This is a genomic window from Mucilaginibacter sp. (assembly GCF_025359345.1).
Classification (GTDB): Bacteria; Bacteroidota; Bacteroidia; order Sphingobacteriales; family Sphingobacteriaceae; genus Mucilaginibacter.
On record NZ_JANYGQ010000022.1, the window covers coordinates 230,687 to 288,357 of the forward strand.

General features: G+C 44.2%; 55 protein-coding genes (2 of these 55 running past the window's edge). 29 read left to right on the forward strand and 26 right to left on the reverse strand.

The window, feature by feature from the left end; genetic code table 11:
* Together Q0R52_RS14135 and Q0R52_RS14140 are read right to left on the reverse strand one after the other, a co-directional pair.
* Positions 1–143 carry the beginning of a LytTR family DNA-binding domain-containing protein gene (locus tag Q0R52_RS14135; protein WP_295795355.1) on the reverse strand. It extends 538 nt beyond the left edge of the window, so 143 of the gene's 681 nt are visible here — the first part of the coding sequence; it begins with the start codon at positions 141–143; its stop codon lies off the left edge, out of view.
* Entirely contained in the window at positions 140–1,201 is a 1,062-nt protein-coding gene (locus Q0R52_RS14140; RefSeq protein WP_295795357.1) for a histidine kinase, read from the reverse strand. Before Q0R52_RS14140 ends, Q0R52_RS14135 begins: the two co-directional genes overlap by 4 nt.
* A 175-nt stretch (positions 1,202–1,376) precedes the next feature.
* Between Q0R52_RS14140 and Q0R52_RS14145 the strand changes: the two genes are divergently transcribed.
* Entirely contained in the window at positions 1,377–2,687 is a 1,311-nt protein-coding gene (locus tag Q0R52_RS14145; protein ID WP_295795359.1) for an erythromycin esterase family protein, read from the forward strand.
* 71 nt (positions 2,688–2,758) lie between these two features.
* Here the strand turns inward: Q0R52_RS14145 and Q0R52_RS14150 are convergent, their stop codons facing one another.
* Entirely contained in the window at positions 2,759–3,763 is a 1,005-nt protein-coding gene (locus tag Q0R52_RS14150; RefSeq protein ID WP_295795361.1) for an EamA family transporter, read from the reverse strand.
* Positions 3,760–4,209: a DoxX family protein gene (locus Q0R52_RS14155; protein ID WP_295795364.1), complete on the reverse strand. Its 450-nt coding sequence runs from the start codon at positions 4,207–4,209 to the stop codon at positions 3,760–3,762. Before Q0R52_RS14155 ends, Q0R52_RS14150 begins: the two co-directional genes overlap by 4 nt.
* 82 nt (positions 4,210–4,291) lie before the next feature.
* Here Q0R52_RS14155 and Q0R52_RS14160 point away from each other — a divergent pair, with 82 nt between their 5' ends.
* The 3 genes from Q0R52_RS14160 (at position 4,292) to Q0R52_RS14170 (ending at position 8,497) form a co-directional block, all read left to right on the forward strand.
* Positions 4,292–5,803 carry a PLP-dependent aminotransferase family protein gene (locus tag Q0R52_RS14160; RefSeq protein ID WP_295795366.1) on the forward strand — a complete coding sequence of 504 codons (1,512 nt, stop codon included), beginning with the start codon at positions 4,292–4,294 and terminating at the stop codon, positions 5,801–5,803.
* A gap of 155 nt (positions 5,804–5,958) precedes the next feature.
* Entirely contained in the window at positions 5,959–7,887 is a 1,929-nt protein-coding gene (locus tag Q0R52_RS14165) for a tetratricopeptide repeat protein (protein WP_295795368.1), read from the forward strand.
* 1 nt (position 7,888) lies between these two features.
* Entirely contained in the window at positions 7,889–8,497 is a 609-nt protein-coding gene (locus Q0R52_RS14170; protein ID WP_295795371.1) for a response regulator transcription factor, read from the forward strand.
* 30 nt (positions 8,498–8,527) lie between these two features.
* On the opposite strand, the gene Q0R52_RS14175 is transcribed toward Q0R52_RS14170, so the two are convergent.
* Positions 8,528–8,884 (reverse strand): nuclear transport factor 2 family protein, encoded by a 357-nt coding sequence (locus Q0R52_RS14175; protein ID WP_295795374.1) that lies wholly within the window; start codon positions 8,882–8,884, stop codon positions 8,528–8,530.
* A gap of 149 nt (positions 8,885–9,033) precedes the next feature.
* Here Q0R52_RS14175 and Q0R52_RS14180 point away from each other — a divergent pair, with 149 nt between their 5' ends.
* The 7 genes from Q0R52_RS14180 (at position 9,034) to Q0R52_RS14210 (ending at position 18,611) form a co-directional block, all read left to right on the forward strand.
* Positions 9,034–9,810, forward strand: coding sequence for an alpha/beta hydrolase (locus Q0R52_RS14180; RefSeq protein WP_295795376.1), 777 nt, complete (start codon positions 9,034–9,036; stop codon positions 9,808–9,810).
* Positions 9,810–11,387 carry a UDP-N-acetylmuramoyl-tripeptide--D-alanyl-D-alanine ligase gene (gene murF / locus Q0R52_RS14185; RefSeq protein ID WP_295795377.1) on the forward strand — a complete coding sequence of 526 codons (1,578 nt, stop codon included), beginning with the start codon at positions 9,810–9,812 and terminating at the stop codon, positions 11,385–11,387. The genes Q0R52_RS14180 and murF overlap by 1 nt, the downstream gene beginning before the upstream one ends.
* A 23-nt stretch (positions 11,388–11,410) precedes the next feature.
* Positions 11,411–12,592, forward strand: a complete 1,182-nt coding sequence (locus Q0R52_RS14190; RefSeq protein ID WP_295795379.1) for a D-alanine--D-alanine ligase family protein — start codon at positions 11,411–11,413, stop codon at positions 12,590–12,592.
* Between the two features lie 12 nt (positions 12,593–12,604).
* Positions 12,605–13,432 (forward strand): aminotransferase class IV, encoded by an 828-nt coding sequence (locus Q0R52_RS14195; RefSeq protein ID WP_295795382.1) that lies wholly within the window; start codon positions 12,605–12,607, stop codon positions 13,430–13,432.
* Between the two features lie 269 nt (positions 13,433–13,701).
* Positions 13,702–13,995, forward strand: coding sequence for an antibiotic biosynthesis monooxygenase (locus tag Q0R52_RS14200; protein ID WP_295795384.1), 294 nt, complete (start codon positions 13,702–13,704; stop codon positions 13,993–13,995).
* A 760-nt stretch (positions 13,996–14,755) separates the two neighbouring features.
* On the forward strand, positions 14,756–16,603 hold the full coding sequence (locus Q0R52_RS14205) for a CocE/NonD family hydrolase (protein WP_295795387.1): 1,848 nt from the start codon (positions 14,756–14,758) through the stop codon (positions 16,601–16,603).
* 127 nt (positions 16,604–16,730) lie between these two features.
* A complete protein-coding gene (locus Q0R52_RS14210; RefSeq protein WP_295795388.1) occupies positions 16,731–18,611 on the forward strand; it encodes a CocE/NonD family hydrolase in 1,881 nt (626 codons plus the stop codon).
* Between the two features lie 67 nt (positions 18,612–18,678).
* Here the strand turns inward: Q0R52_RS14210 and Q0R52_RS14215 are convergent, their stop codons facing one another.
* Positions 18,679–19,353, reverse strand: a complete 675-nt coding sequence (locus tag Q0R52_RS14215) for an SGNH/GDSL hydrolase family protein (RefSeq protein WP_295795391.1) — start codon at positions 19,351–19,353, stop codon at positions 18,679–18,681.
* 178 nt (positions 19,354–19,531) lie between these two features.
* Here Q0R52_RS14215 and Q0R52_RS14220 point away from each other — a divergent pair, with 178 nt between their 5' ends.
* Positions 19,532–20,020 carry a hypothetical protein gene (locus Q0R52_RS14220; protein ID WP_295795393.1) on the forward strand — a complete coding sequence of 163 codons (489 nt, stop codon included), beginning with the start codon at positions 19,532–19,534 and terminating at the stop codon, positions 20,018–20,020.
* Positions 20,021–20,028: 8 nt separating this feature from the next.
* Here Q0R52_RS14220 and Q0R52_RS14225 read toward each other — a convergent pair whose 3' ends face one another.
* Entirely contained in the window at positions 20,029–20,790 is a 762-nt protein-coding gene (locus Q0R52_RS14225; protein ID WP_295795395.1) for an MBL fold metallo-hydrolase, read from the reverse strand.
* Positions 20,787–21,059: a hypothetical protein gene (locus Q0R52_RS14230; protein WP_252789774.1), complete on the reverse strand. Its 273-nt coding sequence runs from the start codon at positions 21,057–21,059 to the stop codon at positions 20,787–20,789. The genes Q0R52_RS14225 and Q0R52_RS14230 overlap by 4 nt, the downstream gene beginning before the upstream one ends.
* 188 nt (positions 21,060–21,247) lie before the next feature.
* Between Q0R52_RS14230 and Q0R52_RS14235 the strand changes: the two genes are divergently transcribed.
* Both Q0R52_RS14235 and Q0R52_RS14240 read left to right on the forward strand, forming a co-directional pair.
* Positions 21,248–22,384 carry a DUF5009 domain-containing protein gene (locus tag Q0R52_RS14235; RefSeq protein WP_295795402.1) on the forward strand — a complete coding sequence of 379 codons (1,137 nt, stop codon included), beginning with the start codon at positions 21,248–21,250 and terminating at the stop codon, positions 22,382–22,384.
* A 186-nt stretch (positions 22,385–22,570) separates the two neighbouring features.
* Positions 22,571–23,638: a polysaccharide deacetylase family protein gene (locus Q0R52_RS14240; protein WP_295795404.1), complete on the forward strand. Its 1,068-nt coding sequence runs from the start codon at positions 22,571–22,573 to the stop codon at positions 23,636–23,638.
* Between the two features lie 152 nt (positions 23,639–23,790).
* Here the strand turns inward: Q0R52_RS14240 and Q0R52_RS14245 are convergent, their stop codons facing one another.
* Both Q0R52_RS14245 and Q0R52_RS14250 read right to left on the reverse strand, forming a co-directional pair.
* The gene (locus tag Q0R52_RS14245) at positions 23,791–24,471 is read right to left on the reverse strand and encodes an outer membrane lipoprotein carrier protein LolA (protein WP_295795406.1); all 681 of its coding nucleotides are present in this window, start codon (positions 24,469–24,471) and stop codon (positions 23,791–23,793) included.
* Positions 24,472–24,576: 105 nt separating this feature from the next.
* On the reverse strand, positions 24,577–27,138 hold the full coding sequence (locus Q0R52_RS14250; RefSeq protein WP_295795410.1) for a DNA translocase FtsK: 2,562 nt from the start codon (positions 27,136–27,138) through the stop codon (positions 24,577–24,579).
* A 176-nt stretch (positions 27,139–27,314) separates the two neighbouring features.
* On the opposite strand from Q0R52_RS14250, the gene Q0R52_RS14255 reads away from it, so the two are divergent.
* Complete coding sequence (locus Q0R52_RS14255; protein WP_295795412.1) at positions 27,315–27,962, forward strand: ankyrin repeat domain-containing protein; 648 nt, start codon at positions 27,315–27,317, stop codon at positions 27,960–27,962.
* 125 nt (positions 27,963–28,087) lie between these two features.
* Here the strand turns inward: Q0R52_RS14255 and bla are convergent, their stop codons facing one another.
* From bla to Q0R52_RS14275, 4 genes are all read right to left on the reverse strand, one after another.
* Complete coding sequence (gene bla, locus Q0R52_RS14260) at positions 28,088–28,981, reverse strand: class A beta-lactamase, subclass A2 (protein ID WP_295795415.1); 894 nt, start codon at positions 28,979–28,981, stop codon at positions 28,088–28,090.
* A gap of 124 nt (positions 28,982–29,105) precedes the next feature.
* Complete coding sequence (locus tag Q0R52_RS14265) at positions 29,106–30,536, reverse strand: alpha/beta fold hydrolase (RefSeq protein ID WP_295795418.1); 1,431 nt, start codon at positions 30,534–30,536, stop codon at positions 29,106–29,108.
* Positions 30,537–31,202, reverse strand: a complete 666-nt coding sequence (locus Q0R52_RS14270; RefSeq protein WP_295795421.1) for an SdpI family protein — start codon at positions 31,200–31,202, stop codon at positions 30,537–30,539.
* A 12-nt stretch (positions 31,203–31,214) separates the two neighbouring features.
* Entirely contained in the window at positions 31,215–31,478 is a 264-nt protein-coding gene (locus Q0R52_RS14275) for an autorepressor SdpR family transcription factor (protein WP_295795423.1), read from the reverse strand.
* A gap of 262 nt (positions 31,479–31,740) precedes the next feature.
* On the opposite strand from Q0R52_RS14275, the gene Q0R52_RS14280 reads away from it, so the two are divergent.
* Together Q0R52_RS14280 and Q0R52_RS14285 are read left to right on the forward strand one after the other, a co-directional pair.
* A complete protein-coding gene (locus Q0R52_RS14280) occupies positions 31,741–33,366 on the forward strand; it encodes an amidase (RefSeq protein WP_295795425.1) in 1,626 nt (541 codons plus the stop codon).
* A 147-nt stretch (positions 33,367–33,513) separates the two neighbouring features.
* Positions 33,514–34,440: a DUF72 domain-containing protein gene (locus tag Q0R52_RS14285; RefSeq protein WP_295795427.1), complete on the forward strand. Its 927-nt coding sequence runs from the start codon at positions 33,514–33,516 to the stop codon at positions 34,438–34,440.
* 100 nt (positions 34,441–34,540) lie between these two features.
* Here Q0R52_RS14285 and Q0R52_RS14290 read toward each other — a convergent pair whose 3' ends face one another.
* The 4 genes from Q0R52_RS14290 to Q0R52_RS14305 form a co-directional block, all read right to left on the reverse strand.
* A complete protein-coding gene (locus tag Q0R52_RS14290; protein ID WP_295795429.1) occupies positions 34,541–35,230 on the reverse strand; it encodes a DUF1345 domain-containing protein in 690 nt (229 codons plus the stop codon).
* A 58-nt stretch (positions 35,231–35,288) separates the two neighbouring features.
* Positions 35,289–35,486, reverse strand: coding sequence for a YwbE family protein (locus tag Q0R52_RS14295; protein ID WP_295795430.1), 198 nt, complete (start codon positions 35,484–35,486; stop codon positions 35,289–35,291).
* A 40-nt stretch (positions 35,487–35,526) separates the two neighbouring features.
* Positions 35,527–36,861, reverse strand: a complete 1,335-nt coding sequence (gene argH / locus Q0R52_RS14300; protein ID WP_295795432.1) for an argininosuccinate lyase — start codon at positions 36,859–36,861, stop codon at positions 35,527–35,529.
* A gap of 176 nt (positions 36,862–37,037) precedes the next feature.
* Positions 37,038–38,102: a M20 family metallo-hydrolase gene (locus Q0R52_RS14305; RefSeq protein ID WP_295795434.1), complete on the reverse strand. Its 1,065-nt coding sequence runs from the start codon at positions 38,100–38,102 to the stop codon at positions 37,038–37,040.
* A 203-nt stretch (positions 38,103–38,305) separates the two neighbouring features.
* Between Q0R52_RS14305 and Q0R52_RS14310 the strand changes: the two genes are divergently transcribed.
* A complete protein-coding gene (locus Q0R52_RS14310) occupies positions 38,306–38,977 on the forward strand; it encodes a basic secretory protein-like protein (RefSeq protein WP_295795436.1) in 672 nt (223 codons plus the stop codon).
* Between the two features lie 100 nt (positions 38,978–39,077).
* Here the strand turns inward: Q0R52_RS14310 and Q0R52_RS14315 are convergent, their stop codons facing one another.
* Complete coding sequence (locus tag Q0R52_RS14315) at positions 39,078–40,376, reverse strand: MFS transporter (RefSeq protein WP_295795438.1); 1,299 nt, start codon at positions 40,374–40,376, stop codon at positions 39,078–39,080.
* Between the two features lie 152 nt (positions 40,377–40,528).
* On the opposite strand from Q0R52_RS14315, the gene Q0R52_RS14320 reads away from it, so the two are divergent.
* Together Q0R52_RS14320 and Q0R52_RS14325 are read left to right on the forward strand one after the other, a co-directional pair.
* Positions 40,529–41,158, forward strand: coding sequence for a Nif11-like leader peptide family natural product precursor (locus Q0R52_RS14320; protein WP_295795440.1), 630 nt, complete (start codon positions 40,529–40,531; stop codon positions 41,156–41,158).
* Positions 41,155–41,970 carry an alpha/beta hydrolase gene (locus Q0R52_RS14325; RefSeq protein WP_295795441.1) on the forward strand — a complete coding sequence of 272 codons (816 nt, stop codon included), beginning with the start codon at positions 41,155–41,157 and terminating at the stop codon, positions 41,968–41,970. The genes Q0R52_RS14320 and Q0R52_RS14325 overlap by 4 nt, the downstream gene beginning before the upstream one ends.
* 212 nt (positions 41,971–42,182) lie before the next feature.
* Here Q0R52_RS14325 and Q0R52_RS14330 read toward each other — a convergent pair whose 3' ends face one another.
* Positions 42,183–42,440 (reverse strand): hypothetical protein, encoded by a 258-nt coding sequence (locus Q0R52_RS14330; RefSeq protein ID WP_295795443.1) that lies wholly within the window; start codon positions 42,438–42,440, stop codon positions 42,183–42,185.
* Between the two features lie 289 nt (positions 42,441–42,729).
* Positions 42,730–43,731: an aldo/keto reductase gene (locus Q0R52_RS14335; RefSeq protein ID WP_295795444.1), complete on the reverse strand. Its 1,002-nt coding sequence runs from the start codon at positions 43,729–43,731 to the stop codon at positions 42,730–42,732.
* Between the two features lie 189 nt (positions 43,732–43,920).
* On the opposite strand from Q0R52_RS14335, the gene Q0R52_RS14340 reads away from it, so the two are divergent.
* Positions 43,921–44,493 (forward strand): YceI family protein, encoded by a 573-nt coding sequence (locus tag Q0R52_RS14340; RefSeq protein ID WP_295795446.1) that lies wholly within the window; start codon positions 43,921–43,923, stop codon positions 44,491–44,493.
* Between the two features lie 138 nt (positions 44,494–44,631).
* Here Q0R52_RS14340 and Q0R52_RS14345 read toward each other — a convergent pair whose 3' ends face one another.
* Positions 44,632–45,087, reverse strand: coding sequence for a DUF2147 domain-containing protein (locus Q0R52_RS14345; protein ID WP_295795449.1), 456 nt, complete (start codon positions 45,085–45,087; stop codon positions 44,632–44,634).
* Between the two features lie 223 nt (positions 45,088–45,310).
* On the opposite strand from Q0R52_RS14345, the gene Q0R52_RS14350 reads away from it, so the two are divergent.
* Entirely contained in the window at positions 45,311–47,707 is a 2,397-nt protein-coding gene (locus tag Q0R52_RS14350) for a glycoside hydrolase family 3 N-terminal domain-containing protein (protein WP_295795451.1), read from the forward strand.
* 240 nt (positions 47,708–47,947) lie between these two features.
* Here the strand turns inward: Q0R52_RS14350 and Q0R52_RS14355 are convergent, their stop codons facing one another.
* Positions 47,948–48,391 carry a hypothetical protein gene (locus Q0R52_RS14355; protein WP_295795454.1) on the reverse strand — a complete coding sequence of 148 codons (444 nt, stop codon included), beginning with the start codon at positions 48,389–48,391 and terminating at the stop codon, positions 47,948–47,950.
* Positions 48,392–48,467: 76 nt separating this feature from the next.
* Here Q0R52_RS14355 and Q0R52_RS14360 point away from each other — a divergent pair, with 76 nt between their 5' ends.
* The 6 genes from Q0R52_RS14360 to Q0R52_RS14385 all read left to right on the forward strand — a co-directional run bounded on the left by Q0R52_RS14360 (position 48,468) and on the right by Q0R52_RS14385 (position 53,176).
* Positions 48,468–49,160, forward strand: coding sequence for a DUF4288 domain-containing protein (locus Q0R52_RS14360; protein ID WP_295795455.1), 693 nt, complete (start codon positions 48,468–48,470; stop codon positions 49,158–49,160).
* A gap of 414 nt (positions 49,161–49,574) precedes the next feature.
* Positions 49,575–50,789, forward strand: coding sequence for an ROK family protein (locus tag Q0R52_RS14365; RefSeq protein ID WP_295795457.1), 1,215 nt, complete (start codon positions 49,575–49,577; stop codon positions 50,787–50,789).
* Between the two features lie 2 nt (positions 50,790–50,791).
* A complete protein-coding gene (locus Q0R52_RS14370; protein WP_295795459.1) occupies positions 50,792–51,139 on the forward strand; it encodes a DUF1801 domain-containing protein in 348 nt (115 codons plus the stop codon).
* Positions 51,140–51,168: 29 nt separating this feature from the next.
* Positions 51,169–51,801 carry an HAD family hydrolase gene (locus tag Q0R52_RS14375; protein ID WP_295795462.1) on the forward strand — a complete coding sequence of 211 codons (633 nt, stop codon included), beginning with the start codon at positions 51,169–51,171 and terminating at the stop codon, positions 51,799–51,801.
* 331 nt (positions 51,802–52,132) lie between these two features.
* Positions 52,133–52,630, forward strand: coding sequence for a DinB family protein (locus tag Q0R52_RS14380; RefSeq protein ID WP_252794036.1), 498 nt, complete (start codon positions 52,133–52,135; stop codon positions 52,628–52,630).
* Between the two features lie 90 nt (positions 52,631–52,720).
* Positions 52,721–53,176, forward strand: a complete 456-nt coding sequence (locus Q0R52_RS14385) for a helix-hairpin-helix domain-containing protein (protein WP_295795464.1) — start codon at positions 52,721–52,723, stop codon at positions 53,174–53,176.
* Here the strand turns inward: Q0R52_RS14385 and Q0R52_RS14390 are convergent.
* Positions 53,173–54,663: a PAS domain-containing sensor histidine kinase gene (locus Q0R52_RS14390; protein ID WP_295795465.1), complete on the reverse strand. Its 1,491-nt coding sequence runs from the start codon at positions 54,661–54,663 to the stop codon at positions 53,173–53,175. The genes Q0R52_RS14385 and Q0R52_RS14390 overlap by 4 nt on opposite strands.
* A gap of 128 nt (positions 54,664–54,791) precedes the next feature.
* Here Q0R52_RS14390 and Q0R52_RS14395 point away from each other — a divergent pair, with 128 nt between their 5' ends.
* A complete protein-coding gene (locus Q0R52_RS14395) occupies positions 54,792–56,084 on the forward strand; it encodes a divalent metal cation transporter (RefSeq protein ID WP_295795466.1) in 1,293 nt (430 codons plus the stop codon).
* A 106-nt stretch (positions 56,085–56,190) separates the two neighbouring features.
* Here Q0R52_RS14395 and Q0R52_RS14400 read toward each other — a convergent pair whose 3' ends face one another.
* The gene (locus tag Q0R52_RS14400; protein WP_295795467.1) at positions 56,191–57,009 is read right to left on the reverse strand and encodes a DNA-binding domain-containing protein; all 819 of its coding nucleotides are present in this window, start codon (positions 57,007–57,009) and stop codon (positions 56,191–56,193) included.
* Positions 57,010–57,152: 143 nt separating this feature from the next.
* Positions 57,153–57,671 carry the 3' portion of a DUF692 domain-containing protein gene (locus Q0R52_RS14405; protein ID WP_295795469.1) on the reverse strand. The gene runs 423 nt beyond the window's last position, so the window shows 519 of its 942 coding nt (coding positions 424–942); the start codon falls outside the window, past its right edge; its stop codon occupies positions 57,153–57,155.

Below are 57,671 nucleotides of genomic sequence, written 5' to 3' on the forward strand. Positions count from 1 at the left end.
TCGACGCTGTTTTTACCCAGGTACTCAAAAGCATCAAAAGCATTTCGGAATGCGCCGGCCAGTTGCATACCCGGTGTTTGGGCAATATAATGCTCCAACACCCGGTGCGCCAGCGGCTCGTCATCAATAATTACACACTTCATTTATAGTTAATAGTTAGCGCTGCAATATAGCCATTGCCGCTTTTCAGCAGCGAAAACTGGTATTTATTTAAATAATAAAGTTCAAGCCGTTTTTTAATATTGATAAGGCCAATGCCGCCATTTACGGGCTTCCCGGCCGGTGGTGCCTGCTGGTAAATATCGTTTTTTATAGTGAAGCTGATGCTATTGCCGATAATTTCCAGCTTTGCCTCCACTCCTGCTGTATCTTCAATTTTATGTTTACCATGCTTAAAAGCGTTTTCAACCAGCGGCAGAAACAGCAAAGGTGGGATTTGTACTTCCGGAATTAACGCCGGCAATTCCAGCGTAATTTTTGCATTAGGGAATTTCTTTTGCTCCAGCTCAAAATAGCCCTCCAAAAAAGTGGCTTCGTCCTGCAGGCTCACAGTTTCTTTATCACAATCATACAAAATATACTGCATCATTTGCGACAGCAGCAAAATAAACCTCGGGGTGTCTTTCGAGCCGGTGAGGCTCATGCCGTACAAGCCGTTCAGGGTATTAAATAAAAAATGCGGCTGTAATTGAGCTTTGAGCATACCCAATTGTAGTTGTAAGTTATCAGTTTCAATTTTATGGCGCAGCTTTTCGTTCTGGTAACTAAAGCGGGCGAAAGCAATGCAGAAAAAAGCGAGTAAATCTGTAAATATAGAGTTTATATCGGGCCTTAACCAGGCGTACATACCCACGAAGAACCTGTGTACCACCAAGCCTTTGGTACACTGCGCAAACAGCCAGGCAAACGCAAAATCATTAAACGGGCTTATCACCAAAAACACCAGCAACGTTGTGCCGAATAACAGCCAATACCGCTTGGCGAACAACAATCGCGGTACTGCCCATCGATAATATGGGATCAAATAAAGCGTACGGCAAAAGCTAAACGCGCAAACCTGCAGGTAAGGGAAATTGGCCGTGCGGATTACAGGCAGACCAGCCTGGTCGAGGTAGTACGAATACTTATATAAGCCTACATAAAGCAGCCATATCAGTACTTCGAACGCTATAGGGAATGTTATTCGGTTTCTTTTTTGCACAGTGCTAAAGTGGGGCAATTATCATTTCTATCGTTGGCATTTTCGACTAAACATACTTTTTGCCCGACTAAACCTTTCCTGTTTTTTTTGGTGGGGCGAATTTAGCCTGTGGTCGAAAAGTGCATAAGTCAGCACCATAATCGTGCTTGATTTGCAGCATAAATAACGAAAAAATATGAAAACTACCTTATTTACATTTATCGCATCAGCGCTGTTGACAGTAACCGCTAACAATTTTTTATCGGCGCAGCCAAAAGCAAAAACGCAAATTGACCTGAGTCTGAATGTCGCCGCAGCAAACCCGGTAAACATGCAAAGCTATGAAGCCTTCAAACAATCCATTAAGCCCCTTATTGAAAAAATGGGCGCCAAACAAATTGTTGGTCTTGGTGAGGGCACGCACGGCACTGCCGAGTTTTACAAGCTGCGTTATTGGATAAGCCGCATTTTAATTGAAGAAAAAGGCTTTAACCATATTGCTTTTGAAAATGATTACAGCGATAGCTGGTTGCTAAACAGCCAGCTGAATACCAGCGCCAACCTCGACAGCCTGATGAAAAAGCACATGCTTAGCATCTGGCAAAATACCGAAACCAAAGAACTGCTGACCTGGGTAAAGGAATATAATAGCAAGCATAGTAATAAAGTAACCATTGACGGTATTGACTATGTGTACATAACCGCTGATATTGAAATGCTTAAAACCTTGCTGGCAAAAACCACCGCGGCAAATTTGCTGGACTCAATGACCACTGTTGAAAAGGCAGCAAATTTGCAGGATGCCAATTGGGAAGGAATGAACAAACCCGGCTTTAACGTTGATTATGAAGCCGTTGGAAAAAGCAGTGCCCACGGCTATAAAGTAGCCGATAAGTTGGACAAGCAAATTGCAGCATCGGGTTTATCGGAAGGCGATAAAGCTGCATGTCATTTAGCTTTGCTAAATATTGAGCAGGCATTTTCTCCTTTTTATGATGAGGCGATGAAACTGCCCGAGGCATCGCGCGATAGCAACATGGCTTACAACGCATCATTGATAATGAAACAGCACGGCGCCAAAATGATTATCTGGGCGCATGATGCCCACCTGGCAAAAACGGGCATTTACAACAACGAAGTTGGCGGCACGGGTGGCAAAATACTTAGTATGTTCCCTAACAACTATTTTGTGCTGGGTAGCGGCACGGCAACCGGAACATTTGCAGCCACAAAAGAGCCACGCGACACTTATACCAACGCAATGGCCGCCTATACGTTAGAGAAGCCGATTGCCGATTCATGGGAAGAAACATTAAATAATATTTCGGGTCCGGCATTTTATTTTGAGCCGGCGCAGTTCAATCCTCAGAAAACAAGCAAGCAAATGCGCTTTATAGGTTACGGCCCTGATAGCGGTATAAAAACCTATGACAAAACCAATGTGAATGATATGTACGATGCGTTTTTATTTGTGAAGGAGACGCATGCGGCAACGCCGTTGAAATAAAACTTTTCCAATACCCACAAAAAAATCCCGGCCGGCATTACGCCAACCGGGATTTTTCACTATTAACCTTATTAACACGCTTTCAGTACTTTGCCATCAGCTCGCAACTCAGTAAGTTCAATAACCGGCGCTTCGGGTTTCTTTTCTTTCATTGCGCTGCGGTATTTATCAAGGTTGATGAGCAGCACGCTGAATAAGATGATTGCCAATCCAGCTATTTGCAGCACAGAGATATGTTCCCCTGCAAAAAGCATCCCCAGTAACAGTGCGATAACCGGGTTAACGTATGAGTGTGTGCTTACCTGTGTAACCGGGCGTACCTGCAGCAGCCATATGTATGCGCTGAACGCACCGATAGAACCGAATATTATTAAATAAAGTAAAGCCATCCATGCCTGTGTTGGTACATGTTGGATGTTAAAGCTGCCAACCTCGTGGTGTGCAAAAGCCGCAGGCACAAAGGCAAGGCCTGCAATGATCATTTGCCAGGCGGTATTTAAACGAGCTGGACTACTGCTGCCTTTCCTTTTCGAAAATAATGACCCCGCCGACCATGCAACTGTTCCAAGCAATAACAAGCCAACCCCAAAAAGCATTGAAGGATTATAATTACCGCCAAGTGCTTTACTTAACTGCTCACCAAATAATAACATTACCCCAGCAAAACCAACAAGCACCCCTAAAATAACGGCCTTGTTTCTAAAATTGGTGCGGTAGTTGACTTTATCCATCAAAACAAACCAAATAGGGCTTGCCGAAACCAATATGGCAACCATGGCACTGGGTAAAGTTTGTTCAACCCAAATTACGATGCCTGTTGCCACAAACAGCGTAAGCAAACCGCTGATGCCCGAGTTGATGACGTCCCGTTTAACCCAAATTTTATCGCCTTTAAATGCACTGTAACCAAGCAATAATAAGCCCGCGGTAGTGAAGCGAAATGCTCCCATTAACATGGGTGGGAAACCATTTACAGCCATTTTTATAAAAAAGTAGGTTGAGCCCCATACGATATAAACCGTAGCGAACGCGATTATCACCAATAATGCAGGCGCTTTTTGCTGAATTGTTTTCATGATTGTTGATTTTTATTTAATAGTGAATCTATACTCCATTTATAATCCGGAAGTGATGCCAATAGCAGGCTTGCTGCGCTAACTGTAAAAACCGAATAGCCCAAAGGCGATTCAATTCCGAATGATATGGCCATTGAAATGCCAAAGGCTAAGGCCAATAAGCCACTGCCTATTGCCGCAACCCTTGTGAAAAATCCGGTTAACAGCATCAGTCCGAATAACCCTTCGCCTAAAGTGGCAATTACAGCGAAAATAGGTATTAGCCCGGCAGGCATAAAAGCCATGGTTTGGCGGGCATAATCCAAAAAATGGGCCCAGTCGCCCCAGCCTACATGTGGCTGGCCATGTTTGCCAATGATGCCCAGTCGATCGGCAACCTCCCACAGGTAGCTGAATGCCAGCCCTGCCCTTAGGTATACCGATGAATATTTTTTGATGAGTTGCATATTATTTTTGTTTGCTGCTGTAAAATTAATACGTCATTGGACTATCTTTATAGTCCAGAAAGCACAAACAAGGTAGTCCAGTATGCAATTTCCCAAAGGCCTCATTATCATCGACAAAAACTCGCATGTGCCGGTTTATTTGCAGATAGCAAACGGCATTATCAGCCATATAAGGCGCGGCACGTTAAAGCCCGCATCGGCACTGCCGGGAAGCAGGATACTGGCTGCTGACTTGCAGGTGCACCGCAAAACAGTGGTGGCGGCTTACGACGAATTGTATGCCCAAAGCTGGGTTGATGCCTACCCGCGTAAAGGCATTTTTGTTGCCAAAAATCTGCCTGATGTGTCACCAAGGAAAATCAAAGATGAGTTACAGCCAAATGCGTATCCTGGTAAAACATTTTTTGAAGTACCGGTCAGTTCTTCACCGTTTTCGCAGCCTTTCCAAAAAAAGCCGGAACATAACCTGGTTTTTGATGACGGCTTCCCCGATACGCGCCTTGCTCCTATTGAGTTAATGGTACGCGAATACCGCCGTTTTGCCCGGTATCATTTTACGTCGAAGTACCTGTTGTACGGCCCCGAACAGGGTTCAGAAAATTTACGAAATGAGCTTGCTCGCTTTTTTGGCGAAACACGCGGCCTGCAGGTTAACCCCGAAAATATTTTGATAACCAAAGGCGTGCAGATGGCCTTGTATCTCATCGGGCAGGTGTTAATCAGTAAAAACGACATTGTTATTGCAGGAGACCCCGGTTATACCGTAGCCAGCGAGATTTTTGAACTGGCCGGAGCTAAAGTACAGTTGGTACCGGTTGACGAAAACGGCATTAATGCTGACGCTATCGACGACATCTGCAAAAAGAAAAAAGTCAGGCTGGTTTATGTAATCCCACACCACCATAGCCCAACAACGGTAACTCTTAGTGCTGAACGACGCATGCAATTGCTCGAACTGGCACGCAAACATAAATTTGCCATAGTTGAAGACGATTATGACTTTGATTTTCATTACGCCAGCAGCCCAATATTGCCATTGGCCAGTGTTGATTATTGTGGTTCGGTCGTTTATGTAGGGTCGTTTTCAAAAACCATCGCGCCGGGTATCCGAATAGGTTTTATGATAGCACCGCAAAATTTAATTATACAGGCCACCCGTTTCCGCAAACTGGTCGACCGGCAGGGTGAGCAACTGATTGAAGAAGCCATGGCCGCCCTGATCAAAAACGGGGACATAAGCCGTCATCTTAAAAAGGCAAACAAAACTTATCACGAGCGGCGTGATATATTGTGCCGCCTACTACAGGAAAAGTTAGGCGAATATGTGAAGTTCAAAATACCGGACGGAGGGTTCGCCATCTGGATAGAATACTTAAAAGGGCTAAAGCCCGCAGAGGTGGCAGCAAAAGCAGCAACTATGGGGCTCACTATAAGCGACGGCACCGATTACTACCATGACCCCGCCTATCTCCATAATCACGTCAGGATTGGCTTTGCATCATTAAATCCAAAGGAGTTGGAGCAAGCGGTTGATATTTTAAAAAAAGCAATTGTTGCATTACTGGCAAACCCACAAGTGGCAATTTCCTTATGAAGCTTATTATTTGTTGTATGTATTAGGGTATTAAAATATACCCTTGGTACGGTATTGGTAAAAAACTATGAAAAGCTAAATTTGAAAGTGCCCTAGTTTATATTGACACATAGCTGAAAATCAGATTGATTTATTAGATTTAACCAAAAACCGGGATGCGAAAAAACAATATAAAAAAAGCATTAAAATATATCTATATAATACTATTGCTTTTATCGGCCAGTTTGTCAAAAGCACAGGAGGCAGGCAACGACTCATTAGCTGCTACCACATTATTCAGCCAGGCCAAATCACTGTTCCTTTCCGATCGTACAACGGCGCTGTCAAAATCACTGGCGGGCCTCGAAATCGCCGAAAAGATAAATAACAAAACGCTGCAGGGTAATTTTAACAATGTTATTGGGCTCATTTACACCTATCAAAGTAAATATGATGTTGCTGCCAAATATTATGCAAAGGCTAAAGAATTTGCCATTCAAATAAAAGACAAGGTAATGTTATCGAAGGTATATAACAATCTGGGACTGAACTATATGCAGGAGGGTAAACAATTGGAGGCCATACAACAATCTTTGAACGCAATAAAGGTGCTGGAAGAAATTGGAAACACCGCCGGCCTTGGCGATACCTATGCCAATATCAGTAATTCATACATCAGGCTAAACCTTTATGGTAAAGCCCTTGCTTATGCCGATTCGGCTTTGAAGTATTTTAAGCAAATAAACAAGCTTTCGGGTATGGCAAATATCTATAACAATTATGGCTTTATTTATTCGGATACTAAACAGATACCAAAGGCGCTGGTCTATTTTGCAAAATCGCTAAAAATAAAGGAGCAAATGAACGACCAGGACGGGCAGGCAAATACCCTAAGCAATATGGGTACTGCCTATCACGACCTCAAAGAATATGGAAAAGCAATGGATTTTTTCAATAAAGCCGAGAAGTTGTACAAACTTGCCAACGACCCCAAAGGCATTGCGGAAGTACAAACCAACATGGCCAATGTTAAAGCGGCCATGAAAGACGGCTCCGCCCTTGCCGACTCAAAGAAAACCTATGAATACGCAAAAAAGAATACGACCCAGGAACAGCAACGGGACATAGCCCTGGTGGTTTCCAAAAATTACCGGAATATTAAAGATTATGAAAACAGCCTAAAATACTATAGAATATACGACAGCCTGAAAGATGTAACCATCAACGAAGCAATGCTAAAGCAAATTGCAACCCTTGAAGCGACTTATCAAAACGAAAAAAAGCAGCAGCAAATAAAGCTATTAAGCAAGCAAAACACCATACAGCAATTACAGCTTAACAAAAAAAATCTCACTATTTACATTATTGCCATAGCATTCCTGCTGTCGGGAGTTATAGTTTACCAGTTATACAGCCGCAATAAAATAAAGCAGGCTGCCAAATTGCAGGCTGCCATAATTCATCAGCAAAATCTTGCAGCTAAAGGCATAATTGAGGCCGAAGAACGGGAACGCAAACGAATTGCCGGCGATTTGCACGATGGCGTCGGCCAGCTGTTTTCAGCCGTTAAATTAAACCTGGGGGTTTTGATAGATAAGTACGTGGTAAAGCAGGACGCGGCAGCGAAACTATCAGAAAAAACGATGGCCATGGTTGATGAAAGCTGCGTCGAAGTACGCTCCATAGCTCACCAGATGATGCCAAACGCCCTGATAAAAAGTGGGCTGGTATCGGCCCTGCGCGATTTCATCAACAAAATACAGTCGGACAGACTGAAGATACAAATTGAGACGCAGGGCATTGACAAACCGCTCGACAGTAATGTTGAAACGGTGCTTTACCGGGTAATACAGGAGTCGGTTAACAACGTTATTAAACATGCACAAGCATCGGTGCTCGATATTTTTTTGCTGTGCGATGATAAAGAAATTACGGCAACCATTGAAGACAATGGTAAGGGTTTTGACATGGCAAGTAAAAAGGACTTTACCGGCATTGGCTTAAAAAACATAATTAGCCGTGTTGAATTTTTAAGAGGCAGTGTTGAAGTGTCCTCCTCGCCCGGCAAGGGCACGCTTGTTGCAATCTATGTTCCATTAGCCTGATATGGAAGGCGCAGCAATTATACGCGTGTTTATTGTTGATGACCACCAGGTAGTAATTGACAGCTTACGCTTATTGCTGGGCGAAATACCAGGTTTTTTAATTGCAGGCGAAACCACCCAGCCATTATTGGCAATACAAATGCTGGAAAGCACACCGGCCGATATACTGATAACAGATGTAAGCATGCCCCGCATGAATGGCATTGAACTAGCCAGGGCCATAAAACAAAAATTTCCGGCAATCAGGGTATTGGCGCTAAGCATGTTTAGCGATAATCATGTAGTTACCGAAATGATAGATGCCGGTGCATCCGGCTACCTGTTAAAAAACTCCGGCCGGCGGGAAATGGCGGAGGCATTAACCCAAATAGCCAAAGGCGGGCTGTATTTCAGTTCCGGGGTATCCGCCTTGCCGGAGTCGCCGTTTAAGTCGAACCAGGGAGCCATAAAATTTACCGAACGCGAACTGGAGGTAATGAAGTTGCTTGAAAAGGAAATACCTGATAAAGAAATAGCCGCTATTTTAAACCTGGCCGAGCGCACGGTTGAAATCCATCGTAAAAATATCCTGAATAAAACCAACGCCAAAAATAACCCGAACGTGTTTTAAACGTCGACCACAGGTTAAGGCCTATTTTTATTACCCAATCTTTTTTGTGGATATGCAGTAAGAAGTGATTTCCTTCAGCTTTCCATCAACAAATTTATAAACATCGCACGATGATATGTAATTTACCCGGTCTTCAACATAAAACTCTGCTGTACCGTTTATGGCAACGCAATTTTCATCAACTATCACATTATCCAGCTCAAATTTGGTAGTCAGCGTGGTGAAGTACTGCGCCGTTTTGTTGCAAAAATCAATAACCGCATCTTTACCAGACACAATCTCGTTACCAACAATATTGAAGGTAATATCATCCGCAAGGTGTTCATAACAAAACTCAAAATTGCCGCCTGAAAAGGCCAGGGCTATTTGTTTGTGGAGGGATTGCATATTTCAATTTAGTTGATACTTCTAAATATCATTCTTTTTTAACACATTAAGCAAGCAATTTTGTTAGCAATTTTTGACAATGCGTAACCAGCCGTTGCCTGTTATAGCTGTCACTTATTTATTATCTTTGCCAGCATCGTTACATACTTATGGAGCAAACCCAAATTGTTAAGGGACTTAAGATAAATTTTAAGGAAACCGGTGAAGGTAAGCCGGTTGTTTTACTGCACGGCTGGGGCTCAAACCTGGAGGCTTTTACCAGGGTACAACAGAACCTGGAAAGCGAATTTCACGTTTTTTCAATCGACCTGCCGGGTTTTGGTAAAAGCCAGGAACCCAACGAAGTATGGGGCGTTTACGAATACACCGCATTTATCGAAGAATTTTTCAAGCTAAAAAATATCAACAACCCAATTTTGGCCGGCCACTCCTACGGCGGCCGGATATCTATTGTTTATGCATCGCGCAACCCGGTATTAAAGCTGGTTTTGTTGGATAGCGCGGGCATCAAACCGCACCGGCCCTTAAGCTATTACATAAAAATATATACTTACAAATTTGTTCGGGCCGTGTTGCCATATTTGGTTGGGCGTAAAAAAGCCAACGAGATAATCGAAAACTACCGCAAACAAGCCGGCTCGAGCGATTATAAAAACGCATCGGCTATTATGCGGCAGGTGCTGGTAAAATCGGTTAACGAGGATTTGAAGGCAGAAATGCCAAACATAAAAGCCCCCACCCTGCTGGTTTGGGGCGAAAACGACACGGCCACCCCCGTTAGCGATGCCAAAACAATGGAAAAGCTGATACCCAACGCCGGCCTGGTGGTATTAAAAAATGCAGGCCACTTTGCCTTTGTTGAAAAACTGGGCGAGTTTTTAATAATATTGAATAATTTTCTGCAGCCCGATAAGAAGAACAGTTAATGGAGAACATACTATTTTTTGCCGCATTGGCAGTAATCCTGGTTTATGCTTTTGCCAAATTAAGGTTCGAGTTGCACATGATGCAGCTAAACTCGTACCGTAACGACCGCTATTTCAAATGGCTTAAAACCAACCTGGTAATTACTAACCGCGTGCTCGAAGTAATTACGCTGGTTATTACCGGCCTGTTAATTCTGCTTGCAGGTGCAACCGTGGCAACTATAGCAATCATCCTTTTATTTGCATTACTGGCCTACCTGCTTTTCATCAAAAAACAAAAAAAACCGGTGGTGTTTACCAAAAGGGCGCAAAGGTTGTTCGGGCTTACGTTTTTGCTTTCAATAATTGCCGGTGGCGTTTATTACATACTAACCGGCAAAGCGTTGTGCACGCTTTGGGTTGGCGGTTTTGCACTGTTGTTGAGTTTCGTAATCATCGCAATAGCGAACGTTTTAATAGCCCCGGTTGAAAGGGCAGTTAACAACTGGTACTATAACGACGCAAAAAAGATACTGGAAAGCAGGAGTGATTTAATTATCATCGGCATAACAGGCAGCTACGGCAAAACCAGCACCAAACATTTTTTGCACCGCATGTTAAGCGAAAAATACAACGTGCTGATGACACCCGGCAGCTATAACACCACCATGGGCGTTATAAAAACAGTGCGCGAGCAACTACAGGCCACCCACCAGGTTTTTATTGTAGAAATGGGCGCCAAACAGCCTAACGACATCAAAGAAATTTGCGATTTGGTACACCCGCAAATTGGTATACTCACCGCCGTTGGCGAGCAGCATTTGGAAAGTTTTAAAACTATCCAGAATGTCCAAAAAACCAAGTTCGAGCTGATTGATGCCTTGCCATCAGGGGCGTTGGCGGTTTTGAATGCCGACTACGAGTTTATTGCCAACCGCCCGGTGAGCGACAGGGAAACTGCCCTTTATTCCTCGGATAACGAAAAGGTTGATTATTATTTGAAAGATATCAGTTACTCTGCCCGCGGCTCGGCGTTTTCGGTTTATCATAAAGGCGAAAAACTTGCTGCTTTTGACACCAAACTGGTGGGTAGCTACAACCTGTCGAACATACTGGCGGGTTATATAGTGGCCCGGCATTTGGAAGTTCCGGATAGCAGCGTTGCTTTTGCCATAAAGAAACTGGAACCGGTGCAGCACAGGCTTGAAGTAAGAGTGCATTCAAACGGTGTTACCGTTATTGATGATGCGTTCAACTCAAACCCGGTTGGCTCAAAAATGGCGCTGGAAGTTTTAAAAGCAATTGAAGGTCAGCGCAAGATAATTATCACCCCAGGCATGATTGAGCTGGGCGAAAAACAGGAATATTATAATACTTTATTGGGCGAACAGATTGCAGATAGCTGCGATTATGCTATACTTGTAGGTAAAAATATCACATTACCAATTATGGCCGGGTTAAAAAACAAAAATTACCCTGACGAAAAAATATATGTTGCCCAAAACTTTAAGGATGCCGTTAACCATTTAAACGGTTTTACTAAAGCGGGCGATGTATTGTTATACGAAAACGATTTACCCGATACATACGAACTTTAGAACCAATTACACAGCTAGAAAAAATGAAAATTAAAGTTGGCGTTATTTTTGGCGGTCGGTCGGTTGAGCATGAAATATCAGTTATTTCGGCACAGCAGGCCATCGCAGCATTTGATAAAAACAGTTACGACATTACCCCCATCTACATTACCAAAACCGGCAAATGGTATACAGGCGACGCGCTTTTAAATGTAGATAACTATAGAAATACCGATTCGCTTTTAGCGCAATGCACCGAGATTTATTTAACGCCAACCTTTGGGGATTTCACTATCAACGCTGTACAAAGTTCGATTTGGAAAAGCAGGGAATTGGGTAAAATTGACATTGCGTTCCCTATCATCCACGGCACCAATGGTGAGGACGGCTCGCTTCAGGGACTACTTGAATTGAAGGGTATTCCTTACGTTGGCTGCGATGTACTTTCATCGGCCATCGGTATGGATAAGATAATGATGAAGATGGTGCTGAAAGAAAGCAAGCTGCCCGTGGTTGACTACACCTGGTTTACCGACCGCAGCTGGCACATGGATAAAGACGCCATTATCGAAAACATCAAAAAAATTGGTTTCCCGGTTATCGTTAAGCCATCAAACCTGGGCTCGAGCGTTGGGGTTTCAAAAGCGGCCGACGAAGCCGCGCTGATTGAAGCTGTTGAGCTTGCGGGCCGTTTCAGCAGCCGTATTTTGGTTGAGCGAATGGTAGTTGACCTTAAAGAAATTAATTGCTCTGTATTGGGCGATTCGGCCAATCAAACCGCATCGGTATGTGAAGAACCGCTGGGCGCAGGTGATATATTAAGCTATAAAGACAAATACGTCAGCAATACCAAAGGTGGCTCATCAAAAGGTATGACCAGCACCAAACGCCAGATACCAGCCAATATCCCTAAAGAGCAAACCCAACTGATACAGGATCTGGCGAAAGAAACGTTCAGAATTTTATCCTGCTCCGGTGTGTCGCGTATCGACTTTTTGGTTGATAAAAAAGACAACAAGGTATACGTAAACGAAATAAATACCATCCCCGGTTCACTATCATTTTACCTGTGGGATGCTACCGATAAAAACTTTGCGCAACTGCTTAAAACACTTATCGACGTGGCCTTAAAACGCCAGCGCGAACGCGATAATTTAGTGGTAAGCTACGGTGAAAATATATTCAGCATGGGTGGTGCAGGCGGATCAAAATCGGGCAAATCTTAAAATAATCATCCCATGGCTGCCAAATACGTATCCATAAATAATGAGCTTGTTTTAGCCGCCGATGCCAAAGTTGGCGTTGGCGACCTGGCCATGCACCGTGGCTATGGCATTTTCGACTATTTTAAAGTGGTTGATGGTCGCCCGATATTTATGGAGGACCATTTTAACCGGTTTTACAACTCGGCGAAAGAAATGCACCTTGAGGTAATGCTTAACCGGGATGAGCTGAGGAAAACCATAGCTGAGTTAATGGAAAAGAACAACATGCCAAACTCGGGTATAAAGTTGTTACTTACAGGCGGCTACTCAGAAGATGGCTACAAAATGGGCAAACCAAATTTGATCATCTTGCAATACCCCCTCAGTTTTAAGGAAGGGAACCAGGTAGAAACAGGTTTAAAACTTGCCACTGTAAACCACCAGCGGCAGCTGCCATCGATTAAAACCATTGATTATTTAATGGCTGTTCGTCTCCATCCCTTTATGATGGAGAATGGTTTTGATGATGTTTTGTATCATAACAACGGTACTATTACTGAATGCCCGCGGGCCAACTTTTGGATCGTATCCGGTACCGAAATTATAACCGCTGCCAATAATATTTTGCGTGGCATAACCCGCAGCAAGGTGTTAGCTTTTAAAATAGATGGATATACCATTGCAGAAAGAGACTTTACCCTGGATGACCTTGCAAATGCGCAGGAAGCCTTTATAACCAGCACAACCCAATATGCCTACCCTGTTGCAGCAATTGATGGCAAAGAGATTGGAGATGGGAAGATTGGGCCAGTTACCCGGGTGGTTAAGGAAATGTTGTTGAAGCTAATTAACGCTGAATAACCAAGGGGATTGTAACTATTAAAACCTCTGGTTAGCTAGGCCAGATTTAACAAACAAAGGCATCAAAAAAAAGTATCTGTTCCTCAGATATTAGCTACTCAAAAACATACACAACGGACTCATCCTGGTATTTTCAACTAAAATTTCAGCTATTTACTTCTTCGGCAACAAATAACAACATTCCTATTCTTTGTAAGGAATATTAAACGCCTGCGACAAACATCTGTTAACACTTATAAAACGTTTATTAAACCAAACAAAAACTATTTATGGAAAAGTTTGCATTATTAGCCCGTGTTGAAGCAAAACCGGGCAAAGAAACCCAGGTGCTTGAATTTTTAAAAAGCGCACTACCACTTGCGCAGGATGAGCCCCAAACGGTAAGATGGTATGCTTTACAACTAGGGCCCTCAACGTTTGGCATATTCGACACCTTTGAAACTGAGGAAGGCAGGGATGTCCACCTTAACGGCCAGATTGCCGCAGCCTTGATGGCCAATGCATCGGAACTGTTAGCAACAGCCCCGGTTATTGAAAAAGTAAACTTGTTGGCGATTAAGTAGGGATTAGTATGCAGCCAATGGTCTTGGCTCGGAAGTCTTAAGTCGAGTTTTCGTCATTTTCGACTTAGGACTCAAGAGTTTCGACTTGAGACTATTCAGCCTTATTAAGAATCTCCGGGCGGATAAATCCGCCTGGAGATCTTGACAGCAGGTGATTATCACATGAGGCCCCGGACCAGGTCGACGGGGTGAAATTCCAAACTCAATATTATAGCTTAACGGAACAGGCTTTTTCGCCCGAAATCAGCTATCTAAAAAAATTTAAAAAAACTGAAACTTTCAAAAAATTATTACCGTATAAGTACACTCATTGAGCGCCCTGCTCATCAATAATTTATCAAATCAAAAAGACTCCTGGCGCGAGGCCGGGAGCCTTTTATTGGAACTAATATAAAAATTAATTTTTATATAGCCAATCACCGATAAGTTAACAGGGCTTGAGATTTTAGTTTAGATAGTTAATTATGAATGATGGAGTTTAATAGCCGGCAAACAGATGTTTACCGGCTATTTTTTATTTAATGATTTCACCGATTGGAGGATGATTACACCGATTTTAACCGTTGATTTATCTGATTGCGTTGATTTCGCTTATTGAAAAATTTGATGATTTGAAATTTCCTCATCCGCACACTTGCATATTCACGCGTCCGTAGACCATTTTTCCTCATCCGCACATTTGCACATCCACGCACCCGCACATCTTTTTTTTCTCCCGAATAATCAGCATATTTACGTGCTGACCTGTTAACTGACTATCATGAAGAAACTATACGTTCTGCTATTTTTATTTTTGCCCTTTATTACCCTCGCTCAAAATGCCGATTCGGTTTGGTTTGTAAATAACTACATAAAAAAGGAAGTAAGTATCCCGATGCGCGACGGGGTAAAGTTGTTTACTTCCATCTACCAGCCTAAATATCAATCCGAAAAGCATCCGATATTAATTACTCGCACCCCCTACTCCTGCGCGCCATACGGCATAGCTTACCGCCAATACTGGCGCAGCTATATGATGCAGTACGTAAAGGAGGGTTATATTTTGGTGATACAGGATATCCGCGGCCGCTGGATGAGCGAAGGTAAGTTTGAAGTGGTAAGGCCATTTAATCCCAATAAAAAAACAAATAAAGATATTGACGAAGCAAGCGACACTTACGACAGTATCGACTGGATGGTAAAAAATATTGAAGACAACAATGGCAACGTGGGTGTAACCGGTATTTCGTTCCCCGGTTTTTATGCTACCGAGGCTGCTTTGAGCGGACACCCTGCATTGAAAGCTGTTAGTCCGCAGGCGCCGGTTACCGACCGCTTTTTTGGCGATGACGACCATCATAACGGCGTTTTATTTTTGATGGATGCATTTGATTTTCATGTGGGATATGGCTTTAGCCAGCCACGGCCTGCGCCCACCACCAAACCGGCTAAAACTTTTGACATCAGCGGAACAGATAATTACGCCTGGTATTTAAAAATGGGTGCCTTGCCAAACTTTACCAAAGTAACCGGCGATAGTTTGGAATTTTGGGATAACATGATGAAGCACCCCAATTTGGATGCCTGGTGGAAGGCCCGCGATGCAAGATCTGGCTTTAAAAATGTAAAACCTGCCATGCTGGTTGTTGGCGGTTTGTTTGATGCCGAGGATGGCTATGGCGCATGGAACACTTACCAGGCGCTGCTTAAAAAAAGCCCCGAAACTACCAGCAAACTGGTGATGGGTCCCTGGTACCATGGCCAATGGGCCAGTAAGGACGGTACGCGGCTGGGCAACGTACGGTTTGACAGTAATACAGCGGAATGGTTTCAGAATAACATAGAAGTACCTTGGTTTAATTACTATCTGAAAGGTAAAGGTTCACTGGACGAAATAAGCAAAGCGACCATTTTTTTCTCCGGAGAAAACAAATGGCGGAAATTTAAAGAATGGCCCCCCCAGGACGTTACGCCAACCCCTATCTACCTGGAAGAAAATGGCAAATTATCGTTTACCAAATCGGCAAAGGGGCAGTCGTTTGACACCTATATCAGCGACCCGGCTAAACCGGTGCCTTATGCCGACCAAATACATTTTAACCGCACCCGTGAGTATATGACGGATGACCAGCGTTTCGCTGCCCGCCGTACCGACGTACTTACTTTTAGCACTGATACCCTAAAAGAAGATATTACACTCGCCGGTCCGCTGGTGGCCGACTTGCTGGTTAGCATATCAAAAACCGATGCCGATTTTGTGGTAAAGCTGATAGATGTATTGCCCGAAAAAACACCGCGCAACCCGGTTACGCGCTACCCTATGGGTGGCTACCAGATGTTGGTACGCGGCGATATTATGCGTGGTCGTTATCGTAACAGCTTTGAAAAGCCTGAAGCTTTTGTGCCAGGCAAGCCAACACAGGTAAAATTCACCCTGCCCGATGTGGCGCATACCTTTAAGAAAGGCCACCGAATTATGGTGCAGGTACAAAGCAGTTGGTTCCCGCTTGCCGACCGTAACCCGCAGCAGTTTGTAGATATTTACCAGGCAAAGGATTCGGATTTTGTAAAGGAGACGATTAATATTTATCATGATGAATCGAAGCTGATTCTGCCGGTTTTGAAATAAAAAACTTGTCATTGCGAGCGAGGAACGAGCGCGGCAACCGCGAACTCTACAAGGTGGCCATGCATAGTTAGCGGTTGCTTCGTGCCTTGCAATGACATAAGAAATAACAACCTAAATAATTGTAACAATGAAAAAACTTTATGCCCTGTTAGCCCTGCTTATTCCTGCAATCAGCTTCGCTCAAAATGCCGATTCGGTTTGGTTTGTAAATAATTACACCAAAAAAGAAGTGAGCATCCCCATGCGCGATGGCGTTAAGCTGTTTATATCAGCCTACCTGCCCAAGGATAATACAGAAAAGCATCCGATACTGATGGAACGTACTCCCTACTCCTGTGCGCCGTATGGTAAAGGCAAGTACCGCCCGTTTTGGGTTAACCACCTAGTAGAATACTGTAAAAAGGGCTATATAATGGTAATTGCCGATGTGCGTGGCCGCTGGATGAGCGAAGGTCATTTTATGGACGTACGGCCGTTCAATTTCAACAAAAAAACCAACAAGGATATCGACGAGGCCAGCGATACCTATGATACTATCGACTGGATGGTGAAAAACCTGGAGAACAATAATGGTAATGTGGGCGTATTCGGTATTTCGTATCCCGGCTTTTATTCAACCATGGCATCATTGAGCGGGCACCCGGCTTTGAAAGCTGTCAGCCCGGAAGCGCCGGTTACCGATTGGTTTGTGGGCGACGATTTTCACCACAATGGCGCATTTTTCCAGATGGATGCTTTTGCATTTTATTCGGGATTTGGCTTCGGTGCACCCCACCCTAAACCTACTACAGTTGCCGCAAAAACCTTTGACTATCCTGATTTTGATAATTATTCGTTTTATCTAAAAACCGGTGCAATATCAAATTTGACAAAACTAACCGGCGACAGCCTCGAATTTTGGAACCAGATTATGGCGCACCCCAATCGCGATGATTTTTGGATGTCGCGCAATGCACGCGTCGGCATTAAAAATGTAAAACCGGCCATGCTGGTTGTCGGCGGTATTTTTGATGCCGAGGATTGTTTTGGCGCCTGGAACACTTACCAGGCTATCGATAAGCAAAGTCCGCAAACAAATAACCGCCTGGTGATGGGCCCGTGGTACCACGAACAATGGCGAAATAATGATGGCACCCATTTGGGCAATGTGCAATGGGACAGCAACACCAGCAAATACTACGCTGATAATATAGAGATTCGGTTTTTTGAATATTACCTGCGCGGTAAAGGCACGGTTGACAGCATCAGCAAAGCAACCGTATTTTTCACCGGCGAAAACAAATGGCACCATTTAAAGCAATGGCCGCCTGTAGATGCAACGCCAACCAACCTGTACCTGGAACAAAAAGGGAAATTATCTTTTGATGCTATCAGCACTTTTGCGCCCGCATTCGACAGCTATGTGAGTGATCCCTCCAAACCCGTTCCTTACACCGAAGACGTACATTTTAACCGCTCCCGCAATTATATGACAGACGACCAGCGTTTCGCTGCCCGTCGCCCTGATGTGCTGGTTTACGAAACGCCGCTACTGGATAAAGATATTACCCTTGGCGGTCCCGTTGTAGCCGACCTGATGGTTAGCATCAGCAACACCGACGCCGATTTTGTGGTAAAACTGATTGATGTTTTCCCGGATAACGCCGGCCATGATGACGTTGATATTTATGCTGAAACAGACGCCCCAAACCGCGTGCCAATGGGTGGCTACCAAATGCTGGTACGCGCCGAAATAATGCGCGGCAGGTACCGCAACAGCTATTCAGCCCCGGAAGCATTTGTACCCAATAAACCCACCCAGGTAAAATACACCCTGCCCGATGTTGCCCATACCTTTAAAAAAGGGCACCGCATTATGGTGCAGGTACAAAGCAGCTGGTTCCCGCTGGCTGATCGTAATCCGCAGCAGTTTATTGATATCAACCACGCAAAGGACGAGGATTTTATTAAGGAAACCATTAACGTCTATCAAAACCAATCGAAGATAATTTTGCCGGTGGTGAAGTAAGGGTTGGAGATTAGAGATTAGAAAATCGGCTATAAGTCTTACTAATCTCTAATCGACCAATCTCTAATTACTTTAACGATTCATTAATTGCCTTTTGCGCCAGCGGTTCCATCGCTTTATACCCTTCAAGGGTTGGGTGTATACCATCTTTAGCCAGGTTTACAGGCAAGCCTTTTTCACCGTCGACCATTTTTGAATAGTAGTCGAGGTAAACGATATGGTTTTTATCTGCGTACGCCTTCAGCATAGTATTAAGCTGTATTACCTTTTCAGTTGGGGTTATTGCAGGGCGCCAAGGCAGTTTGTTGGCCGGCAGCACTGACGATATTACCACTTTAATATTGTTGGCCTTTGCAAGCTCGGCCATCGAAGCTATGTTGCCAAAAACATCCTCCAGTTTTTCTGGCCCGTTATTTTGGGCGATATCGTTTATACCCGCAAGTATCACTACTACTTTGGGTTCAAGGTTTATTACATCCTGCCGAAAACGTACCAGCATTTGGCCGGTAGTTTGTCCGCTTATACCACGGTCGACATAATTATTGCCGGCAAAAAAGGTAGAGTCATTATTCACCCAGAAGTCGGTAATTGAATCGCCCATATAAACGGCGGTGATTTTACCAGCAACGGCAGGTTGCAATTTATGGTTAGCATCGTCGTAATGGCCGATATTAGGCCAGTCTTGCGCCCGGGCGCCAATTGCAAAAGTCATCAATAAGGCAAAAAAGAGTGTTTTGTTCATGTAAATTGGGTATTTTAATTTAAGTGTAAAGTTTAAATGCAAATAAAGAAACTTTTAGCATATGCGGAATAGAATGCGCAATTTGTAAACAAAAATATTTTTCAATTAAACCATTGGCAGGCGAGCTGGTCATACTTTCTTTTTAACCCGGCTTTAAAGTATAATTAAATGTAGAGTTATGGCATCTACCTATGCAAAGCACCCCAGTATTATACTTTTCGCCAAAACTGCTTTTTTGCTGGTTATTATTACCTCAATGCAGGGATGCAAAGGCAATAAGCTGACCTACAACAGCAATTGCGATGAAGGCATTGCGTTTAAAAAGGTAAAGTTTAATGAGCTGGTAACTCATATTAAAACTTACGACCAGCAGTACGTTGAGGTTTCGGGTACCTATATGGAATCAAAAGAACAATCGGCGTTGTATAACGACAGTTTGTTTACCGACCACTCAAACAAGCATGCATTATGGATAAATTTTAGCCAGGATTGTCCGCTGTACCTTAAAGGGACCCGTACAGGTTTATTTGAACCCACCAACGGCGAATTTGTATTGGTAAATAATAAAGAGATAAAGATCCGCGGTAAAGTCGATTTGCATAATACCGGGCACCTCGGGCAATATTGTGCGGCTATTGACAGGATTAGCCTTGTCGAATTTAAATAAATCCGTTTTTATATTTCAAGCTGCAGGCCATCATAAGCCAGTTCAATGCCGCGGGGCAATTCTTTAGCTATATCCCTGTGCCTGCCAAGCCTGTGACTTATGTGGGTAAAATAGGTAGTTTCGGCACCCATTTCCTGCGCAAAGGCAACCGCCTCGTCAAGTGTGAAATGCGAAATATGTTCCTGCCTCTGCAAGGCATTTATTACCAAAATGCGGCTGCCTTTAATCTTTTCTTTCTCTTCACCTGAAACGGTTTTTGCGTCAGTGATGTAGGTAAAATCCTTCAATCTGAACCCCAATACCGGTAGTTTATAGTGTAAAACTTCAATCGGTATAAAGTGCACGTGGCCAATATCAAATGGCTCGGCGCCTATGGTATGCAGGTTTAGCTGCGGGATACCCGGATATTTAAATTCCTCGAAAATATAATAGAACTCGCGTTTGAGCGCTGCCTGTACCCGTGCGTCTGCATACACATCAACAGGCCCTTGCTGCCGGTAATTATAAGCGCGGATGTCGTCAAGCCCGGCTATATGGTCTTTATGTTCGTGGGTAAAAACAATGGCATCCAGCCGCTGCACGTTCGCGCGCAGCATTTGCTGCCTGAAATCCGGGCCAGAATCAACAACAATAACCTTTCCCTTATCTTCAATTAAAATAGAGGTACGCAGGCGGTTATCCCGCGCATCGTCCGAGGTGCAAACCTCGCAGTTGCAGGCTATTACAGGTACACCCTGTGAAGTCCCGGTTCCTAAAAAAGATATCGTCACAGTTCCAGTGTTGTTTGTTTAAGCTGCTGGTGAAAAGCTATTTGCTTATCGTCCAATAAATTATAATCCATTTCAAGATCGCGGGCCAGTTCGCTTATCGCCAATATTTTGCTTTCCAATCCCGAAAATTTGTTTACTACCACCACTTTACTGTTTAACAACAGGCATGCCCCGGTTTTGAAGTTACCTTTCTCGTAACGAACCCGGTAACCCGCCGTGCGCAGCAGCAATTCCAGTTTTTCGAGCGTGTGGTTTGTTATGGTAAGCATGGAATTCAAAAGTAGGAAAAAGTCCGGACGTCCGGAAGTCGGTAAAGTCCGAAAGACGAAAGAAAAGCTGGAATCGCATCAGGCGATTGCAACAAAAATAATCTTTGCTGACTTTACCGACTTTTCCGACTTTCGGACTATATTGCACCTCGATAATCCTGATACAACTTAACCTCCTTTATTGAACAATGGACCAAAACCCGAATAGGTTTCTTTCGCTTGATGTATTTCGCGGAATGACAATCTGCTTTATGATTATTGTAAACACGCCCGGCAGCGGTGCTACAGCATTCGCCCCGCTTGAACATGCCGCCTGGTTTGGCTTTACCCCTACCGACCTTGTATTCCCATCGTTTTTATTTGCCGTAGGCAACGCAATGAGCTTTGCCATGAAAAAATTTGCCGGCCTAAGCAACTCGGCTGTGGTATGGAAAATCATCAAACGCACAGCATTGATATTTTTATTCGGGTACCTGATGTCGTGGTTTCCGTTTGTGCAGCATACAGCAAGCGGCTGGTCACTATCACCAATAAGCCATACCCGTATTTTGGGCGTGTTACAGCGCATAGCATTATGTTATATGTTTGCGTCGCTGATGGTGCATTTCATCAAATCAGTAAAAGTTATTGTAATTATCAGCGTTTTGCTTTTGTTTGGCTACTGGTTCTTGCTCCTTATTTTTGGCGATCATGCGCAGCCTTATGGCATGTTAACAAATGCCGGCACCTATCTTGATAAATTCCTGTTAGGCGACGATCACCTTTACCACGGCGAGGGCGTAGCTTTCGACCCTGAAGGCTTTTTAAGCACCCTACCGTCAATAGTAAACGTTATCTGCGGCTATTTTGCCGGCAGGTATATCCAGGAAAAAGGCAAGCGCTACGAAACCATATCAAAACTAATGCTTTGGGGCGCGTTGTTTATCTTCATTGCCCTTTGCTGGAACATGACTTTCCCCATTTCTAAAAAATTATGGACCAGTCCGTTCACTTTGCTTACAGTAGGGCTGGATTTGATAATTATATCGGCCCTTATTTACATTATTGAAATACGGGAATGGAACAAAGGCAACTGGACGGCCTTTTTTACCACGGTGGGTAAAAACCCGCTGCCGGTTTATCTTTTTTCGGAGTTGTTTGTGGTTTGTTTGTTTATGATTCAAATAACCCCAAAAAGCAATTTTTACGGGTGGATTAACGATGTGCTTTTCCAGGTTGTGGCGCCGGGGGCGATAGGCTCGTTGTTGTTTGCCATTTGCTATATGCTGGTTTGCTGGTGCTTTGGGAAAATTTTGGATAAGAACAAGATTTATCTGAGGGTGTGAGTTGGTGAATGGTTGATTAGTTTGAAATCTGTAAAATTTGTCATTGCGAGCGAGGTACGAGCGCGGCAACCGCACGCTTGCATAATCTTCGTACAAAGACGATGCCATTCATTTCGCTCTGTAAAGTTCGCGGTTGCCGCGCTGCGCTCGCAATGACATAGTTTTAATTGTTACACTATTATAGCCATGAAAAAAATTATAGTATCGTTATTACTCGTCGTGCTGGCTATTGCCCATACCTACGCCCAGCAAACAAAAACCTATGCCGAAAAGCTTGGTTGGCCCAAGGGCGCCAGGGTGCTGATACTGCATGTAGATGACGCCGGTATGTCGCACGACTCGAACGAAGGCGCCGAGATGGCTATTGGCGAGGGTGTGGCTACCTCAACCAGCATTATGATGCCCTGCCCCTGGGTGTCTGACTTTAAAAAGTATCTCGACAAAAACCCAAATACCGATGCAGGCCTTCACCTTACGCTAACATCCGAATGGAATAACTACCGCTGGGGGCCATTGGCCGGCAAACAGGCGGTGCCTGGCCTGGTTGATAAAGAGGGCTGCTTTCCGGCTGCAGTTGTTGGTGTTTATTTTAGCGCAAAACCGGATGAGATTGATAAAGAAATACGCGCCCAGCTTGACCGCGCCGTAAGCATGGGCATTAAACCCACCCACCTCGACTCGCACATGGGGACGCTATTCGCCAAGGACTCTTTTTTGGAGAAATATTTGAAACTGGGCATCGAAAAACAAATCCCCGTGATGTTTCCGGGCGGCGATGATACTTTTTTCCGCTCTGAAGCAAAAGCCGCCGCCATAGCCGACTTGAAAAAACAAGGCAAACACACCGAGGGGATGACCATACCCGATCCTACTCCGCTGGTTAAAGCAAAAGAAACCGGCGCTATGCTCTGGAAAAATGGTCTGCCTGTATTGGACGACCTGCATAACTCCAGCTATGATTGGATAATGCCCGATATCGACAAAAAAACCGACAAGGAAATTCAAAAATTTTACACCGACCATTATATCGAAAGTATCGGCAGGCTTAGCCCGGGTTTAACCATGGTAATAATGCATTGTACTAATCCATCCGAATCGTTCAAGAACATCTGCAACGAAAGCAAAAAACGTAAAGGTGACTTGATGGCCATGATGAACCCGCGCCTTCGTAAGTTTTTAAAAGACAACGGCTTTATTTTAACAACGTGGCGGGAAGTGATGGAGCGAAGGGTGAAGGCCGGGAACCAGGATTAAGGGACTTATTAGATTTTAAGGAGGATTTAACAAATTTTGTCATTGCGAGCGAGGAACGAGCGCGGCAATCGCGCACTTTACAGAGCGGCTGCGAACAGTTCGCGATTGCTTCGTGCCTCGCAATGACAAATAAGGGCAAGTTATTTCAATCTCTACCGCAAATCAACAACCTCAACACCCTTATGCGCTTTAACATCAAAGGTAAACATGGCATCGGCAACTGCCGGATTGGGTACAAAACTTTTTAAAGTATAAGTATACCTGTTACCGTTTTTATCAAATATCAGGGCGCTATAAATTTGACTTTTAGCCTTGTCAATCTCCAGCCTCACTTTAAAAAAGCCTTTTTTATCGTCTTCCGGGGTAAGGTCAATTTCCTGGTAAATATTACCTCCTATCTTTTTTAGACCTGTGTACAGGTATTTGTAGCCGTGTTCGTAAATGGTAAATATTTTGGCTGGATTTAAACCTTCGCCGCTGTTATCAACGTTATTTACCTGTACCTCGTTATCCTTTTTAAGATAGGTCCACTGGGTTTTGCCATCGCTGATAATTTCCTGCTGGGCCACATTTTTTGTAGCTGCATCGGCGCCGTAGAGACTTACCTTAAACTTATTCAATTTTGATTTTGCTATAAGTGTCCCTGTTTGGGTTTCTTTTACGCCAGCCTGCTGGTTATCAAGAGTAAACACAAAATCGGTTTTAACCACGTCGTACATTTTGTATTTGGCGCTTACCTTGCTTAAAATGGCTTTGGCGTCTGCGTCTTTTTGGGCCGATGCGTAACCGGCAGTTAGTACTGTTAGTATTGAAAATATAAGTAGCTTTTTCATTTTTCCTCCGGATCGAATCCGTATAGTATTAGAGCTTATTTTTAAAAAATTGTTTCAACGATTATCAAATCGCACATAATTAAGAACAAAAATTAAGACAAAGGTTTAATTGCCGCCTTTTTGCAGCGTTTCCAGGTGGCGTTCGAGGCTGTATTCATCAGGATATAATACATCCCGTGCCTTGCTGCCTTCAAACGGCCCCACTATACCTGCGGCTTCCAACTGATCGATGATCCTGCCGGCGCGGTTGTAACCCAGCTTCATCTTGCGTTGAATTAACGATGTGGAGCCTTGCTGGTGCAGCACTATCAGGCGGGCTGCATCTTCAAACATCGGGTCGCGGTTATCCGGGTCAAAATCTTTAGGGCTGCTTGTCTCGCCTTCGCCAACATACTCAGGCAGCAACATTGCCGATGGATAGCCACGCTGGTTACCGATAAAGTCGGATATCCGCTCTACTTCATGTGTATCTACAAAGGCGCATTGCAAACGAATCAGGTCGCTGCCGGTTGACAGCAACATATCACCACGACCGATCAACTGGTCGGCGCCGCCACTATCCAATATGGTGCGCGAATCAATTTTCGACAACACCCTGAATGCCAGCCTCGAAGGGAAGTTGGCCTTAATGGTACCCGTAATAATATTTACCGAAGGCCTTTGCGTGGCAATTACCAGGTGTATACCTACTGCACGGGCCAACTGTGCAATACGGGCAATCGGTACCTCCACCTCTTTGCCTGCGGTCATCATCAAATCGGCAAACTCGTCAATCACCAGCACAATAAAGGGCAGGTAACGGTGTTTTTCCGGGTCGCTTATTTTCCGGTGCACAAACTTTTCGTTGTATTCTTTTAAGTTACGTACCTGCGCATCCTTCAGCAAATCGTAGCGCTGGTCCATCTCGATACAAAGCGAGTTAAGCGTATTCACCACCTTTTTTGTATCAGTAATAATCGCATCAGCCTCATCAGGCAGTTTGGCCAAAAAGTGCCGCTCTATTTTGCGGAACAACGTTAACTCCACCTTTTTAGGGTCAACCAGTACAAACTTTAGCTCCGACGGGTGTTTCTTATATAGCAGCGAAACCAATATGGCATTGATACCAACCGATTTACCCTGCCCGGTGGCACCTGCAACCAGCAAGTGAGGCATCTTGGCCAAATCGGCAATAAATACTTCGTTGCTGATGGTTTTACCAAGCGCAATTGGCAAATCCATCGTGGTGTTCTGGTACTTTTCGGTAGACAAAACCGACCGCATGGAAACCATTTCGGGGTGCTGATTAGGCACTTCGATACCTATAGTGCCTTTACCCGGCATCGGGGCAATAATACGGATACCCAAAGCGGCGAGGCTCAAGGCAATATCGTCCTCCAGGTTTTTTATTTTGGAGATTCGCACACCCGGCGCAGGGATAATTTCATATAGGGTAACTGTTGGGCCAATAGTCGCCTTTATCTTATCTATCTCGATATTATAATGATTCAGCGTTTCAACAATTTTGTTTTTGTTGGCCTCCAGCTCGTCGGAGTTTACACTTATTTTATTTGAGCCATAGTTTTCAAGCAAATCAAGCGGCGGATATTTGTACGACGCAAGGTCGAGCTTATGGTCATAAATACCGAACTGGTCGAGCAGGCTTTTGGCCTTTTCATCATCGGCTGTTTCAATGTTTAAAACAGGGGTTGGCCTTTCCACACCAACCGTTAATGGGATGTCGCTTTCTGTTACATCCCGGCTCATCTCCGGGTCGGGAGTTAGTATCAACGGCTCATGAAAAACCGGGTTCTGTACAAATTCCTGTTGTTTAAGCGGCTCGGGGTTTACTGTTTTTTCAGCATTTTCCTTTATCCTGTTTGCGCGGCCGGGCCATTCTTTAGGAATCGAAATTTCTTCTTCTTCCAGTTCAATCGGCTCCGGTACAATGTCGCCAACAGGCGCTGTCTCTACCGTTTTTGGCTCGCGTTTAGGTATTTTAAAGTCGATGTTGTACGCTATGATCAATACTGTTAAAGCAAGGAAAACAAGTATACCTCCTGTGCCGGTTTGGCCTATTTGAGCATCAAGCAGCAGGTTAGTATAGTAACCGAAACCTCCTTCGACATAATTTGGTGTATCGCTTAAAAATGTGTGAAAAAAACCAATGGTAACGGAAATAAATATTAAAGCGAAAAAGCCATAGGCCAGCGTTTTACTTAGCGGCAACAGGCGAACCTTAAAAACCATGCGGTAGCCTGCTATAAAAAATATAAATACAAATACAAACGATGCCAGCCCGAACCATTCGAAAATAAACTGGTTTGACACCAATGCGCCCAATTTACCGGCCCAGTTTTCAACTACGGGGCTTTTCACGTGGTTTTCCATCAGCTCTTGCGTGGTGCGGAACAGGTTATGCCAGCCGCCGTTGGTGGGCGATACGTAGCTTTGGTCTTCCTGCCAGGTAAAAAGGTAGGATGTAAACGCCACCAAAAAATATACTGATAACAGCAGTAGAAATAACCCGGAAATTTTTATTAACTTGCTGTTCAGCAGGTCGCGAGAGTAGGGATTTTCTACTCTTTGTTTGATAGGCCGCTCCTTCTCAGCCTTTGATGCTGGCTGGCGTGGCTGATTTTCTGGCTTGAAACTATTTGATTTAAATTGATTTCCTTTTACCGGCATCCTGATATACCCCTGATATGGTGCAAATATAAAGTTAATAGATTAAACAACTTATTTACCTTGATTTTTTAATTTTTTAGTAATATTGGAAGGTGTTAGGAAATAAACGCTAAATTGGGTTAAAAAATTCTCCGACTAATTACATTTACCTTGGTATCGCAAGAAAAATATAGAGAATGGGTGTTGAGAAACTGGAACAATACATAACTACTGCCGACCTGGACAATCTTGATGCTTTGCTGCGCGAAAACCCCGCGCTGGCAAAAACCCGAACCAGTCACCAGGTTTCGCCGTTGATGTTGTCCTGCTATTACAAAAAGCCAGGAGTAACTGACATTATTTTAAAATATCTTGATGAAATAAACCTGTTCGAAGCATCGGCAGCAGGAAGATTTGATGTGGTTGCAAACCTTGTTTATGCCCATCCCGACGCCATAAATTTTTATGCTGAAGATGGCTTTACCCCGCTTGGCCTTGCCTGTTATTTTGGGCATGCCGAAATTGCCCAATACCTGGTACTTAAAGGCGCCGATGTAAATATGCCGTCGAACAATGGCTTCAGGGTTTACCCACTGCACTCTGCCGCCGCCGGTAATTATACCCAAATTGCCCGCATGCTGATTGAAAATAACGCACTTATTAACGTAAAACAACAAGCCGGCGCTACAGCCCTCCACTCGGCAGCACAAAATGGCAATATTGATTTGCTGATATTATTGCTGGAACATGGAGCTGATGTTACTGCGCGTATGGAAGGCGGCAAATTACCGGCCGACCTGGCAAGGGAAAAGGGGTTTGTTGAGATAGCTGAGGCTTTGGATTAAATTTTTTCTCCCGTAGAGACGCAATACTTGCGTCTCCCCCATGCAAATCAAATTAACAATAATCGTGTTTCATTCTGTGTTATTGGTCCGAGACGCAAGTATTGCGTCTCTACGAAAATTGACATCTATTTCCCATAAAAATCAACCGCAGCCTTCGCAATTTTGGCGATTGTGCCATCCCTTGTCGCCTCATCATCCGTTGAATTGCATACGAATACCGAGATAGCCAGGTGCTTGCCATTTGGCAGCGTGATTATGCCTACATCGTTGGTGGCCGGCGATAAACCTACATCATTTGTCGGTGATGTACCGGTTTTATGAGCTACGGGCATTGTTGCAGGCAACAGTCCCTTCAGGCGTTTTGGGCCGGTACTGGTTTCGAGCATTATTTTATATAAAAACTCAGTGCTGCTTTTCGAAGTGATGTCGCCTTTATAGAATCTATCCAGCAAAATGGTCATTTCAACAGGTTTACACCAGTTGGTATATTGCAGCTCCCACGACGAAGCCATATCGGCCTCGGTTGCTCTTACAGCAATTCCCCTTATACACAACCGGAGCATATAGTCCTGCACGGTTTTGGGGCCATCAATTTTTTTCAACAGCATATCGCAGGCTATGTTGTCACTCTGCGATACCATGTAACCCAGCAAATCGGCAATCGTAACGTCAACATCGCCATCCGGAAATTTGTCGCGCAGCGGGCTGTGGGTGTTTTTCACCATGTCGCGTTTTTTAAAATGGATTTTCTGGTCGAGTTTCAACACACCCGAATCAACCAAATGCAGCACGGTTAATGCAATCGGGAACTTCATTACGCTGTGGAGCACCAAACGGGCGCCGCCGTTAACTGAAAGTGTGTCGCGGCTTTCCAAGCCCATCAGCGATACCCCAACGATGCCTTTTATAGGTTTAGTGATCTCTTTTATTTGCTGGCGAAGGTCGCCTTGCTGCGCCTTCACGTATACCGGAATTAAAAAAATCAGTATTAAAGTAACTGAGTATATAAACTTTTTCATACTTAAAATAGGGTCAATATGTAAGCGCCAGGAACCAAGATTAAGGAAAAATTATATAAAATAGAAAGATATTTTTTTCTCTTGATTCTTGCTGTCTTGATTCTTGACTCTCTTACTAACGCATTTATTTTGTATGAATTTTAATCCAGTCGGCAATTATTTTCATGGCTGACGGAGCCATGGTTTCATCGATCTTTTCGTATTCCGAAACATCGCCTGTGGTTGCAGTTTGCAATAAGTGGTTTAGGCCGTCTAAAGGTCGCACCTCGACATTTTTATTACCGTTTTTGGTAAGTATCTCTTTTATCAAACCCAAATTGGCCGTTGCGTCAACCTGGGTATCCTTAGTACCGTTTACGGCCAGTACCGGGCATTTTACCTGGGCAAGGTCTTTTTTTGCGTCATAAATTATAAAATACCGCATCCATGGCAGGTTGTATAAACTGTTGTATTGTTTAAAAAGATCCGGACCGGTTAAATTGGTAGTACGGAGCGCTTTCTGCGTTTCTGGTGTTTGCGCCTTTTTCCAGGCATCAAATACAGGCGTTATTTTCGCATCCAGCGCCTCCACTGATCCTGATAAAGCAAACAGCGCTAATATATCATCATTCAAATCGGCAAAGGCTTTAATCGCAACGCTGTCGATCCCCAGTTTTTTAAGCTGGTAGGCATTTTGCTCGGTGTTTATTCTTGCACCGCCAACTTCCGACGCGCCCCACATAACAATAAAGCTTACATCCTTGCGCCGCGCTGCAACCATTGGGGCAATCATACCACCCTCGCTATGGCCGATAAGGCCCACGTGTTTTTTATCGACATCGGCACGTGTCTCCAAATAGTTAAGACTGGCCTCCACATCACGAGAAAAATCGAGGCTGGTGGCGTTTTTTATATCACCGAGTGTGCTTTTACCAGCGCCCCTGTCATCAACCCTTAAAACTGCTATGCCGTTTTTGGTGAGGTAGTCAGCGAGCACCCAATACAGCTTGTGACCGAAGATGGTACCATCCCTGTCCTGTGTACCGCTCCCGCTAATGATGATCACCGCCGGATATTTACCATCACCATTGGGACGGGTAAACGTTGCGCCATAATGCAGGCTTTTATCCATATTGGCGTACTCAACATCCTGGCTGTAATAGCCAAAAGGTGGCTTTGGTGTTTGCGTTCGTATCTTGTCTTTCCCTAGAGCTGCCTTTTCATCGGCAGTAATATGCTTCAAATTTAGCGGCGTACAGCCCCCGCCCTGCGAATAAGTGCCGGTAATATCGCTTTTACCATCCCACAAGCCTTTATAACCACCGCCGATCGCTGCAATTTGTATGCTGAGGCTATCCCCTTTTAATATCGCCTTGCTGCAGGCAATGCCGAATGCTTTTTGGTCCGGGCTATCAAAATTAGCAGAGTAGCCGTCTGCTGTTTTGGTAATGTTAAAAACAAGGTGGAGGTTTACGCTGGCGACAGATATGGTCCCCATCCAACTACCGGTTATATCCTGCGCCATTGCCTGGCCCGTTGCAAAAAAAGCCATGGTGCAAATAAGTAATTTCTTCATTTAGTTTTGGTTGGTTTGATGATTTTTAAAATAGATGTATGAGTACGTAACCGGCACAAGCGTAAGCACCGCTATGCTGCCAATAAACACGATGGTTGATAATGTTGCCGGCAATAACAGCGTAGCAATAGTTACTACAATGCCACCGACAAACCACAACCTGCCCGCCAGCCGATGCGTTGTGCGCCAGTTGTCTTCACTTTCCAGCGTCCACGGCGTGCGTATTCCTGCAAAATAATTTGGTTTAATACTATTCATTACGTTGCCCATAAAAGCGAAAAACAAGCCCGCCAGTGGCAATATCAACTTGTCGATTGCCAGCCCGTGGTGAACGGTTGCAAATATGATGGCAATATTCAATGCCGATAAAAACAAAACAACGGCAAAACCTATTTTCCTGAACGTCTCCTCGCCCACCTTTACCTGTTTCTTAGGGTCGATAGCAGGCAGAAATTTCAAAAGCAGGTACACCAATAAAGCGGTGAATAGCAAGATACCCGCCAATATTATCATTTCACTTTTATCGCCGTAACGATCAACTTTGCCACTAATACCATAATGAACAGGAACAATTGCAGGCAATGCGTTGTAAACACTTGCCAGGTACCCGGCAGGCAGCACCCAAACTACCAGTGCAGCCAAATCCATATATGTAAACTTTTTCATCGTGATTTATTTTTAATTTTTAGGTGATTGTAAACTAATAATCCATTTAAGCATTTCGTCCATTACTGTAGTATTCAGCGAGTAGTAGATAAACTGCCCCTCTTTAACTGATACCACCAGGCCTGCTTGCCGCAGCAAATCCAGATGATGCGAGATGCTGGGCTTCGAGATATTAAACTGGTCAGCAATCTCGCCGGCTGTAAGGTCTTTCTCCTTCAGCAGTTCAAGTATCTCCCGGCGGGTGGGATCGTTAAGTGCTTTAAACAACGAGTTCAATTTTCTTTGGTATTTATATATTTAGACAAATGTCTAAATACTTTGTTACAAATACAAAATGTTTTTTACCACGGAGGCGCGAAGTTGAAAACACAGAGGGCACTGAGCCTTCTTATTCAATATTTTTTTCTCTGTGAACTCTGTGGCTTCTCTGTTACTCAGTGGTTAAAAACGACCATGCAATGGCAAAATGATTTTTTTGTTACCATCACTATAATTCTATAAAAATTCGTTACTTGTAGGTATCAATCAAAACAGTATCATGCAACGAAGAAATTTCCTAAAAACCGGCTCGCTGGCGGGTTTAACTTTGGCTACCCTTGGCGCGGCTTCATGCAGTCCATCATCTTCAAAAAAAGAATCACCCGGCGATGCCGCTGCTAACAAAACTGACGACTTTGCTTTAAACGAAGTTACTATCGACACTTTGCAGGAGAAAATGAAGAGCAAGGAATATACTTCGCGCTCGATAACCGAAATGTACCTGAAACGCATTGATGAAATTGATAAAAACGGGCCGAAGCTAAATTCGGTTATTGAAATAAATAAAGATGCGCTTAACATGGCCGATGCTATGGATAAAGAACGCGCCGCAGGCAAAGTGCGCGGGCCGCTGCATGGTATACCCGTTTTGATAAAAGATAATATTAACACCGGCGACAACATGCACACCACGGCCGGGGCGTCAGCCATCGGCGACAACTTTGCAAAGCAGGATGCATTTATAGCGCACAAGCTGCGCGCGGCAGGCGCTGTGTTGCTTGGTAAAACCAACTTAAGCGAGTGGGCCAACTTCCGCAGCACGCACTCCACCAGCGGCTGGAGCAGCCGTGGCGGGCAAACCAAGTGCCCGTATATTTTAGACCGTAACCCCAGCGGCTCGAGTGCTGGTTCAGGATCGGCGGCATCGGCCAATTTGTGTGCTATTGCTATAGGCACGGAAACTGATGGATCGATTGTATCGCCATCATCAGTGAACGGGCTGGTAGGTATTAAACCCACCGTTGGTTTGTGGAGTCGCTTTGGCATTATACCAATATCAAAAACCCAGGATACCGCCGGGCCGATGGCACGTACCGTACGTGATGCAGCCATAATGCTTGGCGCCTTAGCAGGCGAGGACCCGCAGGACGTGTATACCCTTACCAGCAAAGGCAAAGTTGAACCCGATTATACCAAATTTTTAAATGCCGACGGCCTCAAAGGCAAACGCATCGGCGTTGAAAAAGACGGGATGAAGATTAACCCTGCCATGGATGCCATATTTAAGGAAGCCCTGGATACGCTGAAAAGCAAAGGCGCCACAATTGTTGAGGTTGAGCTGTACAAACAGCTAAAAGAGATTGGCAAAAATTCGTTTACCGTGTTACTTTATGAGTTTAAAGACGGCCTGAACAAATATTTAAGCGAAGCGAACTCGAAAACAAAATCGCTGGCAGATGTTATAGCCTTTAACAAAACCAACGAGCCTAAAGCTATGCCCTTTTTTAAACAGGAAATACTGGAACAGGCCAATGCCAAAGGCGGCCTTGACGCAAAGGAGTATCTTGATGCCGTTAAAAAAACAACAACCATTACCCGCAATGCAATTGATAAACTGTTAAAGGATAACAAACTTGACGCCATTACAGCTCCAACCAATGGCTTTGCAGTATGTATCGACCTGGTAAATGGCGATTATGATAACGGCTTCGGTTTTTCGAGCCCTGCCGCTATGGCTGGGTACCCGCACATAACTGTGCCTATGGGTTACGCATACGGGTTGCCGGTTGGGATTTCATTTATCAGTTCGGCTTATAAGGAAGCAGATATTATTACCCTTGGCTATGCCTATGAGCAAGCGTCGAAAAAGAGGGTGAAGCCGGAGTTTAAGGAGGTGGTAGGATAGTTGATTAAGTTGGACTGAGTTAGAATAGGTTGATTGAGTTGATAAATTATTAGCAAAATAAACCTGGCTACTTATCCGATTTGAGCCACTATTTACTACTTTTATCGCGTTCATACCATGAACTATGAACCATCAACTATCAACTAAATGGAATTTGGCCGCGTAACACCAGGAGAATTAATGGAAGTAGATTTTACGCTTCCGCCCGATACCGAGTTAACCATAAAAACCCTGGCTTCGGCTAAAAATGACCAGCCTTTGCAGGTGCATGTGGGTTGTGCCAAATGGGGCCGCAAGGAGTGGCTGGGTAAAATCTATCCGCCAAAAACCAAAGACGCCAATTTTTTGGATGAATATGTAAAGCATTTCGACAGTATTGAGCTTAATGCAACATTTTACAATGTTTACCCGCCAGAAACCATCGCTAAATGGAAAGAAAAAGCGGCAACTAACCCCGACTTTAAGTTTTGTCCAAAGTTTTCACAGAGTATCAGCCATATCCGCAGGCTAAAAAACGCCGATGATATAACCACCAAATACTATGAAGGCATTATGGCTTTTGGCGACAAGCTTGGCCCGTTGTTTTTGCAGGTGGCCGACAACTTTACACCAAAAAGTCTGCCCGAACTAAAAGCTTACCTGGAACAGTTACCGAGAGATGTCCCGGTATTTTTAGAGCTGCGCCACAAAGAATGGTTTGCTGATGCAGGTAACTGCTCTGCAGTGTTTAACATGCTGCACGAACTGCAAATCGGCGCGGTAATAACCGACGCATCAGGCCGCCGTGATGTGGTGCATATGGAACTACCTACCCCGCATGCTTTCATCCGGTTTGTGGGCAACAGCCTCCACCCTACCGACTATGCCCGCTGTGACGAATGGGTTGAGCGCATCGCGCAATGGCAACAAATGGGTTTGCAATCGGTTTGGTTTTTTATGCACCAGCATGACGAACGTTACTCGCCCGAACTATCTGATTACGTGGTTGAGCAGTTAAACAAAAAGTTAGGCATGGAACTATTGCGACCAACTTTCATGGACAGGGATAAACCGGTACTATTTGATTTAGATTAATGGACCTCGATTAATGGATTTTTGGGATTTAATGAGATTGAAGACTCGACCATGAGAATGTAAATCCATCTTCATCTGTAAAATCTTTTTAATCCCGGTCTTATTTCGAAACCAATCCAGAAATCACGTTTATACTCAAAGCCACAATAGCGGTATTAAACGCGAAAGATATCAACCCGTGCGCCCAGGCAATGCGGCGAATAATGCGCGACGATATTTCCACGTCAGAAACCTGGAATGTCATGCCGAGCACAAAAGAGAAATAAACAAAATCAAGGTAGTCCGGCTCTTCTTCGTTGGGGAACATCAGGCCACCCATCGGCTTCTTATTGTCTTCGGGGTTAGTTGAATAGTACAAATGCGCATAACGCAAACTGTAAATGGTATGCACAAGCCACCACGAAATTACCACTGCCGACATCGCCAGGATGACGTGACCCGAAACCTCGGCGCTGGAGCCGCCTTTTGACGATATTAACAAAAATAGTATCGCGCCCAAACTCATTACTGATGCGCTGATAACAAAGAGGAACAGGATATAGCGGCTCGAATCTTCTAAACTGGCAATTTTACGGATTTCGCGCGGGTGAGCCCAAAGGATAACAATCCAATCGAGTACTATTATAGTCGAAGCAAAAGCAATCCAAACGGATAATATAAGCGCCGGCATCGAAGACAAATCCCTGAAAAAAAAATAAGCCACCGCGCTTATTGCCAGCGAGATAAATATTTTATAATGCGCATCAAGCCGTAAAATCAGTTTTTTTTTTGGATGTATAATTTTAGCCATATTTTTTGGTGTGCCTAGGTAAAGCACCGCTCTAAGTTATAAAGTTTTAATAAAGAAATTAGTCTTCGAATATTTCGATAACACGGCCTACCTGCCCATCTTCCAATCTCACCTTAATGCCACGCGAATGGAATGCAGAACTGGTTAATAGGGCTTTCACTATCCCCCTTGTGCGTTTGCCGGAGCGCTGGTCTTTTTTTAGGATGATATCCACTTCAAGGCCTGGGTAAATATCGTTTCGGTTTTGTCCGTTCATACTTTTTTTGATTTCACCGATTTGAAGATAATTTCACCGATTAAGAAACCAATTGATTAACCGCCTTATCCACCTTCCCAAAATCAAAACTCCCGACCAATTTGTCAAATGCTGTCGTAATTTCCGCGTTCATCAAATTACCTATGCTGCCTTCGTGGGTGTGGTTAACTTGTTTATCAGGGTTAAAATCACCCTTTTCAATTGCGGCACCAACTTGCTTGTAAGCATCGCGAAAAGGTATGCCATCTAATACCATGCGGTTTACTTCTTCAACGCTAAACAGGTAGGCATATTTGGGGTCATTCAATATATTGGCATTTACAGTAATATTTTGCAGCATAAAAGTTGCCATGTGCAGGCAGTTCTTCAGGTCGGTAAATGCCGGAAACAGCAGTTCTTTTAAAAGCTGCAGTTCGCGGTGATATCCGGAAGGAAGGTTGGTGGTCATCATGGCCACGTCAGTTGGCAGGGCCTGCAGGCGGTTGCATTTGCCGCGCATAACTTCCCAAACGTCGGGGTTCTTTTTATGCGGCATAATACTGCTGCCGGTAGTGAGTGTATCCGGGTAACTTACAAAAGCGAAGTTCTGGCTTAAATATAAGGCCTGGTCCATTGCCATTTTGGCGAGGGTAGCGGCGATAGATGATAACGCCTGCGCAATTATCCGCTCAGTTTTACCGCGGCCCATTTGCGCGTAAACCACGTTATAATTTAAACTATCGAACCCTAAAAGTTGGGTGGTTAAAGTACGGTTTAGCGGGAATGACGACCCGTAACCCGCAGCGGAGCCTAAAGGATTTTTGTTGGTAATTTTATAAGCAGCCAAAATCAGCTCCAAATCGTCCGCCAAACTTTCGGCATAGGCACCAAACCATAAACCGAACGACGATGGCATGGCAACCTGCAAATGGGTATACCCAGGCAGTAAAATGTCTTTATGTTTCTCGCTCAGTTCAATCAGCAAGCGGAAAAGTTTTCCAGTTTCTTCAACAACATCCTGTAACTCGTGGCGGAAAAATAGTTTCAAATCAACCAGCACCTGGTCGTTACGGGAGCGGCCGCTGTGGATTTTTTTGCCGGCATCGCCAATGCGCTCGGTCAGCAGCATTTCTACCTGCGAGTGCACATCCTCCACTTCGGGAGCAATCGTAAAATTACCCTGCTCAATATCTTTGTAAATACTTTTTAATTCCTGTTGAACCAGCTGCAAATCATAAGCACTCATCAGTCCTATGCTTTCCAGCATTTGGGTATGCGCAAGCGAACCAAGCACATCAAAAGCAGCCATCTGCAAATCAAACTCGCGGTCGCGGCCTACGGTGAAGTTTTCGACCAATTCGTTAACGGTAACAGATTTTTGCCAGATTTTTGCCATGGTACAAATATGGTGTAAATATTTTTTACAGTTATAACCCACTATGTCATTGCGAGGAACGAAGCAACCGCGAACTATGCAGTTGCGCTTTGCAGTTTCTACACCGTTCTATCTGCTCTGTAAAGTTCGCGGTTGCCACGCTGCGCTCGCAATGACATAGTTTTTTATGCGTTCCATCAATTTATGCTTTCCAGCATCTTTATATACAATTCAATCCCTTCCCTAATTTCATCCACATACACAAACTCATCCGCCGTATGCGACCGTGCCGAATCCCCAGGACCGACTTTAAGCGATGGGATATCCAGCAGCGATTGGTCGGATGTGGTTGGCGAGCCATAGGTTGTACGGCCCAGCGCAACGCCCGCTTTTACAATCGGGTGCTCTTTATCAATTTTCGACGGTTTTAGGCGAATGGAACGCGGCGTAACATCGCAGCTTACGTGCCGGCGGATAATTTCCAATACTTCTTCGTTTCGGTATGCGTCGGTCACCCGCACATCAACTGTAAACATACAGCTTGCCGGCACCACATTATGCTGCGAGCCTGCATTGATAATAGTAACGGACATCTTTATCGGCCCAAAAACCTCCGATTCTTCGGGGAAACGGTAAGTGCGGAACCATTCAATATCTGCAAGGGCCTTGTAAATGGCGTTCTCACCTTCTTCTCGGGCGGCATGACCGGCTTTGCCGTGGGCCACGCAATCCAGTACCATTAAACCGCGCTCAGCTATGGCCAATTGCATTAAGGTAGGCTCTCCTACTATGCCGAAATCAAGCTTGCCCAGTTCGGGGATAATCAGTTCGAGCCCGTTGACACCTGATATTTCTTCCTCGGCAGTAGTTGCCAGGCAGAAATTGTACTTAAGGTTTTCCCTTTCATAAAAGTAAAGGAATACATTTATCAGCGATACCAGGCATCCCCCGGCATCATTACTACCAAGGCCATAAAGCTTGCCGTCCTCTATTTTTGCGTCGTAGGGGTTGCGGGTATAGCCAGAGTTTGGCTTTACTGTATCATGGTGCGAGTTGAGCAGTATGGTGGGCTTCGCGACGTCAAAGTGTTTGTTATATGCCCATATATTGTTGAGTTTGCGGTGTGTTTTCACGCCATTATCCCGCAAAAAATGCTCAATTACATCGGCGGTGAGGTTTTCCTCTTTGCTGAAAGATGGTATGGCTATTAATTGTTGCAACAAGGATATTGCCTGTTGATATAGTGTGTTTGTATCTGTCATATAAATGCAGCTGCAAAATTAGCGTTTTTTACGAGGCAGATTTGCAAAGTTTAAAAACTTACAATTTGAGAACGTTTTTTTAACACGAGGTAAAAATGTTATATCGTAAAAATTCCGGCCAGGTCATTATATTTTTACATGTCAGTCACACATTTCAGCATTTTAAATCTCTATTATTGCGGCTTAAAACGAGAACTCCAACGATGAAAAAAATATTTGTGCTAGCCACCCTGCTATCTGCCCTGATTATTAATACTGTCTCCGCACAAACTTCCAAAGTTTATATAAGCAACGGCTACAAATTAACGCTCACCAATAACGATGCCACCGTTGACACAGCCGAACTAACCCGGTTGGTTAAAACATTTTATATTGTTTACCCCAAACTGGCTGCCGAGTATAACCCCGGCACGCTTAAAGAAGTAAAAATGGCGGTTGATACCAGTTACAAAGGGGTAGCAGCTACTGCCGATGGTAAAGTTACCATCGCCTCAAGCTGGCTTCACAAACGCCCGGAAGATATCGACGTGGTTACCCACGAAGTGATGCACATTGTGCAGGACTATGGAGAAACCGTCGGCCCGGGTTGGCTCACCGAAGGCATTGCCGACTATGCACGCAACAAATTCGGCGTAAATAACCCTGCTGCAAAATGGGTATTGCCTGAGTTTAAAGCTACCCAAAACTATGATAATGCCTACCGTGTTACCGCCCGTTTTTTAGTTTGGATTGAAGAAAAAAAGAAACCCGGACTTGTAAAAGAACTGGACAGCCAGCTAAGAAAACATACCTACACCGATGCCGCCTGGAAACAGCAAACCGGCAAAACGGTTGATGAGTTGTGGAAGGAATATGCTGCTAATCCGGCGATATAAATTCTGAACCTGGATTAAGCGGATTTTGGGATTAACGGGATTGTGAACAATTAATCCCAATCAGAAAAATCCAAAAATCTGCTTAATCCAGGTTCAGATATTAATCCTCAATTTTTGAATGCTTGCGGGTATCGTTCATAGTAACATACAAAATCAGCGAAAGCACAATACAAATGGTAACGTACCAGTAAAACCATTCGGCGTGATGGTCATTTTTAAACCAGAGGGCTATGTACTCGGCGGTACCGCCGAATAATGATACAGCTATGGCGTATGGGAACCCTACACCCAGGGCCCGCACATTTGCCGGGAACAGCTCCGCTTTTACCACGGCATTAATGGAGGTATAGCCGCTAACGATAATCAGCGCACACATAATCAAAGCAAAAGCTATCCAAACATCTTTGGTATGCGTAAGTGCTGTAAGTATAGGCACAGTGGTCAAAGTCCCCAGCACACCAAAACCAATCAGCAATGGCTTGCGGCCAATTTTATCAGACAATAAGCCAAATACAGGCTGAAGCAGCATAAACCCTACCAATGTAAGCGTTGATATGAGTGTGGCGCTGTTTTTTGAAAACCCGGATGTGTTTACCAAAAACTTTTGCATGTAGGTGGTGAAGGTGTAAAATGCAACGGTGCCGCCAACAGTTAAACCAATAACGGTTAATACCGCCCTTGGATGTTCGGCCAGTGCCTTAATGGTTCCGCGGTTTGAGCGCGTTTTAACATCCTCATCAATAGTTACCGATTCCTGCAAACTGCGCCGTAAATACATTACCGTTACCGCCAGCACAGCACCTATTGCAAAGGGTATCCGCCAGCCCCATGTGTGTAACTCTTTATCTGTTAAAAAAGCCCGTTGCAATAACACCAATACACCCAATGCCAGCAATTGCCCCATTATCAGCGTAACGTATTGAAAACTTGAATAAAACCCACGGTGTTTTTTTGTGGCCATTTCGCTAAGGTAGGTAGCGCTGGTACCGTACTCGCCGCCAACGCTAAGGCCTTGTATTATGCGGGCCAGTACCAGGATAAAAGGTGCCGCAACGCCTATTTGCTTGTAACCAGGCGAAATCGCAATAATCAATGAACCTACACTCATTAACAACACCGACAAAGTCAATGCAGCCTTGCGGCCCTTCCGGTCGGCATAAGTTCCCATTACCCAGCCTCCAATTGGTCGCATTAAAAAACCTATAGCAAAAATACCTGCTGTGTTTAACAGCTGTACCGTTTCGTTTTCCTTTGGAAAAAAGGAGCCCGAAAAATATAAAGAGAAGGCCGTGTAAACATACCAGTCGTACCATTCAACCAAATTGCCTAATGAGCCACCTATGATAGATCGGATGCGCCCGCCGGTTGTTTGGGGTACGTTTGTCGATTGGTTTTGCATAATTTAGCTGGTGCCGTATTGTTTAAGTTTCGCCATAAATCTATAATTTTTTAACAGGATAATAATACCGGTGAATAAAATTGTCGGGCAGGTGCATAGCTGGAATTTTTATTTAATTTTAGGCAATATAAACCCTGGTTACAATTTAAATAATGGATGATAATTTCAAGTTTCGGGCATCAATGCGGTCAGACGACGAACTTCGTGAACGCGTTGACAACCGCGAAAAATATTTACCTGAAACTGTAGAAGCTTCGGTCGAGGAATTAAAAATACGAGGCTTTGAGTTCTCGGAAGACGAGGACCGTGTAATAGCCGAAGATATGCAGGCCCGTAGAGACATTGCGGCAGCTAATGGTAATTCGGGAGGATTTAACAGGATCGACAAGGGCTTATACATTGAAGACCCGGACGCACCGGAGTATTATACAAAAAGAATTATTGTTATTTTCTCTATGCTCTTCAGCGTTTTATTTGGCTCGATATTGATGGCCATTAACCTGAGTAAAACGCAAAATGCAGCCAAAGCAGTTTTGGTTGTGCTGTATGGTTTTGCGTTTACTGCAGTTGTGGCAATAATCGCCGCGAATTATAACATTAACACCGGCATCGCTATCATATCAGGCTATATTGGCGCCTATACTATGGAACTTTTATTTTGGAACCGTTACATCGGCGCAACAACTTTATACCGCCCGAAACCATTCTGGATTCCTTTGATTATTGGCCTGGCATTTAGCGCTGCACTTATATACCTTATTATTAAATACGGAAAAGTATGAAAAAGCTATTACTTCTTTTGTGCCTGCTTCACATTGTTGTGGGACTAACCTACGCCCAGCAGAAAAAAGTCCCTTACGGCAACAACCCTGCCGCCGGCAGGTATTATAACATACGTGGTATTAAAATGTATGTTGAAGTTTATGGCCAGGGCAAGCCACTACTGCTAACACATGGTAATGGCGGCAGTATTTTTGCATTTCGCAAAAACATCTCCTATTTCGCAAAAAAATATAAAGTAATTGCGGTGGACAGTCGCGCACATGGCAAATCGACTGATGGGCGCGATTCATTAAGCTTTGAGATGATGGCCGATGATTTTGCAACATTATTGGATACCATGCACATTGCTAAAAGTTACGTACTTGGCTGGAGCGACGGCGGCATTAACGCCATATTGATGGCTATGCGGCACCCGGATAAAGTAATAAGGTTTGCCGCCACCGGTGCCAATTTGTGGCCCGATTCAACTGCATTAACTCCTGCCACATGGAAAGACATGCGTGATTATTATGGCAAAAACAAGGATAAAAAGTGGACCACCGCCAAAGAAAAAAACAACTGGAAAATATTTATGCTCGACTGGCTGCAGCCAAACGTAAAACTTTCGGCGCTAAAGACCATCAAATGTCCGTCACTTATCATCTGCGGCGACCACGACCTGATACCCATTGAGCATACGGCTGCCATTTATGAAAACATTGCCAAAGCCTATATGTGGGTGGTACCCAACTCGGGCCACGGTACGCTGATTGAGCATACCGATGAGTTTAACAAAAAGGTAGACGACTTTTTTATGGGGAAGGGTTTCTGATATCGATATCAAAAAAGCAGCCCCTCTCTAAAAAAGAGAGGGGGCCTAACAACAACAACTCAGCATATTGCATTAAAAGTCCGCTCCCTCTCACTGGAGCAGATTATTTGCCGCAATTTTTTTTATAGCATTTATTAAGGTGCATAGCCTTCCCGGTTGGGATAAAGCTTTTTATCTCAATAAAATATCAAATCAAACTTATATAGGTAACATCACCCCGTCTTTCGACCGGCTGACTGCCCTTCTTGTCCGGGCCATGGGGTAAATTGTTTATCGATAATCTCGCCGATTTCGTCAATCGGGATTATCTCTGTTCCGAAAAGGTGTTGTACGCGTTTCCATATCCCATAATCGTTTTTAGTGATGATGTGGCAGGTTGCGTAGTTAAACACACTAAAGGTATATTTATCCGCATTGTTGCGTAATATCCTAAAGGTTTGGTCGCGTATAATTATTTCTATTGCACTCATGGTTTAGTTAAGACAAATTTAACCCGTAATGCAGTAGCACACAAATAATTAAGGGGGGTATTTTAACCCAATTTCAGGGGGGTGTTTTAACGGGGTAGGTTTGGGTTATTTAACGGTATGGGAAAGAAAAGACATTGAAAAATTTGTCAATTGCGAGCGAGGAACGAGCGCGGCAACCGCGAACTTTACAGAGCAGATTGAACGGTAGCTGAACTGCACTGCGGTTGTGCACGGCGTGCGGCTGCCTCCGCTGGTTAGCGGATCGCAATGACATGTCGGGCGTTCTAAATTATTTATCCACTAACTTCATCGCCCCATCGGCATAACGCATGCCTGTGTTTGGATATTTATCCATAACGGCCTGTATATCCTGCAATTCGCTAACAGAAAGATCAATATCAACAGCGGCTGCGTTTTCGCGCAGGTATTTCGTTTTTTTGGTGCCGGGGATGGGGATAATATCCTCCCCCTGTGCCAGTACCCAGGCTATAGCTAACTGTGCGGGCGTACATTTTTTTTGAGCGGCCAATTCAGCAAAAGCGGCAGCCAGGTTTTGGTTATTGTCTTTATAGTCATCACCAAACCGTGGCAGGGTTTTACGAAAATCTGTACTGCTCAACTCATCAAGGTTCAGCGTGTTGGTTATCAATCCGCGTGAAAGGGGGCTAAAGGGCACCAGCGAAATACCCAGTTCACGGCAGACAGGCAAAATACCTGCTTCCACATCGCGCGTTAATAATGAATATTCGCTTTGCAGGGCCGCTATCGGGTGTACGGCATAAGCCTTACGTATCGACGCAGCCGAGGCTTCAGACAAACCCAGGTAACGCACTTTCCCCTCTTTCACCAACTCAGCCATCGCCCCTACCGTTTCTTCAACAGGTATATTGGGATCGATGCGGTGCGCGTAGTATAAATCTATGGTATCAATGTTCAGGCGTTTAAGGCTGCGTTCGCAAGCTTGTTTCAGATAAGCTGGCGAGCAATCGACATATGAACCAGAAGCACCGGGGTATGCATCGTTCCCCTCCCGTTGCCTGAAGCCAAATTTAGTAGCTATAAATATTTTGCTGCGATTTAAGGATAGCACTTTTGAAAGCAGTTCTTCGTTTTTTCCATTGGCATACACGTCGGCGGTGTCCCAAAAGTTTATACCAAGGTCGATAGCGAGGTGTAAAGTCGCTATTGATTCTTTATCGTCGAAAGTGCCGTAGCCGTGGTTCATGCCCATGCAGCCCAAGCCGATCGCTGATAATTTTTCGCCGGTTTTGCCAAGTTCCCTGGTTTTCATAGTTGATGTTTTTACAAATATAATAATCGTAAAACCATTGAAAGCGCGTAATATTTGTCATACTACTCTGTCCAGTTTCATGCAATTGTCAAAATGAGTGCATAAACACGTTTTTATTAAATACATGTTTAAACATATATTATCTTTGACCCAACAAAAAATAAAAACTCTAAAAAAGAAAAAACAATCATGAAAAAATTATTCATTATAGCCGCAGCCGCTTTATTAAACACTGCCGCTTTTGCACAAACCACCTGGAATGTCGACCGTGCACACTCAAAGTTAACTTTCACTGCTACCCACTTATTGGTATCGGATGTTGACGGCGAATTCAAAGATTTTTCGGCAAGCATTGTAGCTGCAAAACCTGATTTCAGTGATGCTAAATTTACCCTTACAGCTAACACCGCTTCGGTAAACACCGGTGTTGACCAACGCGACGGTCACCTTAAATCAGCCGACTTTTTTGATGTTGCAAATTTCCCAACATTAACATTTACTACTACTGGCGTTACAAAAGTATCTGATAACAAATACAAGCTTAATGGTAACCTTACTATACATGGTGTTACCAAACCAGTTGCTTTCGACCTTTGGTACCGCGGAACAATAGCCGGAATGGGTGGCAAACCTGATGCTGGTTTCCAGATTACAGGTACCATCAAACGTGCCGATTTTAACTTAGGTTCAAAATTTGGAAATGCCATGATCAGCGACGAAATTGCTGTTAAAGCAAACGGCGAGTTCGGGCAGGCGAAATAAGGTATTAGAGGTTGGAGATTAGTGAATGGGACTTGTGTTTATGTATGGTTAGTCTCCAACCCCTAATTAATATCTGAGCAGCGTTGTGGAAACATAGCGCTGCTTTTTTGTTTAAGCAGATTTTTCGGACGTTACAGCTTACCTCACCCGCACAAATGTCATCGTTTTCCCGATAAACTTAAAATGCCAGTAGCCTTTCACCTTTAGTTCCCCTTTTTTATCAATATACGCAGCAGAGTTCCATTCTTTACCGTGCTTCGAATCGTAGATTACCCCATTCTCCCAGCTGTCGGTACCTGGCTGGTATTCCAGGTCGCGCAAAATACTCAGACCTAATATTTTGCGGCTTTGCAGTTTAGGATCGGGGTTATGGCGGTCGGTCCAGTAATCCATTGGTTTGCCGCCGGTTTCGCTGAACCATATAATTTTCGCCGTAAATTCCGACCCTTCCATCGACACCTGTATGCGTAAAGTCTTCTCCAGGTTTTCCCATCTGCCGCAAATTCTTTCATCCGGTTTAACCGGGTGTCCCTTTGAAGAGACGGTTGTTAAGATAAAAAAGGCAATAAAGGCAAGAAAACGTCTGATGAGCATGTTTACAGTTATTTACTGTATACAGGCAATGTTGATGCCAGTTGAAATTTCCCTCGGTATAATCTTTCCCGACACAATTTTTGTTTGGTATGCCGAACTACTTTACTGACTTTCCGGATTTCCAGGACTTTCGGACTTCTTCCAACCACAAACTTTTTACATCACTACAATAGTGTGTCTCCTACACAACGCCTATATTTGAAATACCAATTATCCTGTCCCTATGAAAAAACTGCCACTTCTGCTACTACTCTGCTATTGCTTTACAACATCCGCCCAGGAAAAATCTATCTACCACAAAGGTTGGGTTGATTTTAACAAAAACGGCAAAATGGATGTATTTGAGGACCCATCGCAAACCATTGATAAGCGTATTGACGATTTGCTGAGCCAGATGACAGTAGATGAAAAAACCTGTCAGCTGGCTACGCTATACGGCTATAAACGGGTTTTAAAAGAGGAAATGCCCACACCATCATGGAAGAACGAGGTTTGGAAGGACGGCATAGCCAATATTGATGAGGAACTGAACAACCTTACTTCGAAAACCGATGACGCGCCAACGCAGTACTCCTACCCTTACAGCAAGCACGCATCAGCCATTAATACTATACAAAAATGGTTTGTTGAGGAAACCCGTATGGGCATCCCGGTTGATTTTACTAACGAGGGCATCCACGGCCTTAACCACGACAGGGCTACATCATTACCCGCCCCTATTTCCATAGGCAGCACCTGGGATAAAGCATTGGTACGCCGCGCAGGCCAAACTGTTGGTATGGAGGCAAAGGCGCTTGGCTATACCAACGTTTATGCGCCAATATTGGATGTTGCCCGCGACCAGCGCTGGGGCCGCGTAGTAGAAACATACGGCGAAAATCCATTCTTAATTGCTGAACTGGGCAAACAAATGACGCTGGGTATACAGGAAGAAGGCGTGGCCTCAACCTTAAAACACTTCGCAGTTTATAGCATGCCCAAAGGCGGGCGCGATGGCGCTGCCCGTACCGACCCGCATGTTGCGCCGAGGGAAATGTACCAGCTATATCTCTACCCTTTCCGAAGGGTGATACAAGAGGCACACCCGTTGGGTGTAATGAGCAGCTATAACGACTGGAACGGCGAGCCCATAACCGGCAGCTACTACTTTTTAACGGAGCTGCTACGCCAGAAATTTGGGTTTAACGGTTATGTGGTGTCCGACAGCGAGGCTGTTGAATATTTATTCAGCAAGCACCATGTGGCCGGCGATATAAAAGAGGCAGTACGCCAGGCATTTGAAGCCGGCCTGAACGTACGCACCAACTTCAGCATGCCGCAAACCTATATTATGCCCTTGCGCGAACTTTACAAAGAAGGTAAAATCAACATAAAAACCCTCGACTCACGCGTAGCGGACGTATTACGGGTTAAATTTAAACTCGGTTTGTTTGATGACCCATATGTTAAAGACCCAAAGGCGGCCGACAAAATTGTGCATACCGAAGCCTCATCAGCGATGGGTTTGCAAATGAACCGCGAATCGATGGTGTTGCTGAAAAACGCAAACAATTTGTTGCCGCTTAACAAATCAGCTATTAAAAACATATTGGTAACAGGTCCGCTGGCGGCTGATAAAAGTTATGCTACCAGCCGGTACGGCCCGTCGCACAACCCTGTAACCAGCGTACTAGACGGGATAAAGAATTATGTGGGCACCAGCGCAACCGTTAACTATTCCAAAGGCTGCAACATTGTTGACGCTACCTGGCCCGAAAGCGAAATTATTGAAACCCCGCTGACGGATCTGGAACAGGCATCTATTGATTCTGCCGTTAGCGCTGCAAAAAAAGCTGATGTGGTGATTGCAGTAGTCGGCGAGGATTCGCAGCGGGTGGGCGAAAGCCTGTCGCGCACCGGGTTAAATTTGCCAGGTCGCCAGCTGAAACTGATACAGGCATTGCAGGCAACGGGCAAACCTGTAGTTATGGTGATGATAAACGGGCAGCCGCTAACCGTAAACTGGGAAAACAAATTTGTGCCCGCCATACTGGAAGCCTGGTTCCCCGGCCCGGAAAGCGGTAAGGTTGTTGCAGAAACGCTGTTTGGTGATAACAACCCCGGCGGCAAACTCTCCATCACCTTCCCAAAAACAACAGGGCAATTGGAGTTTAATTTCCCCTTTAAACCTGCCTCGCAAGCCGGTCAAGGAGGCGCCAACAGCTGGGGTAACACCAGTGTTAACGGTGCATTATATCCTTTTGGCTTTGGTTTAAGCTACACCACTTTTGCCTACGACAACCGGCAGGTATCGCCCGAAAAAGAAAACCAGCAGGGCGATATCACCGTCACCGTCGACGTTACTAACACCGGCCAGCGCAAAGGCGACGATGTAGTACAACTTTACCTTAAACAGGAAATTAGCAGCGTTACCGTGTATGACTACGACCTGCGCGGCTTCGACCGCATAACCCTTGCCCCCGGCGAAAAGAAAACCGTAACCTTTACCCTGCACCCTGACGACCTGGCCATTCTCGATAAAAACATGAACTGGACGGTTGAGCCCGGCAAATTAATGGTGATGATCGGGCAATCATCGGAAGATATTAAGTTGCAGAAGGAGTTTGAGGTGAGCAAATAGATGTGCGGTTTTTTGATGTGCGGATGTGGAAATAATTTGAAGATGAGTTGATTTAAAGATTTGAAAATGAAAAGTGTTGAGTATTTTTTCGCCTTTGTTGGTGTTGTCACCAACAAAACCAATTGCTTTGTGATGTGCAGAAAGCCGTGAACATCCGCAGGCTTTTCGGTTACACATTGTGCATCCTGCTTGTTGGTGACAACACCAACAAGGGCAGGGCGAGAGTTAGGATTTGGGGATTTAATTTAACGGCTTACTGGAGTTTATGAAGACTGTGTCCATTGGTTCTTTAACCTTATTTAGCTGAATTTCGATCCTTTTTACGAGGCAACGCTTAACAATACCTTCGCATATTTGTAGCTTTTTATATTTATTTAAGGAATCTAAATTAAAAATGTAGATATATTGTTTTGCAGAATCGGGCAATTCACTTAGATTTCCCTTATCCGGTCTTGTGGAAAGGTCCTCAGACAGGCCTGGTTGAAGATAATAGTCTAAGTTTATCATGTCATGGCATAGTATACTATCAGGCAGTGATCCATCCCATTCGGCACCCGCGAGGTCACTCTTTGTGTTATTTTTTACATAGCCAATTCCAATATGCAGCTTTTCACAGGATTGAAATAATATAAGGCTTACCACTACGGCACATAATGCTATTTCGGCGTAAAATTTTTTTTTCATTATTGCGAGGTTCGCTCTAAGTTACTAAGTATTATGATAAACGTTTATCTTTAATCCAGAAATCGATTCCGTCTAAATGAAAAAAATTTACGGCTTAAAAGAATGGGCTTTAGATAAAAGCATTCTCAACGCCAAAAGGTTTGTTGATGTAAAAATCGTTTTTTCGTATCCTGACTTGAAACAGCTTATTGAATTTAAGCCTAAAGAAAGAATCAAAAAAATAGACGATATTTTTAAAAAAAATCTAAGCCGACTTATTGCTCTAAACTTATTTGAAACGTACGAGGTTAACGGGACAAAAAGACGACCGCGAGGAGTTACAGCAAAAATAAAATTCAATTTATTAAACGCCATTGCAAAACTGGACTTTGTAGCTAGCTGCTGGATTGAATCGATAGATTACGCTACAAAAATTGAAAAGAACGAACCTCTTAAGCCCCGGTACTTTTGTGTTAAAATGACATTGGTTATCGAGGTTGAAGGCATTAAATCGAGGAAACAAAATATTGAACAACGATTTGTGCTAATAAATGCAACATCAAGCGACGACGCCTACGATAAATTGGAAAAGCAAAAGGACGATTATAACGAGCCGTATTTAAATTCGGATGGACGTTTTGTAAGATGGCGAATAGACAGCTTTGACGATTGCTATGAAACAGACATTAACACCCCAAAAGATTTGGATTGCCCGGAAGGCTTAGAAGTCTATTCAAAGTTAAAATCGCGCAGATTAAAAGATAAAACCGTTTGGGATGGCAAATTTTGAATTTCGGCTTTTGTTGGTGTTGTCGCCAACAAGGGCTAGAAAAGTGCTGACACTAATTTGTCAGCACTTTTTGCATTTTTTAGCGTAGCAGACAGTGTAAAAAGTGCATTAATACTGCAGAAACAAGCTTTTTAGCCTTTGCGTAGGATCTTTTGCTGTTCCACCCTGTTCCTTGTGTTTCACTGTGAACAGGAACGATATATTGCCAATTTTCCATTCATTTAAGAGCATTTAAAAAAGCAATATACGCCATGAGTCATCCACCCAAAGCCTCCTATTTTTACCCCAATTTTATTTTGTTAGCTTTTATGCTATAAAATGCCCTTGTAAGTTTCTGCATTATTCCTATTTTTAGAAGATAAAAATAAACCTGCCGCGGGCGCGGCCGTTAAGCTATTAACCGATACTGTTTGAATGGAAGTTAAAACTAAAAGTGTGAAGGGCATGCAGCTTAAGCACATGATAACCAAATGCCTTTATTTTGATAAGGCTATGTCATGTGCCGAATTGAGTGAGTTATTTGATAAAAGTATTCCATCAATAGCCAAGGCACTAAATGAACTGATTGAAAAAGGCTTTGTGGTTGAGCAGGGTTATGCGCCGTCAAGCGGGGGCCGCCGGCCGCTCATGTACGCCATAAATGCCGATGCCATGTACATACTGGCTATTGCTATGGACCAGCGGTCCACCCGCATACAACTAGTGGACCTGCGCAATCACCCCGTTGCAGAAATGATGGTATTTGACCTGAAACTTGCCGGCAACGATTGTGCGCTGAATATACTGGTTGAAAACATTAACAAGTACATTGACGGCTGCGGCGTTTTAAAAGAGAAAATTACGGGCATAGGCATAGGTATGCCCGGCTTTATCGACCCCGACAAAGGAATAAACTATACCTACTTAAAGAGCGGCGACCGCAGCCTTTCGCAATATATTGCTGAAGAGACAGGTTTGCCAACTTACATAGACAACGACTCGAGCTTAATAGCCCTCGCCGAACAAAAGTTTGGCATAGCCAAATGGCAAAAAGAAGTGATGGTGATTAACCTTAGCTGGGGCATTGGCCTGGGCATGATCGTTAACGGCGAATTGTTCAGGGGCCGTAACGGCTTTGCCGGGGAGTTTAGCCATATCCCGCTTTCGGAAGATGGCGCATTGTGCGAATGTGGCAAACGCGGCTGTTTAGAGGCAGAAGCATCGATGTTGGTGGTAGCCAACAAAGCGATAGAAGGGATTAAGCAGGGCCGGGTTACCAGCTTGAAAGTTGTTGGCGAAGCGCAAAGCAAACAAATGAGCGATGCCATAATGGCCGCAGCAAATGCCGGCGACCAGTTTGCTATCGAACTATTCTCTGATGCTGGCAACAAAATAGGTAAAGCGCTGGCCATATTGATACATATCATGAACCCCCAGGCAATAGTTTTGAGCGGTCGCGGCGCCAAAGTTGGCAAAATATTGATGGCCCCCATCCAACAGGCGTTGCATAAATATTGTATTCCCCGTTTGAGTAGCGGTACCGAGCTAATGGTGTCGGAACTGGGTTTTGACGCTGAACTTATTGGTGCCGCCATACTGGTGATGGAAAACTTTGATAAGGAAGAGATGAACCAGGTGGTAAGTATTTAACTATGCTCCGCGATATTGACAATTATTTCTTAAACAAGGACGAACCTGTAAAAGGCTGCCTGCTGTTTTTACGGGAGTTTATCCCCGCCTTTGACAACAACATAACCGAAGCATGGAAATACGGGATGCCATTTTATTGTTACAAGGGCAAAATGTTTTGTTACCTGTGGGTTGTTAAAAAAAACCACAACCCTTACCTTGGCGTTGTTGACGGCAACAAAATCGATCACCCTTTACTGGTAATGGAAAAGCGAGCCCGCATGAAAACCATACAGTTTGATGCCCGGCAGGATGTCCCTGTCGATACGATACGGGAAATATTAGGCATGGCACTGGCGCTACGCCGTTAAATTTAAATACCATCTATAAAAATAAAACTATGCAAAAACCCGACAGCCTGATATTTGATATGGACGGAACCCTATGGGATGCCGTTGACACCTATGCCGAATCGTGGAATATTATTTTCAGGGAAATGGGAATTGATATTGTGGTTAAGCGAGAAGAACTTGCCAAAATGGTGGGTATGGAAGGCCGTAAGGTAATCGGCCTGATAATGCCGGATTTTGACGAGGAAAAACGCAAGGAGATATACACAATTGTAAACGAACGCCGCCGCGAAATACTACCCCAAATGGGTGGAGTTTTATACGATGGAGTGCGGGAAGGCCTGCAGCAACTGGCAGAAAAATACAAGGTATTTATTTTAAGCAACTGTGCCAAAGGCATCATCCCTGTATTTATCGACTGGGCCGGGATAGATGAACATATTACCGACGAAATGGCCCATGGCGTAAACTTTATGCCTAAAAACCATAACATCAAGCTGCTTGCCGAAAAACATGGCCTTGTAAACCCTGTTTACATCGGCGATACTCACGGTGATGGCCAGGAAAGCCGCCAAGCCGGCGTACCGTTTGTATTTGTAAGCTACGGCTTTGGCGATACCGATGATTATGATTTAAAGTTTGATGATTTCAAATCGTTAACGGATTATTTTATGGGGTTGTAATCCTCCCACCGTCACGCTGAACTTATTTCAGCACCCCACATGCTAAGCCTACGACATGCTGGCTAAATATAAACGTCAACCTATATGTGGGTCATCTGTCCCATGAGGTGCCGAAACAAGTTCGGCATGACGAAATGTTAGGTCTCTTCAACTTTTTTCAACTAATTAAAATCCTACTGACATAGGGCTGTCATTAACGTGTGTTTATTTTGAATCAACAAACAAGATCAACAACGATTAAAGACAAAAATTATGGAACTGTCATGAGCAGCATTGAATAATATTATAGCTCATGACAGCTTCATGGCCATTAAAAAACAAATTAAACATCATGAAAATCATCCCAATGTTATTAAAAGAAATGGCCGAAGAAGCCCAAACAACCCGTAAATTTCTTGAGCGTATCCCGAATGACAAGTTCGACTGGCAGCCACACCCCAAAAGCATGACCATAAGGCAACTGGCCACTCACCTCGCCGAGCTCACTACATGGGTAAGCCTAACCATTGACACCGACGAACTTGATTTTGCCGCCAGCCCATACGCCCCAACCATCACCAACAACACAACAGAACTGCTGGATCTGCTCGAAAAATCACTAGCCGAAGCCCGCGTCGGGCTCGAAAAAACTAACGAAGATGAACTGGTAAAAATCTGGACATTGCGCAACGGCGACCAGATTTACAGCGCTACTCAAAAAGTTGAAGTAATTCGCATGACGTTTTGCCAGGTCGTACATCACCGTGCACAGCTTGGTGTATTTTTACGCCTCCTTGATGTGCCCATCCCCGGCAGCTACGGCCCAAGTGCTGATGACGCAGGCTTTTGAGAAATTGAAACAAAACTTACGGAGTTTTCCCATGTGGTTATTAAAACAATAATCCTCTGGTTAAACTTCGTAAATTTAACATATTTAAAAATGAAAACATTTAAACTCAACCTTTCTGAAGCCGAAAAGCAAAGGCTTAAACAAAACAAGATTAAAATAAGTCAGTTGCGGGACTATGCCCCCGACGAAATTGGCAAGCTGGTATGTGCGGATACACAAAGGGCAAACGAAATTTATGCGCTTATTGATTTCCAAAGCATCCCATCGGTAGGCCCAAAATTCGCCTGCGATTTAATGTCATTGGGGTATTTTAAAATTGACGATCTGCTTGAAAAAAACGGGCACGAGTTACTCAACGAACTGGAGTTAAAACAAGGTTTCTGGACAGACCCTTGTGTGGAGGATCAGTGCCTGCTAGCCGTTCATTATGCAAATAACCGCGGCAGCAAAAAGAACTGGTGGGATTTTACCGCCGATAGAAAAGCTTATCGCAGCACGAACGGGTATCCTGAAAACCGGCCGGTAACAGCATGGCACCACATCTAAATTCCCGTTGCCGCCGGCAAGGTAAAATAAAAAGTAGCCCCCCTGCCCTCTTCGCTCTGCACCCCTATGGTGCCCCTATGGCGCTGTATGATTTCGCTCGACAGGTATAAGCCGATGCCAAACCCCGAGATATTTTTCATTTTGTCGCTCTCAACGCGATAAAAACGCTGGAAAAGTTTTTCCTGGTCTTTGGCTTTAATGCCGATGCCGTTGTCCGTGACCAGCACTTTAACATTGTTATTTTCGATGGTGCAGGTTACGGTTATGGTGCTGTCTTTATCGGAATATTTCAACGCATTACTTAAAAGATTTCCGATTACCTGGCCTATTTTTTCAGCGTCGGCTTTTACAAATAGCTGCCGGCCCGGCTCAAATTCTATCGGGTGGCCCGGACTAAGCAATTGGGTTTCAGCAATAGTTTCCGCAACCAGTTCATTCATATTAAATACGTCCAGCTTCAATTGCAACTTACCCGACTCAAGCCTCGATAAATCGAGAAAACTGTGTATCAGGTCAGTCATTTTTGTTACCTGGTTGCCTGCTTTCATCAAGGTGGTGTTTACAAAGCTGTCGTTGACCGGAATAAGCCTTTTAGTCAATATTTGTATATAAGCTTTTATTGATGTAAGGGGTGTTTTAAGTTCATGGCTAGCCATGGCAATAAAATCATTTTTCCTTATTTCGTCGCGCTTGGTATCGGTTATGTCAATGACAGTGCCCAGCATTCTTACCGGCTCCTTTTTATCGTCATAAACAACAATTCCCTGAGTTTTTATCCAGCGCAGTGAGTCATCCGGCAAGTGTATTTTTACTTCATAAACATAAGTACCTGTCAACAATGCCTTATGGTAAGCCGGGACAACAATATTTTTCATATCGTCTGCATCAATTTGCGTTTGCAAATTCTCACGAACTACGGTAGTATCTGCACTAAATCCAAATATTTCGGCCAGCCTCGGCGAACAGACAAAACTATTATCAAGCAGGCCCAGGTCCCATGTAGCCATTGCCGCCGCCTCGGTAGCCAGCAGTAATCGGTTTTCGTTTTCTGTACTGGCTTCCCTGGCTCGCACTTCGTCGGTTATATCAACAACGGTGTTTAGTATATAGGCAACGTTATTGTCACCATCAAAAATCGGTGTGTTGCTACACGACCAATGGCGTTCAGTATAGGTTTTCGTATCTGTGTTAAAAACATCAAAACGATAAGCAGGCACATCAATTTTTTGCCTCGTGTTAACTACCCTGGTAAATATAATACGGGCATTGGTATCATCGCTCAGTGTTTTGTCTTCAGGAAAGGCTTCGAAAAATCCCTTCCCTACAATTGCCTCACGGGTGCTCGAGGTCACGTCAAGGTATGTATCGCTTGCCGCAACAATAGTAAAGCGTGGCGCATCGCCTTTAACTAATAGCGATCCGGGCGATTTTTCAAATACGAGTTTAAAAATATCATCGGGCAAAACAGGCAGTAAATCAGCACTCATAGGTTTATATCGGCCTCACAAATTAAAATATGAAAATAAACAGATATACCCGTAAAACGAAAAGTAATTTAACGATAAGTTCAACAATAAGCCGCAGAAACTGTTTACCTTACCATTGTAAAGTCGACATGAAAAAACAAACCAAAACCCCAGCTAAAATAAAAAGCTTTTGGCGTATCCTGGGGCCGGGCCTTGTAACGGGCGCCGCCGACGATGACCCATCGGGCATTGCCACCTACTCGCAAACCGGTGCGCAATTTGGCTACGGGCAGCTGTGGACGGCTCTTTACATGCTGCCTTTAATGACAGCCGTTCAGGAAGCATGTGCGCGTATTGGCCTTGTAACGGGTAAAGGCATAACCACCATAGTTAAAGAACAATATAGCAAAGGTGTTTTATACGCGGTGGTATCGCTGGTTGTTGTAGCCAATGTTATCAATATCGGTGCTGATTTAGGCGCAATGGCGTCGGCTGCGCAATTGCTGGTGCCGGTACCATTCGTGGTACTTACATTGCTATTTACAACAATTATATTGCTGCTTGAGGTATTTACCAATTACAAAGTTTATTCAAAAATTTTGAAATGGCTGGCTTTAACCCTGCTTGCCTATCCAATAACCCTATTTATTGTACAACAACCATGGGTAACCATCCTAAAGGCTTCGGTAATACCTCATGTCGAATTTTCTTTCGCTTTCTTTTTTATTATTACCGGTGTGCTAGGCACAACTATTTCGCCATACATGTTTTTTTGGGAAGCATCGCAGGAGGTTGAAGAAGATAAGGAACGGCACCTGATAAAAAACGGCAAGCCTGTGATCAGCAACATCAGCATAAAACGCATGCGTATTGACAATTCATTCGGGATGATATTTTCGGAATTTGCCACCTGGAGCATTATTGTGGTTGCGGCAACAGTACTTCACAATAGCGGCGTTCGGGACATTAAAACAGCCGCGGATGCAGCAAAGGCTATAGAGCCGCTGGTGCATAGCTTTCCAAATGCAGGTTTATTGTCGAAACTTATTTTTTCTATTGGCATAATCGGCCTGGGAATGCTGGCTATCCCGGTGCTTTCCGGCTCAGCTGCATATTCGGTGGCCGGGGCCTTTAACTGGAAAGCCAGCCTGAATTTAAAATTTGGCAAAGCAAAAGGTTTTTATGTAATAATAATAGCAGCTACCCTTGTTGGTTTGATATTAAACTTCATCGGCATCAACCCTGTAAAAGGCTTGGTTTACGCGGCTGTATTAAACGGCGTTGCTGCAGTGCCGTTATTATTTTTGGTGGTAAAAATATCCGGCGATGAAAAAATAATGGGCGAATTTAAAGGCGGCTGGCTTTCAAAAACGGTTTTGTGGGTAACATTTGTGGCGATGGCGGCAGCGGCGGTAGCTATGTTTTATACAATATTGTCGTAGAGACGCGGCGGATTGCGTGCCCAAGTGCGATCATTGTAAGCTTTGCCAGTTATCAGCAAAAATGTTGATTGCCTATCCGCAGTAGATGCAAAGCATTGCATCTCTACTAGGGTTCATCAAACACAAAAAATCCTGCGTCAATAAAACCCTTTTTCCATTCAGGCCATATTTTATCAAGATCGGCCCGCTTAAACTCAAACGCCTTTACCAGGTTATCTTTTGCGGCTTCGACGCTATCGCCGCGCTGCATATTTTTCAGAAAATGGTATTGTGCCTCCCTGATAGTAAACAGCCCCAATTTATAGTTATGCCTTGTAACCGCACAATAGCTTTGTTCGGGGAATGGCAGTTCCGGCTCCCTGCCTTGTATCACCTCAAGATAATAGCTGCAAATTGGATATTGGTGGTGAAACAGGTGAAATACCGGCGCAAGCTTTAGCATTTCATCCGGGGTATCGTGCAAAATAACGGCAGGCTGCTCATCGGCATGCTCATCAAATATAATCGATAATGCATACTCAAAGCCTGCCAGCTCAATCATAAAGTCGGGCCAGTTTTCTTTTTGTTCACGTCCAGCATCAGGCCGGGTTTCCTGCAAAAACTGCGCGAATTTTTCTCCGAGCGTGTTTAAGGTATAACTTTCGGAAGGGTAAGTATCCAGGTATTGGTCGGCAAATAGTTCAAATAATTCGGGGCCAAGCGCATACGCCAAAGCATTGAACTGGCTTTGCATACACGACCGCAAACGGGCAATATAACTGTGCCGGTAAATATCAAGATGGTGCACGGCACTTAGTCGCTGCGAAGGGTTAACAATATCCTCAACAGCAGCGGGCAAAACGATATCCTGCATAGGCGCGTGATGTACCAACATGCCCTGCATCCAGTTTTGTAATTGCGTTAAGGAAAAATTATTTGAACTCATCTATTCAAAAAGTAATCATCAAAAACTTTGTCATTGCGAGCGAGGAACGAGCGCGGCAACCTCTTCGTATGAATATAGAACATTGCAGAGCGAATATTGCCTGGCGACGAGATCGCTTCGTTCCTTGTAATGACAAATGGGGGTTACCAATTAACATTATTTACTAAAAAGTTAACAGGGTTTGAAACTACCTCGCTGTCAGCAGCAAGCTCTTCTGCATCAAAAACAAAACTGCCTATACTACTCATGTATTGTTTCGCTTTTAACAACTCGGCATGGTAAACATCAAATTCGGGGATATTCCCATCCCACTCCAGTAGGGTGGCTACGCCGCCGGTGAGTTGCCAGGCCAGGGTAAAAAGCTTCCAAACATCGTGCGCCACCTGCCTGTCGTGCGTATCAATAATGTGGGTGCCACAATGTTGATGCCCGGCAATGTGCATCTGTACAATCCTGTCGTGCGGTAATTGGCGGATATAATGTACCGGATCGAAATCGTTATTAAATCCCGATACGTAAACATTATTGACATCGAGTAATAAGCCACAGCCCGTTTCTTCAGTCATATACCGCAAAAAGTCCCACTCGTTAATAGTCGACTGTTTAAAGGTTAAATAAGTACTGGGGTTTTCAAAAACTACAGGGCGTGCTAAAAAATCCTG

Bases quoted from the DNA above. Each gene is read 5' to 3' on its own strand.
- Q0R52_RS14325 (WP_295795441.1), top strand. From the start codon at position 41,155: ATGAAAAAGCTATTACTTCTTTTGTGCCTGCTTCACATTGTTGTGGGA.
- Q0R52_RS14180 (WP_295795376.1), top strand. From the start codon at position 9,034: ATGGAGCAAACCCAAATTGTTAAGGGACTTAAGATAAATTTTAAGGAA.
- Q0R52_RS14210 (WP_295795388.1), top strand. From the start codon at position 16,731: ATGAAAAAACTTTATGCCCTGTTAGCCCTGCTTATTCCTGCAATCAGC.
- Q0R52_RS14340 (WP_295795446.1), top strand. From the start codon at position 43,921: ATGAAAAAATTATTCATTATAGCCGCAGCCGCTTTATTAAACACTGCC.
- Q0R52_RS14375 (WP_295795462.1), top strand. From the start codon at position 51,169: ATGCAAAAACCCGACAGCCTGATATTTGATATGGACGGAACCCTATGG.
- Q0R52_RS14245 (WP_295795406.1), bottom strand. From the start codon at position 24,471: ATGAAAAAGCTACTTATATTTTCAATACTAACAGTACTAACTGCCGGT.
- Q0R52_RS14365 (WP_295795457.1), top strand. From the start codon at position 49,575: ATGGAAGTTAAAACTAAAAGTGTGAAGGGCATGCAGCTTAAGCACATG.
- Q0R52_RS14380 (WP_252794036.1), top strand. From the start codon at position 52,133: ATGAAAATCATCCCAATGTTATTAAAAGAAATGGCCGAAGAAGCCCAA.
- argH (WP_295795432.1), bottom strand. From the start codon at position 36,861: ATGGCAAAAATCTGGCAAAAATCTGTTACCGTTAACGAATTGGTCGAA.
- Q0R52_RS14330 (WP_295795443.1), bottom strand. From the start codon at position 42,440: ATGAGTGCAATAGAAATAATTATACGCGACCAAACCTTTAGGATATTA.
- Q0R52_RS14305 (WP_295795434.1), bottom strand. From the start codon at position 38,102: ATGACAGATACAAACACACTATATCAACAGGCAATATCCTTGTTGCAA.
- Q0R52_RS14315 (WP_295795438.1), bottom strand. From the start codon at position 40,376: ATGCAAAACCAATCGACAAACGTACCCCAAACAACCGGCGGGCGCATC.
- Q0R52_RS14205 (WP_295795387.1), top strand. From the start codon at position 14,756: ATGAAGAAACTATACGTTCTGCTATTTTTATTTTTGCCCTTTATTACC.
- Q0R52_RS14335 (WP_295795444.1), bottom strand. From the start codon at position 43,731: ATGAAAACCAGGGAACTTGGCAAAACCGGCGAAAAATTATCAGCGATC.
- Q0R52_RS14320 (WP_295795440.1), top strand. From the start codon at position 40,529: ATGGATGATAATTTCAAGTTTCGGGCATCAATGCGGTCAGACGACGAA.
- Q0R52_RS14400 (WP_295795467.1), bottom strand. From the start codon at position 57,009: ATGAGTTCAAATAATTTTTCCTTAACGCAATTACAAAACTGGATGCAG.
- Q0R52_RS14155 (WP_295795364.1), bottom strand. From the start codon at position 4,209: ATGCAACTCATCAAAAAATATTCATCGGTATACCTAAGGGCAGGGCTG.
- Q0R52_RS14385 (WP_295795464.1), top strand. From the start codon at position 52,721: ATGAAAACATTTAAACTCAACCTTTCTGAAGCCGAAAAGCAAAGGCTT.
- Q0R52_RS14160 (WP_295795366.1), top strand. From the start codon at position 4,292: ATGCAATTTCCCAAAGGCCTCATTATCATCGACAAAAACTCGCATGTG.
- murF (WP_295795377.1), top strand. From the start codon at position 9,810: ATGGAGAACATACTATTTTTTGCCGCATTGGCAGTAATCCTGGTTTAT.
- Q0R52_RS14235 (WP_295795402.1), top strand. From the start codon at position 21,248: ATGGACCAAAACCCGAATAGGTTTCTTTCGCTTGATGTATTTCGCGGA.
- Q0R52_RS14145 (WP_295795359.1), top strand. From the start codon at position 1,377: ATGAAAACTACCTTATTTACATTTATCGCATCAGCGCTGTTGACAGTA.
- Q0R52_RS14240 (WP_295795404.1), top strand. From the start codon at position 22,571: ATGAAAAAAATTATAGTATCGTTATTACTCGTCGTGCTGGCTATTGCC.
- Q0R52_RS14255 (WP_295795412.1), top strand. From the start codon at position 27,315: ATGGGTGTTGAGAAACTGGAACAATACATAACTACTGCCGACCTGGAC.
- Q0R52_RS14370 (WP_295795459.1), top strand. From the start codon at position 50,792: ATGCTCCGCGATATTGACAATTATTTCTTAAACAAGGACGAACCTGTA.
- Q0R52_RS14290 (WP_295795429.1), bottom strand. From the start codon at position 35,230: ATGGCTAAAATTATACATCCAAAAAAAAAACTGATTTTACGGCTTGAT.
- Q0R52_RS14355 (WP_295795454.1), bottom strand. From the start codon at position 48,391: ATGAAAAAAAAATTTTACGCCGAAATAGCATTATGTGCCGTAGTGGTA.
- Q0R52_RS14200 (WP_295795384.1), top strand. From the start codon at position 13,702: ATGGAAAAGTTTGCATTATTAGCCCGTGTTGAAGCAAAACCGGGCAAA.
- Q0R52_RS14310 (WP_295795436.1), top strand. From the start codon at position 38,306: ATGAAAAAAATATTTGTGCTAGCCACCCTGCTATCTGCCCTGATTATT.
- Q0R52_RS14190 (WP_295795379.1), top strand. From the start codon at position 11,411: ATGAAAATTAAAGTTGGCGTTATTTTTGGCGGTCGGTCGGTTGAGCAT.
- Q0R52_RS14295 (WP_295795430.1), bottom strand. From the start codon at position 35,486: ATGAACGGACAAAACCGAAACGATATTTACCCAGGCCTTGAAGTGGAT.
- Q0R52_RS14165 (WP_295795368.1), top strand. From the start codon at position 5,959: ATGCGAAAAAACAATATAAAAAAAGCATTAAAATATATCTATATAATA.
- Q0R52_RS14250 (WP_295795410.1), bottom strand. From the start codon at position 27,138: ATGCCGGTAAAAGGAAATCAATTTAAATCAAATAGTTTCAAGCCAGAA.
- Q0R52_RS14270 (WP_295795421.1), bottom strand. From the start codon at position 31,202: ATGAAAAAGTTTACATATATGGATTTGGCTGCACTGGTAGTTTGGGTG.
- Q0R52_RS14280 (WP_295795425.1), top strand. From the start codon at position 31,741: ATGCAACGAAGAAATTTCCTAAAAACCGGCTCGCTGGCGGGTTTAACT.
- Q0R52_RS14390 (WP_295795465.1), bottom strand. From the start codon at position 54,663: ATGAGTGCTGATTTACTGCCTGTTTTGCCCGATGATATTTTTAAACTC.
- Q0R52_RS14350 (WP_295795451.1), top strand. From the start codon at position 45,311: ATGAAAAAACTGCCACTTCTGCTACTACTCTGCTATTGCTTTACAACA.
- Q0R52_RS14150 (WP_295795361.1), bottom strand. From the start codon at position 3,763: ATGAAAACAATTCAGCAAAAAGCGCCTGCATTATTGGTGATAATCGCG.
- Q0R52_RS14285 (WP_295795427.1), top strand. From the start codon at position 33,514: ATGGAATTTGGCCGCGTAACACCAGGAGAATTAATGGAAGTAGATTTT.
- Q0R52_RS14360 (WP_295795455.1), top strand. From the start codon at position 48,468: ATGAAAAAAATTTACGGCTTAAAAGAATGGGCTTTAGATAAAAGCATT.
- Q0R52_RS14195 (WP_295795382.1), top strand. From the start codon at position 12,605: ATGGCTGCCAAATACGTATCCATAAATAATGAGCTTGTTTTAGCCGCC.
- Q0R52_RS14345 (WP_295795449.1), bottom strand. From the start codon at position 45,087: ATGCTCATCAGACGTTTTCTTGCCTTTATTGCCTTTTTTATCTTAACA.
- Q0R52_RS14230 (WP_252789774.1), bottom strand. From the start codon at position 21,059: ATGCTTACCATAACAAACCACACGCTCGAAAAACTGGAATTGCTGCTG.
- Q0R52_RS14265 (WP_295795418.1), bottom strand. From the start codon at position 30,536: ATGAAGAAATTACTTATTTGCACCATGGCTTTTTTTGCAACGGGCCAG.
- Q0R52_RS14170 (WP_295795371.1), top strand. From the start codon at position 7,889: ATGGAAGGCGCAGCAATTATACGCGTGTTTATTGTTGATGACCACCAG.
- Q0R52_RS14395 (WP_295795466.1), top strand. From the start codon at position 54,792: ATGAAAAAACAAACCAAAACCCCAGCTAAAATAAAAAGCTTTTGGCGT.
- bla (WP_295795415.1), bottom strand. From the start codon at position 28,981: ATGAAAAAGTTTATATACTCAGTTACTTTAATACTGATTTTTTTAATT.
- Q0R52_RS14215 (WP_295795391.1), bottom strand. From the start codon at position 19,353: ATGAACAAAACACTCTTTTTTGCCTTATTGATGACTTTTGCAATTGGC.
- Q0R52_RS14220 (WP_295795393.1), top strand. From the start codon at position 19,532: ATGGCATCTACCTATGCAAAGCACCCCAGTATTATACTTTTCGCCAAA.
- Q0R52_RS14175 (WP_295795374.1), bottom strand. From the start codon at position 8,884: ATGCAATCCCTCCACAAACAAATAGCCCTGGCCTTTTCAGGCGGCAAT.